53 protein-coding genes, 1 tRNA gene, 1 other RNA gene and 1 pseudogene (2 of these 56 only partly in view) are annotated in these 56,812 nt (G+C 68.6%); 30 read left to right on the forward strand and 26 right to left on the reverse strand.

The features are described 5' to 3' along the window. A protein-coding gene (aceE, locus tag D1J51_RS11110) for a pyruvate dehydrogenase (acetyl-transferring), homodimeric type (protein WP_119075266.1) crosses the window boundary here: on the reverse strand, positions 1–1,924 show its 5' portion. 803 nt of this gene lie to the left of the window's left edge; only the first 1,924 of its 2,727 coding nucleotides appear in the window; its start codon is at positions 1,922–1,924; the stop codon falls past the left edge of the window. 185 nt (positions 1,925–2,109) lie between these two features. Beyond that, positions 2,110–4,656 (reverse strand): excinuclease ABC subunit UvrA, encoded by a 2,547-nt coding sequence (locus tag D1J51_RS11115; RefSeq protein ID WP_119075267.1) that lies wholly within the window; start codon positions 4,654–4,656, stop codon positions 2,110–2,112. 149 nt (positions 4,657–4,805) lie between these two features. On the opposite strand from D1J51_RS11115, the gene D1J51_RS11120 reads away from it, so the two are divergent. After that, positions 4,806–5,186 carry a VOC family protein gene (locus D1J51_RS11120; protein WP_119075268.1) on the forward strand — a complete coding sequence of 127 codons (381 nt, stop codon included), beginning with the start codon at positions 4,806–4,808 and terminating at the stop codon, positions 5,184–5,186. Between the two features lie 65 nt (positions 5,187–5,251). On the opposite strand, the gene D1J51_RS11125 is transcribed toward D1J51_RS11120, so the two are convergent. From D1J51_RS11125 to D1J51_RS11150, 7 genes are all read right to left on the reverse strand, one after another. Next, positions 5,252–5,701, reverse strand: a complete 450-nt coding sequence (locus D1J51_RS11125; RefSeq protein ID WP_119075269.1) for a MarR family winged helix-turn-helix transcriptional regulator — start codon at positions 5,699–5,701, stop codon at positions 5,252–5,254. A 254-nt stretch (positions 5,702–5,955) separates the two neighbouring features. After that, entirely contained in the window at positions 5,956–6,309 is a 354-nt protein-coding gene (locus D1J51_RS17950; RefSeq protein WP_162903784.1) for a hypothetical protein, read from the reverse strand. Positions 6,310–6,545: 236 nt separating this feature from the next. Then, a complete protein-coding gene (locus D1J51_RS11130) occupies positions 6,546–7,175 on the reverse strand; it encodes a GyrI-like domain-containing protein (RefSeq protein ID WP_119075270.1) in 630 nt (209 codons plus the stop codon). Then, entirely contained in the window at positions 7,168–7,692 is a 525-nt protein-coding gene (locus tag D1J51_RS11135; protein WP_119075271.1) for a PadR family transcriptional regulator, read from the reverse strand. The genes D1J51_RS11130 and D1J51_RS11135 overlap by 8 nt, the downstream gene beginning before the upstream one ends. Positions 7,693–8,259: 567 nt before the next feature. Further along, positions 8,260–8,332, reverse strand: a tRNA-Val gene (locus tag D1J51_RS11140). Between the two features lie 63 nt (positions 8,333–8,395). Continuing rightward, positions 8,396–8,857, reverse strand: a complete 462-nt coding sequence (locus tag D1J51_RS11145; protein WP_119075272.1) for a peroxiredoxin — start codon at positions 8,855–8,857, stop codon at positions 8,396–8,398. Between the two features lie 70 nt (positions 8,858–8,927). After that, on the reverse strand, positions 8,928–9,413 hold the full coding sequence (locus D1J51_RS11150) for a glutathione peroxidase (RefSeq protein ID WP_119075273.1): 486 nt from the start codon (positions 9,411–9,413) through the stop codon (positions 8,928–8,930). Positions 9,414–9,527: 114 nt separating this feature from the next. Here D1J51_RS11150 and D1J51_RS11155 point away from each other — a divergent pair, with 114 nt between their 5' ends. Beyond that, complete coding sequence (locus D1J51_RS11155) at positions 9,528–10,058, forward strand: flavin reductase family protein (protein ID WP_119075274.1); 531 nt, start codon at positions 9,528–9,530, stop codon at positions 10,056–10,058. Further along, positions 10,055–11,194 (forward strand): glutathione S-transferase family protein, encoded by a 1,140-nt coding sequence (locus tag D1J51_RS11160; protein ID WP_119075275.1) that lies wholly within the window; start codon positions 10,055–10,057, stop codon positions 11,192–11,194. The genes D1J51_RS11155 and D1J51_RS11160 overlap by 4 nt, the downstream gene beginning before the upstream one ends. A 30-nt stretch (positions 11,195–11,224) precedes the next feature. Here the strand turns inward: D1J51_RS11160 and D1J51_RS11165 are convergent, their stop codons facing one another. From D1J51_RS11165 to D1J51_RS11175, 3 genes are read right to left on the reverse strand one after another with little or no spacing between them, the layout of a single operon-like run. Further along, complete coding sequence (locus tag D1J51_RS11165) at positions 11,225–11,872, reverse strand: MBL fold metallo-hydrolase (protein ID WP_119075343.1); 648 nt, start codon at positions 11,870–11,872, stop codon at positions 11,225–11,227. A 34-nt stretch (positions 11,873–11,906) separates the two neighbouring features. Further along, a complete protein-coding gene (locus D1J51_RS11170) occupies positions 11,907–12,752 on the reverse strand; it encodes a universal stress protein (protein WP_119075276.1) in 846 nt (281 codons plus the stop codon). Positions 12,753–12,794: 42 nt separating this feature from the next. Then, entirely contained in the window at positions 12,795–14,234 is a 1,440-nt protein-coding gene (locus D1J51_RS11175) for a glyceraldehyde-3-phosphate dehydrogenase (RefSeq protein WP_119075277.1), read from the reverse strand. A 203-nt stretch (positions 14,235–14,437) separates the two neighbouring features. Here D1J51_RS11175 and D1J51_RS11180 point away from each other — a divergent pair, with 203 nt between their 5' ends. The 6 genes from D1J51_RS11180 (at position 14,438) to rnpB (ending at position 19,047) form a co-directional block, all read left to right on the forward strand. Further along, entirely contained in the window at positions 14,438–15,340 is a 903-nt protein-coding gene (locus D1J51_RS11180; RefSeq protein WP_119075278.1) for a MetQ/NlpA family ABC transporter substrate-binding protein, read from the forward strand. A 39-nt stretch (positions 15,341–15,379) separates the two neighbouring features. Continuing rightward, complete coding sequence (locus D1J51_RS11185) at positions 15,380–16,408, forward strand: methionine ABC transporter ATP-binding protein (RefSeq protein WP_119075279.1); 1,029 nt, start codon at positions 15,380–15,382, stop codon at positions 16,406–16,408. Beyond that, a complete protein-coding gene (locus D1J51_RS11190) occupies positions 16,408–17,073 on the forward strand; it encodes a methionine ABC transporter permease (protein WP_119075280.1) in 666 nt (221 codons plus the stop codon). The genes D1J51_RS11185 and D1J51_RS11190 overlap by 1 nt, the downstream gene beginning before the upstream one ends. Before the next feature lie 5 nt (positions 17,074–17,078). Continuing rightward, positions 17,079–17,918 carry a Nif3-like dinuclear metal center hexameric protein gene (locus tag D1J51_RS11195; RefSeq protein ID WP_119075281.1) on the forward strand — a complete coding sequence of 280 codons (840 nt, stop codon included), beginning with the start codon at positions 17,079–17,081 and terminating at the stop codon, positions 17,916–17,918. A gap of 10 nt (positions 17,919–17,928) precedes the next feature. Further along, positions 17,929–18,657, forward strand: coding sequence for a zinc ribbon domain-containing protein (locus D1J51_RS11200; protein ID WP_119075282.1), 729 nt, complete (start codon positions 17,929–17,931; stop codon positions 18,655–18,657). Between the two features lie 13 nt (positions 18,658–18,670). Beyond that, positions 18,671–19,047, forward strand: an RNA gene (gene rnpB / locus D1J51_RS11205) — RNase P RNA component class A. A gap of 10 nt (positions 19,048–19,057) precedes the next feature. Here the strand turns inward: rnpB and map are convergent. After that, entirely contained in the window at positions 19,058–19,927 is an 870-nt protein-coding gene (gene map / locus D1J51_RS11210; RefSeq protein WP_119075283.1) for a type I methionyl aminopeptidase, read from the reverse strand. Positions 19,928–19,991: 64 nt separating this feature from the next. Here map and D1J51_RS11215 point away from each other — a divergent pair, with 64 nt between their 5' ends. From D1J51_RS11215 to D1J51_RS11260, 10 genes are all read left to right on the forward strand, one after another. Continuing rightward, positions 19,992–20,195 carry a methionine aminopeptidase gene (locus D1J51_RS11215; protein WP_119075284.1) on the forward strand — a complete coding sequence of 68 codons (204 nt, stop codon included), beginning with the start codon at positions 19,992–19,994 and terminating at the stop codon, positions 20,193–20,195. 125 nt (positions 20,196–20,320) lie between these two features. Continuing rightward, positions 20,321–21,658, forward strand: coding sequence for a type I glutamate--ammonia ligase (glnA, locus tag D1J51_RS11220; RefSeq protein WP_119075285.1), 1,338 nt, complete (start codon positions 20,321–20,323; stop codon positions 21,656–21,658). 3 nt (positions 21,659–21,661) lie between these two features. Beyond that, the gene (locus D1J51_RS11225) at positions 21,662–24,730 is read left to right on the forward strand and encodes a bifunctional [glutamine synthetase] adenylyltransferase/[glutamine synthetase]-adenylyl-L-tyrosine phosphorylase (protein WP_205547872.1); all 3,069 of its coding nucleotides are present in this window, start codon (positions 21,662–21,664) and stop codon (positions 24,728–24,730) included. Positions 24,731–25,227: 497 nt separating this feature from the next. Beyond that, positions 25,228–25,692, forward strand: a complete 465-nt coding sequence (locus tag D1J51_RS11230) for a hypothetical protein (protein ID WP_119075286.1) — start codon at positions 25,228–25,230, stop codon at positions 25,690–25,692. 185 nt (positions 25,693–25,877) lie between these two features. Further along, positions 25,878–26,639 (forward strand): IclR family transcriptional regulator, encoded by a 762-nt coding sequence (locus D1J51_RS11235; protein ID WP_119075287.1) that lies wholly within the window; start codon positions 25,878–25,880, stop codon positions 26,637–26,639. Positions 26,640–26,870: 231 nt separating this feature from the next. Further along, complete coding sequence (locus D1J51_RS11240; protein ID WP_119075288.1) at positions 26,871–27,467, forward strand: RraA family protein; 597 nt, start codon at positions 26,871–26,873, stop codon at positions 27,465–27,467. Continuing rightward, entirely contained in the window at positions 27,464–28,237 is a 774-nt protein-coding gene (locus D1J51_RS11245; RefSeq protein ID WP_119075289.1) for an NAD(P)-dependent oxidoreductase, read from the forward strand. Before D1J51_RS11240 ends, D1J51_RS11245 begins: the two co-directional genes overlap by 4 nt. Continuing rightward, complete coding sequence (locus tag D1J51_RS11250; protein ID WP_119075290.1) at positions 28,234–29,571, forward strand: TRAP transporter large permease subunit; 1,338 nt, start codon at positions 28,234–28,236, stop codon at positions 29,569–29,571. Before D1J51_RS11245 ends, D1J51_RS11250 begins: the two co-directional genes overlap by 4 nt. Before the next feature lie 8 nt (positions 29,572–29,579). After that, a complete protein-coding gene (locus D1J51_RS11255; protein WP_162903785.1) occupies positions 29,580–29,807 on the forward strand; it encodes a hypothetical protein in 228 nt (75 codons plus the stop codon). Then, the gene (locus D1J51_RS11260) at positions 29,807–30,781 is read left to right on the forward strand and encodes a cyclase family protein (protein ID WP_119075292.1); all 975 of its coding nucleotides are present in this window, start codon (positions 29,807–29,809) and stop codon (positions 30,779–30,781) included. The genes D1J51_RS11255 and D1J51_RS11260 overlap by 1 nt, the downstream gene beginning before the upstream one ends. 202 nt (positions 30,782–30,983) lie before the next feature. Here D1J51_RS11260 and glnA (D1J51_RS11265) read toward each other — a convergent pair whose 3' ends face one another. From glnA (D1J51_RS11265) to lpdA, 5 genes are all read right to left on the reverse strand, one after another. Then, a complete protein-coding gene (gene glnA, locus D1J51_RS11265; protein ID WP_119075293.1) occupies positions 30,984–32,408 on the reverse strand; it encodes a type I glutamate--ammonia ligase in 1,425 nt (474 codons plus the stop codon). A 165-nt stretch (positions 32,409–32,573) separates the two neighbouring features. Further along, positions 32,574–33,002 (reverse strand): RDD family protein, encoded by a 429-nt coding sequence (locus D1J51_RS11270; protein ID WP_119075294.1) that lies wholly within the window; start codon positions 33,000–33,002, stop codon positions 32,574–32,576. Positions 33,003–33,006: 4 nt separating this feature from the next. Next, the gene (locus tag D1J51_RS11275) at positions 33,007–33,696 is read right to left on the reverse strand and encodes a DUF4191 domain-containing protein (protein WP_119075295.1); all 690 of its coding nucleotides are present in this window, start codon (positions 33,694–33,696) and stop codon (positions 33,007–33,009) included. A gap of 644 nt (positions 33,697–34,340) precedes the next feature. Then, a complete protein-coding gene (gene sucB, locus D1J51_RS11280; protein WP_119075296.1) occupies positions 34,341–36,092 on the reverse strand; it encodes a 2-oxoglutarate dehydrogenase, E2 component, dihydrolipoamide succinyltransferase in 1,752 nt (583 codons plus the stop codon). Between the two features lie 41 nt (positions 36,093–36,133). Next, positions 36,134–37,507, reverse strand: a complete 1,374-nt coding sequence (gene lpdA / locus D1J51_RS11285; protein ID WP_119075297.1) for a dihydrolipoyl dehydrogenase — start codon at positions 37,505–37,507, stop codon at positions 36,134–36,136. Positions 37,508–37,687: 180 nt separating this feature from the next. Between lpdA and D1J51_RS11290 the strand changes: the two genes are divergently transcribed. Further along, a complete protein-coding gene (locus D1J51_RS11290; protein ID WP_205547873.1) occupies positions 37,688–38,626 on the forward strand; it encodes a proteasome assembly chaperone family protein in 939 nt (312 codons plus the stop codon). Between the two features lie 190 nt (positions 38,627–38,816). Further along, complete coding sequence (locus D1J51_RS11295; protein WP_119075298.1) at positions 38,817–40,070, forward strand: RNA polymerase sigma factor; 1,254 nt, start codon at positions 38,817–38,819, stop codon at positions 40,068–40,070. Between the two features lie 58 nt (positions 40,071–40,128). On the opposite strand, the gene D1J51_RS11300 is transcribed toward D1J51_RS11295, so the two are convergent. Then, positions 40,129–40,350, reverse strand: a complete 222-nt coding sequence (locus D1J51_RS11300; protein ID WP_119075299.1) for a DUF7455 domain-containing protein — start codon at positions 40,348–40,350, stop codon at positions 40,129–40,131. A 201-nt stretch (positions 40,351–40,551) separates the two neighbouring features. On the opposite strand from D1J51_RS11300, the gene D1J51_RS11305 reads away from it, so the two are divergent. Next, a complete protein-coding gene (locus D1J51_RS11305) occupies positions 40,552–42,645 on the forward strand; it encodes a DNA gyrase/topoisomerase IV subunit B (RefSeq protein ID WP_119075300.1) in 2,094 nt (697 codons plus the stop codon). A gap of 30 nt (positions 42,646–42,675) precedes the next feature. On the opposite strand, the gene D1J51_RS11310 is transcribed toward D1J51_RS11305, so the two are convergent. Together D1J51_RS11310 and D1J51_RS11315 are read right to left on the reverse strand one after the other, a co-directional pair. Beyond that, a complete protein-coding gene (locus D1J51_RS11310) occupies positions 42,676–43,041 on the reverse strand; it encodes a DoxX family protein (RefSeq protein WP_119075301.1) in 366 nt (121 codons plus the stop codon). Between the two features lie 215 nt (positions 43,042–43,256). Further along, positions 43,257–45,707 (reverse strand): DNA gyrase/topoisomerase IV subunit A, encoded by a 2,451-nt coding sequence (locus tag D1J51_RS11315; RefSeq protein WP_119075302.1) that lies wholly within the window; start codon positions 45,705–45,707, stop codon positions 43,257–43,259. Between the two features lie 10 nt (positions 45,708–45,717). Between D1J51_RS11315 and D1J51_RS11320 the strand changes: the two genes are divergently transcribed. Next, a complete protein-coding gene (locus D1J51_RS11320) occupies positions 45,718–46,923 on the forward strand; it encodes an alkaline phosphatase family protein (RefSeq protein ID WP_162903786.1) in 1,206 nt (401 codons plus the stop codon). Here the strand turns inward: D1J51_RS11320 and sepH are convergent. Then, positions 46,920–48,077, reverse strand: a complete 1,158-nt coding sequence (gene sepH, locus D1J51_RS11325) for a septation protein SepH (RefSeq protein WP_119075304.1) — start codon at positions 48,075–48,077, stop codon at positions 46,920–46,922. The two genes, D1J51_RS11320 and sepH, sit on opposite strands and share 4 nt — an antisense overlap. A 213-nt stretch (positions 48,078–48,290) precedes the next feature. Here sepH and D1J51_RS11330 point away from each other — a divergent pair, with 213 nt between their 5' ends. Continuing rightward, entirely contained in the window at positions 48,291–48,581 is a 291-nt protein-coding gene (locus D1J51_RS11330) for a DUF4193 domain-containing protein (protein ID WP_119075305.1), read from the forward strand. 10 nt (positions 48,582–48,591) lie between these two features. Here D1J51_RS11330 and D1J51_RS11335 read toward each other — a convergent pair whose 3' ends face one another. Then, on the reverse strand, positions 48,592–49,065 hold the full coding sequence (locus D1J51_RS11335) for a DUF3093 domain-containing protein (RefSeq protein ID WP_119075306.1): 474 nt from the start codon (positions 49,063–49,065) through the stop codon (positions 48,592–48,594). Positions 49,066–49,155: 90 nt separating this feature from the next. Between D1J51_RS11335 and dut the strand changes: the two genes are divergently transcribed. The 4 genes from dut to acnA all read left to right on the forward strand — a co-directional run bounded on the left by dut (position 49,156) and on the right by acnA (position 53,928). Then, positions 49,156–49,593 carry a dUTP diphosphatase gene (gene dut / locus D1J51_RS11340; protein WP_119075307.1) on the forward strand — a complete coding sequence of 146 codons (438 nt, stop codon included), beginning with the start codon at positions 49,156–49,158 and terminating at the stop codon, positions 49,591–49,593. Positions 49,594–49,679: 86 nt separating this feature from the next. Next, positions 49,680–50,348, forward strand: a complete 669-nt coding sequence (locus D1J51_RS11345; protein WP_119075308.1) for a DUF3710 domain-containing protein — start codon at positions 49,680–49,682, stop codon at positions 50,346–50,348. Then, entirely contained in the window at positions 50,345–51,106 is a 762-nt protein-coding gene (locus tag D1J51_RS11350; RefSeq protein ID WP_119075309.1) for a DUF3159 domain-containing protein, read from the forward strand. The genes D1J51_RS11345 and D1J51_RS11350 overlap by 4 nt, the downstream gene beginning before the upstream one ends. A gap of 128 nt (positions 51,107–51,234) precedes the next feature. After that, positions 51,235–53,928, forward strand: coding sequence for an aconitate hydratase AcnA (acnA, locus tag D1J51_RS11355; RefSeq protein ID WP_119075310.1), 2,694 nt, complete (start codon positions 51,235–51,237; stop codon positions 53,926–53,928). Positions 53,929–54,027: 99 nt separating this feature from the next. On the opposite strand, the pseudogene D1J51_RS11360 reads toward acnA, so the two are convergent. The 3 genes and pseudogenes from D1J51_RS11360 to D1J51_RS11370 all read right to left on the reverse strand — a co-directional run. Next, positions 54,028–54,282, reverse strand: a pseudogene (locus D1J51_RS11360) (IS1595 family transposase); the annotation flags it as partial. Positions 54,283–54,337: 55 nt separating this feature from the next. Then, positions 54,338–54,835 (reverse strand): RNA polymerase sigma factor, encoded by a 498-nt coding sequence (locus D1J51_RS11365; protein WP_162903788.1) that lies wholly within the window; start codon positions 54,833–54,835, stop codon positions 54,338–54,340. A gap of 29 nt (positions 54,836–54,864) precedes the next feature. Next, entirely contained in the window at positions 54,865–55,707 is an 843-nt protein-coding gene (locus D1J51_RS11370; protein ID WP_119075313.1) for a hypothetical protein, read from the reverse strand. Positions 55,708–55,879: 172 nt separating this feature from the next. On the opposite strand from D1J51_RS11370, the gene D1J51_RS11375 reads away from it, so the two are divergent. After that, complete coding sequence (locus tag D1J51_RS11375) at positions 55,880–56,443, forward strand: hypothetical protein (protein WP_162903789.1); 564 nt, start codon at positions 55,880–55,882, stop codon at positions 56,441–56,443. Beyond that, on the forward strand, positions 56,440–56,812 hold the 5' portion of the coding sequence (locus tag D1J51_RS17955; RefSeq protein ID WP_162903790.1) for a hypothetical protein. Its footprint extends 92 nt past the window's final position; only the first 373 of its 465 coding nucleotides appear in the window; its start codon is at positions 56,440–56,442; the stop codon falls past the right edge of the window. Before D1J51_RS11375 ends, D1J51_RS17955 begins: the two co-directional genes overlap by 4 nt.

Below are 56,812 nucleotides of genomic sequence, written 5' to 3' on the forward strand. Positions count from 1 at the left end.
CGGCGGTGGCCCCGATGACGAAGCCCCTGGCCATCTGGTCGCCCGCCGCCCACAGGGCGTCGCCCGTGCGCTGGAAGCCGAACATCGAGTAGAAGATGTAGACGGGGATCAGCGGCTCGCCCTGCGTCGAGTAGGAGGTGCCCACCGCCGTGAACGCGGCGGCGGCGCCCGCCTCGTTGATGCCGACGTGGAGGAGCACGCCCTGCGGGCTCTCCTTGTAGGCGAGCAGCAGCTCCCTGTCGACCGAGACGTAATTCTGCCCGTGCGGGTTGTAGATCTTCGACGTGGGGAAGTAGGAGTCCATGCCGAACGTGCGCGCCTCGTCGGGGATGATCGGCACGAAGCGGGGACCGAAGCCCTTGTCCCGCATGAGGTCCTTGAGCATCCGCACGAACACCATCGTGGTTGCCGCCTCTTGCGCGCCGCTGCCCTTCGAAGCGATCGCGTAGCTCTTGGCCTCGGGCAGGGCCACCGCCGTGTGCTCGGCACGGCGCTCGGGCAGATAGCCCCCGAGCGCGCGGCGGCGCTCGTGCATGTACCGGATGGTCGCGTCGTTCTCGCCCGGGTGGTAGTAGGGCGGGCGGTACGGATCGGCCTCGAGCTGCGCGTCCGAGACGGGGATGTGCATGGTGTCGCGGAAGAGCTTCAGGTCCTCCAGCGTCATCTTCTTCATCTGGTGGGTGGCGTTGCGGCCCTCGAAGTGCGGGCCGAGGCCGTAGCCCTTGACGGTCTTCGCGAGGATCACGGTGGGGCGGCCCTTGTGCGCCAGCGCGGCCGCGTAGGCGGCGTACACCTTGCGGTAGTCGTGGCCGCCGCGGCGCAGCTGCCAGATCTGATCGTCGGTGTAGTCGTCCACCAGGCGCAGCGCCCGCTCGTCCTTGCCGAAGAAGTGATCGCGGATGTACGCGCCGCTCTCGGCCTTGTAGGTCTGGTAGTCGCCGTCGGGCGTGGTGTTCATGACGCCCAGCAGCGCACCCTCGGTGTCGCGGGCGAGCAGTTGATCCCACTCCCGGCCCCAGATGACCTTGATCACGTTCCAGCCCGCGCCGCGGAAGAAGCTCTCGAGCTCCTGGATGATCTTGCCGTTGCCGCGCACCGGCCCGTCGAGTCGCTGCAGGTTGCAGTTGACCACGAAGGTGAGGTTGTCGAGGCCCTCGTTCGCCGCGACCTGCAGCTGGCCGCGGCTCTCGACCTCGTCCATCTCGCCGTCGCCGAGGAACGCCCAGACGTGCTGATCCGAGGCGTCCCTGATGCCCCGGTTGGTGAGGTACTTGTTGAACTGCGCCTGGTAGATGGCGTTGATGGGACCGATCCCCATCGACACGGTGGGGAATTGCCAGAAGTCGGGCAGCAGGCGCGGGTGGGGGTAGCTCGGCAGGCCGTTCGGGGCGTGCGACTTCTCCTGGCGGAAGCCGTCGAGCTGGTCCTCCGTGAGTCGCCCCTCGAGGAAGGCGCGCGCGTAGACGCCGGGGGAGGCGTGGCCCTGCACGAAGATCTGGTCGCCGCCGCCCGGATGGTCCTGGCCGCGGAAGAAGTGGTTGAAGCCGACCTCGTACAGCGAGGCCGCGGAGCCGTACGTGGAGATGTGGCCGCCCACACCGATGCCGGGGCGCTGCGCACGGTGCACGGTCATGGCCGCGTTCCAGCGGATCCAGGAGCGGTACTGGCGCTCGACGTCGTGGTCGCCGGGGAAGTCCGGCTCATCATCCGAGGCGATCGTGTTGACGTAGTCGGTGGTCGGCACCTGCGGCACGTTGAGGTGGAGCTGTCGGGATCGATCCAGCAGACTCGTCATGATCTCGCGCCCGCGGCCGGCCCCGCGCGTCTCGACGACCGCGTCGAGCGACTCGCGCCACTCCGAGGTCTCCTGCGGATCCATGTCGTCGCTGTCCGGTGCGTACGGATCCTGTGTGTTCACGGCCAAGATGTGCTCCATTCACCACGAGGTGTGCCGGCGCGGTGCGGGTTGGTGCGTCCGAGCGCAGCACGAAAAGATCCCGCGACGATTCGCGGGCGTAGACTCCAGACTAGCGAATCCCCACCATGAAACTCGCGTATTTCTTGTGGGACGTGTGATACTCGCACAAGTCCGGCTGACCGCGATGCGCCTCAAGACGGCGAGCGCGCAGAATCCCTCCCCGCCGGCGCGTGGGCCCTGAGGTACCGGCCGGTGCGGCTGCTCCCGGTCGCCGCCACCTGGGCCGGGGTGCCGGTGGCGACGATGCGGCCGCCGGCCGAGCCGCCCCCGGGGCCCATGTCGATGAGGTGGTCGGCGTTGGCGATGAGATCGAGGTCGTGCTCGATCACCACGACGGTCGCGCCCGTCGCGAGCAGCCGGTCGAGCACGCCCATCAGCACGCGGACGTCGAGGGGGTGCAGGCCGACGGAGGGCTCGTCGAACACGAACAGGGCGCCGGACTGGTCGCGCCCGAGTTCGGCGGCGAGCTTGAGCCGTTGCGCCTCGCCGCCGGAGAGCGCCGGGGTGTCCTCTCCGAGCGTGAGATAGCCCAGGCCGAGGTCGATGAGGGTCTGCAGCCTGCGCCGCGCCCTGGGCAGCCGGTCCAGCGCCGCGTGCGCCTGGCGGACGGTGAGACCGAGGAGCGCGGGGAGGGACAGCGGCCCGTCGGCGGTGTCGAGCAGGATCTCCCCGGCGCCGGGCGCGTAACGGCTGCCCTCGCAGTCCGGACACGGGATGTCGACGTCGGGCAGGAACTGCACGTCGAGCACGACCTGCCCGGTGCCTTCGCAGCGGGGGCACTTGAGGGAGCCGGTGTTGTACGAGAAGTCGGCGGCCCGCAGTTCGCGGTGCGCGGCGGCCTCGGTGGCGGCGTAGGCGCGGCGCAGCTCGTCGAGGACCCCGGAGTAGGTCGCGATGGTGGAGCGGACGTTCACTCCGATCGGGGTCGCATCGACGACGTTGACTCGGGTGATGCCCGCGGGGTCGAGGGAGACGACGTGCGCGGGCGCGGCGCGTCCGTCGCGGGCGGCCGCGAGCGCCGGTACGAGGCTCTCGAGGACGAGTGTGGTCTTGCCCGATCCGGACATGCCGGTGACCGCGGTGAAGCGGCCCTTCGGGATCGTCACGTCGAGGGCGTGCACGGTGTGAAGCGGAGCGGTAGCGATCCGGATGGCGCCGTGGGCGAGCATCGCGGATTCGTCGGAGCGGTCGCGCACGATCGGGCTCTCAGCGCCGCTCAGGAACGGCCCGATGAGGGAGGCCGGGTCGGCGGCGACCTGATCGATCGGCCCCTGCGCGACGATCGTACCGCCGTCGGCGCCGGAGCCGGGCCCGATCTCGATCATCCAGTCGGCCTCGCGCAGCACCTGCGGGTCGTGGTCGACGAGGACCACGCTGTTCCCGTCGACGAGGAGGTCGCGCATGACGCCGATGAGCCCGTCGACGTTCGCGGGGTGGAGTCCGATGGAGGGCTCGTCGAGCACGTAGAGCACGCCGGTGGTCTGGTTGCGCACCGCGCGGGCGAGCTGCACCCGCTGCCGCTCGCCGGTGGACAGCGAAGAACTGGCGCGATCGAGGGAGAGATAGCCGAGGCCGAGCTGGAGGAGCCGGCGGGCCATCTCCTCGAACTGCTCCACGATCATGCGTGCCATCGGGCGCATGTCTGCGGGCAGGGCGTCGATCACGGTCGGCGCCCAGGCGACGGCCTCGTCGAGGGTCTTCGCGGTGGCGTCGGCGAGGCCGATGCCTGCGACCCTGGTGCCGCGTGCGGCTTCGGAGAGCCGGGTGCCGTGACAGTCGGGGCACGTGCGCGCGGTGACGAACCTGGCCACGCGGGCGAGGCCCTTCTCGCTGGTGGCGTTGTTCATGGCCTCGCGCACGGCGCGGCGGGCGTTGCGGTAGGTGAAGTTCAGCTCGAAGAGCTTCCCGTTCTTCGAGGGCACGCTGATGTGCCGCTTCTCCTCGGGGCCGTCCAGCACGATCTCCCGCTCGGCGTCGGTCAGCTCGGCGTAGGGCACGTCGGTGCGCACCCCGAACGCGGCGGCCACCTGCGGCATCACGGTCAGCCCGAACATCCCCCACGGCGCAACCGCGCCCTCTTCGATCGTCTTCGACGGATCGGGGACGAGGGCGTCGTCGTCGATGTCGCGCACCTTGCCGGTGCCCTGGCAGATCGGGCACGCCCCCTCCGAGTTGAAGGCGAGCACCTCCGCACCGGGCGGGTAGAACTCCGCTCCGCACTCGGCGCAGATCAGGTTCTTGTTCGCCGCGACATCGATCGTCGGCGCCAGCCGGTGCCCGTTCGGGCACAGATGCGAGCCGAGTCGGGAGAACATCACCCGCAGCACGTTCAGCAGCTCCGTCGAGGTGCCGAACGTCGACCGTACCCCGGGCACTCCCGGCCGCTGCCGCAGCGCGAGCGCGGCGGGGACGTGACGCACGCTGTCCACCTGCGCACGAGCCGCGTGCGACATGCGTCGACGGGTGTAGGTCGACAGCGCCTCGATATAGCGGCGGGAGCCCTCCGCGTAGAGCACGCCCATCGCCAGCGAGGACTTCCCGGACCCCGAGACCCCGGCGACCGCGACGAGCCCCTCCAGGGGCACGTCGACGTCGATGCCCCTGAGGTTGTGGACTCTCGCGCCGCGCACCTCGATCGTCGCGGGGGCCTGCGGGCGGGCGGGCTCGGCATCGCTCACGCGAACCTCCTCGTGGTCGCAAATATTGATTCCATGGAAGATAAATGTATCGTAGGATCGGATCGCCGCGACTGTGCGGATCGCACCCCCGCGCGAGGTGTCCGAGGAGGCTGTCGGGGGTGCGCGACTCGAGAGGAAAGAGGGAAATCATGAACGCTCCGGCACTCAACTCGGTGGCCTGGTTCGAGATCGGCACGGACAGGGCCGAGGAGGTCAAGGAATTCTACGGCGAGCTGTTCGGCTGGCAGTACAAGCTCAACACCGACCTGCCCGGCGTCGATTACCACGCCACCATCACCCCGGGCGCCCCCGGCCCGGTCGGCGGCATCTTCGACCATGCGGGGAAGTTCGCCGACTACGCCATCTTCTACGTGCTGGTCGCCGATGTCGCCGCGACGATCGAGCAGGCCACGGCGCTCGGCGCCGAGGTGCTGATGGAGCCGGTCACCGATGCCTCCGGCTTCACCTTCGCGCGCCTGGCCGACAACACCGGCCACCACTTCGGGGTGTTCTCCACTCCGGAGGCCTGAGCCTCCGGTCTGCGAGCGGGGCGAGACCTCGCTCGCAGACCGGCTCCGGCGGCACGCGTGCCGGGTCACGCGGTCAGTCGATCCGACGGGGCGAACGCCGTGGTCCGCAGCAGCCGCAGGCTCGCCGCCAGCCGATCCAGTTCCGTGCCCCCGGCGAGGGCGCCGAACCGGAGCGCGAGCTCGTCCTCGAACACCGGCGTCGCATCGGCGAGCTTCTGCTTGCCGTGCCGTGTCAGTTCGAGCAGGGAGGAGCGGCGGTCGTCCGGATTCGCCACTCGCCGCAGCAGCCCTGCCTGCTCGATCCGGTCGACGACCTTGCTGGTCCCGCCGACCGTGATCACGAACTCGGTCGCGAGATCCTGCACCCGCTGCCGGGGCCGTCGCCCCAGGGACTGCAGGACCTCGAACCAGGTGAGCTGCAGATCGCACTCCCGCCGCAGCCGCGTATCCGCCGCGGACCACAGCTCGGTTTCGAACCGCACCAGTTCGTGATACAGGCCCTTCAGATCAGGCATCGCACGCTCCTCGTACTCGCATGTTTCCACGCTCTTATAGATTCCATAGAATAATCTTCCCGCGATCCATTCTAACGCGAGCAGGGAAGCCTGTTCTCGCGTGGAGGCGGGGCGTATCCGGGGCAGGGCCCGCTGGTGGGCCGGTTGCGGGGCAGCGCGGCCGGTCACGGACGCCCGCGCTCCTGGAGGACGCGTTCCCCGGCGTCGACGTAGCTCGCGAACAGATCGGTGACGTCGCGGAGGCGTTGCGACCATCAGCGAGCACCGAGAAGGCTGCGAGGAGGATCTGCCACCTGCAGCCAGAAGTCAGCGAAAGGTTTTGCGTCACGGAACGTCTTGATACTCCAGCATCCAGCCGTGTCCAGCAATAGACCCATTCCCCACTCGTCACCGGGTCGTCCGTAGCTACTGGCGGTATGAGGCTCTGGCCCCCACACCAGGTCTCGTTCGAGTTCAGAAGGATCGGTAATCTGCACTGCAAGATCGCCTTCACCGGTGAGGCGGATGACGAACTTCTTGACCTCTTCGCTCGCGACAAGCTCTGCAGAAGAAGGAATCTGGAAGTAACCGAATGCCGAATCTCCCCGTAGGACCGCGGTGCCCATCACCTCGGGCCACTCTATGGGCGAGGGCGGTGAACACGTCGGCTCTCCCAGGTCTCCGAACGCTTCAGCGTTCTTGAGCCCATCTATTGGACCCATTGGAGGAGTTGCTGAATCATCGCCCTTCGATGCCTGCGGGCTCGCACAGGACACAAGGAGAGCAATTCCGATCGCAGCGACCACGAAGGTTCGTGCGGCGATTACTGCACGATTTCTCAGCATCGCAGTTACGCCCGCAGTGTTTAGGTCGTTGCTGTGAAGCTGACGGGCTGGCGGAGTATCGTGCGTAGCTTGTCGGGGGTGACTTTGCGGAAGTCGCTGAAGTAGACCTCGTGGTGCTTGCCGTCTACGCGCAGGCCGTTCTCGGGGATGAACTCGTCGTGCATGCGTTTCAGCACGGGGCCTTCATCATCGAAGGAGCCGTAGTGGAGCGTTTGGACACAGCGCCCCTCCGAGAGCGTTTCGAGGCGAACCCCGTCCAGGCGAGCGGGCTTGTTCTTGGCCCCGGCCTGCTCGACCGCGCTCTGGAACGAATCCCGGTCGAGCCAGTCGGGAACCATGAGCATCATCGTCCAGTCCCATCGAGACTTGTCGCGTGCGGCGGTGAACGCGTCCATGTCCTCCGCCCACCACAGACCCTCCAGCGGTGGAACGACGTAGTCGCGTTCAAGTTCTCGCTTGCTGATGAACTTGAGCTTGTAGGCGACCGGATACAGCGCCGAAAGAGCCTCCGTGTAGGCCGGAGCGGTGTTGGGGTCGCCGTGCCCGTCGATCATGAGGTATTGCATGTCGGGAACATCCACGATGCGAAACTGTCCGCGCGGGGCTTGATAGCTATCGAGAGACTTCTTGAAGTCGATCTTGTCAGTCATGGGATGCCTGGACTCGGGACGCGAGCCACGACCTTTCCGCCTCCAAGAGGCTCAGTGCGTAGGAGAACACCTCTCGCGCAGCAAGCGGGAGCGGGGCCTGGGATCGTTCGGCTTCTTCGACCGCGGTGATGCGGGCTTCGATCTGCGGGAGTCGGGCGCGCACTGCATCGGTGTATTCGCGCTCGGTAAGAAGCGGCAGGTTGGAAACGCCCACAAGGAACGGATGCGGAACCGGGTGGGCCTCGATGAGCTGGGCGATCACGTCTCGCCGGGCGACGTGCCTACCCTCGTCCGTGGCGTGGAAGACGCGACGTGGCTTCATCCCTGGCGTGGGTTGCGCGCCCTGGACGAGTCCGCGCTTCTCCAGTTTGGCGAGTAGGTAGTAGATCGAGGAGAACCCAACTTCCGTCCACTGGCGGATACCTCGTTGCTCGATCACCTGTTCGAGGTCGTAGCCGTGGGCCGGTCGCTCGATGATGAGGCCGAGGATTGTGAGCTCTGCCGGAGTCAACGCCATGTTCTTATCCTAGTACTAGAATATCGACATAGAGGCGCCGTCGCTTCAAGGGTTGCGGTGGGAAGCCATCGGCTGAGGAAAGTGAGCGAGCATCAACGTCTGACGTTGACGCCGGTAGGAGCGTTTCCCGGGTCTGATTCGGCCTCTGACCGGCTTCGTGCCGTCACCATGATCCGTCGGCCCGCCGGGCCGGTTGCCGAACCCGCTGAAGAGAAGGGTATCGGGCCGGAGTCGTTCTCAACGGGTTATCGGGTGGCTCAATCGTTTACGAGACAGGGAACGATCCCTCACGGGCAATGCTCGGGATGGATCTGACGAGTCTGAGCCCAGCGGCTCGGCGTCTCGCGCATCACCCTGTCGAGAAACCCGAAAAGACGCGGCTCATGGCGCCCGAGTGGCCGCCTTCTCTGACAGCTTGTGAACAGCCAAAGCCACCATGACGTACCAGCACATGCGCTTTGAGCATCGACGATCTGCGAGGGCAGAGCCGGAAACCATCACAGCGCACCAACGCCAAAATCCTTTTGATCAGGTATTTTGCCCAAACAAAGGGAGTTTGGGAGCGGGTGGGCCCTGCCGGGATCGAACCGACGACATCCACGGTGTAAACGTGGCGCTCTACCAGCTGAGCTAAAGGCCCGTGACCGCGAGGCGGACCTGCCAAGTGTATGTCAACTCTCCGGGCGGTCGCGAATCAGCGCGATCAGCCGATGGCGGCGAGCGCGTCCCGGTACGCCGAGAAGTCGCGGGGCTGACCCGGCGCGGTCTCGAACGACGCGAGCACGCGGCGATCCTCGCCGACCACCAGCGTGGCGCGGGTGGCGATGCCGGCCTCTTCCACGAACACCCCGCACTGCTTCGCGACGGCGCCGTGGGGCCAGAAATCGGAGAGGATCGAGAACTGGTAGCCCTCCTGCTCGGCCCACGCCCTCAGCGTATGGACGGAGTCGGCCGAGACGCCCACCAGCCGCACATTGCTGTCGGAGAACACCGACAGGTTGTCGCGCAGCTCGCACAGCTCACCGGTGCAGATGCCCGAGAACGCGAACGGGAAGAAGACCAGCGCGACAGGTCCCTCCGCGACGATCTCGGACAGCGTGAGCTCCTCGCCGCGCTGATCCGACAGCGTGAAATCCGGCGCCTGCGCGCCGACCTCGAGCACCACGGTGCCCCCTTTCCGGCGCGACGCGCCCCTGTGACGACGGGTTGCTGTTCAGACTACCGGGGAGGGTCGATCAGGCGGGCAGGGCGGCCTCGATCGCGGCGATCACCTCGGGGTCGTCGGGTTCGACCTGCGGTCGGAAACGCGCGACCGAATCATCGGGGGCGACCACGAATTTCTCGAAGTTCCACTTGACGCGCCCGGTCTTGCCGTCGGCGTCCGGCACCTCGTGCAGCAGGGCGTAGAGCGGGTGCTTACGGCGACCGTTCACGCGCACCTTCTCCATGAGCGGGAAGGTGACGCCGTAGCTCGTCGAGCAGAAGGTCTTGATCTCCTCGGCGTCTCCGGGCTCCTGATTGAGAAACTGATTGCACGGGAAGCCGAGCACCGTGAGGCCGCGGTCGCCGTAGCGGCGCTGCAGATCCTCGAGCTTCTCGTACTGCGGGGTCAACCCGCAGCGCGATGCGACGTTGACGATGAGCACGGCCTGATCGGCGTAGGCGGCGAGCGTGGTGTCTTCTCCATCGATGGTGGTCAGCGGGATCTCGCGAAGCTTCATGCCACCAGCCTACGCGTGTCGCGAGAGCAGGATCGCCCGGAATGTTCTGGGAAGCGGCGGTGTTGGAGGACTCAGTGGGCCGCGAGGGATCGCGGCGCGAAGGGAGATTGAGGAATGGGCCCGGACGTGAGCGGCGCGACTCGGCGGATCGATGTGGAGACCGGTGGTGAGGCGCTCAAGCGAGCGTTCCGCGAGCATCCCACGGGTGTCGCACTCATCACCGCGCAGACCGCGGCTGGTCCCGTCGGCCTCACCGCCTCGAGTGTCGCCTCGGTCGGAGTCGACCCCCCGGCGCTCTCCTTCTCGGTGACCCGCGCGACCGGAAGCGCCGGCGGCATAGTGGGGGCCGACACCTACCTGGTGCACCTGCTCGACGCGCGCCACCCGGACATCGCGCGCTCGTTCGCCGTCTCCGGTGCCGAGCGCTTCACCCCGGATCAGGGATGGGAGATCCTGCCCACCGGCGAACCGTATCTGCCCGCGTCCCGCGTCGCGCTGCGCTGCCGCACCCTGCACTCCCTGGGCGTCGGCTCGTCGGTGGTCGTGATCGCCGAGGTGCTCGACGCGCGCTTCGGCGAGGCTCACGAGCCGATGGTGTACCACGATCGCGAGTTCCGCGCGCTCCCGGTAGGCTCGGGCTCATGACAGCGGAGAGGGCGGATGGGCACGACATGGGCGGATACGTGACCGGCGGCGCGCCGTTCGAGCGCGACACCAACTACATCGAGGATCGCATCGTGGCCGACCCGGCGACGATCCGCGAGCTGCAGCCGCCACCGCCCTCGAAGGTCGGCTCCCTCGGCTACGGGCTCGCCCCGGGAGCGGAGGCGTGGCCGGTCGAGCCGGGGAGGTACCGGCTCGTCGCGGCGGCGGCTTGCCCATGGGCAGGCCGCACCCTCATCGTGCGGCGGCTGCTCGGACTCGAGCACGTGATCTCGCTCGGGCGCCCGGGCCCCGTGCACGACGCGCGATCCTGGACCTTCGACCTCGAGGGCTCCCCGGACAACGCGGGAGGGGTGGATCCCGTGCTCGGCACCGAGCGCCTGCAGCAGAACTACTTCGCGCGGTTCCCGGGCTATCCGCGCGGCATCACGGTGCCCGCCCTCGTCGATGTGCCGAGCGGAGGGGTCGTCACGAACGACTACCCCCAGATCACGATCGACTTCTCGACCCAGTGGCGGGAGTTCCACCGCGAGGGCGCCCCCGACCTGCTGCCGGGCGAGCGGCTCGAGGAGATGTGGCCCGTGATCGAGCGCGTGTTCACCGAGGTCAACAACGGGGTGTACCGCTGCGGCTTCGCAGGCAGCCAGGAGGCCTACGACGCGGCGTACGCGCGGCTCTGGGAGGCGATGGACTGGCTGGAGGAGCGTTTGGCCGGCAGCCGCTACCTCGTCGGCGACACGATCACCGAGGCCGACGTGCGCCTCTTCACGACGCTCGTGCGCTTCGACGCGGTGTACCACGGGCATTTCAAGACGAACCGCAACAAGCTGGCCGAGATGGACCGGCTCTGGGCGTACGCGCGCGACCTGTTCCAGACCCCCGGGTTCGGCGACACCGTCGACTTCGTGCAGATCAAGCGGCACTACTACGCGACGCACACCGACATCAATCCGACCCGGATCGTGCCCGACGGCCCCGACCTCTCGAACTGGCTCGAACCGCACGGCCGCGAGCGTCTCGGGGGTTCCCCCTTCGGCGACGGATCCGCTCCGGGGCCGGTCCCCGAGCCGGAGCGCGTGGCGCCCGGTCACAACCCGCTCTACCCCGCCGACGGGTGACCCCGGCGCCCCGTCAGCCGCCGAAGGCGCTCACCAGCCTCGCGCGATCCAGGCCTCGAGATCGGGCTGCTCGTGGGCGATCGTCGTACTCTCCCCGTGTCCCGGCCGCGCGCTCGTCTCGATGGGCAGGGTGAACAGGCGGGAACGGATGGAGGCGATGATCTGATCGAAGCTGGAGTAGTCCCAGCGCGTCGCGCCCGGCCCGCCTCGGAAGAGCGTGTCGCCCGAGAACACGGTCCCGAGCGTCGGCGCCGCGAAGCAGACCGACCCGGGGGTGTGCCCGGGGGTGTGCAGCGCCACGATCTCTGCGCCCGCGATCGAGAAGCCCGCTCCGTCGGCGAGCTCGAAGTCGGGCGTCCCGGTGCCGTAGGTCTGCTCCCACAGGAACAGGTCGGCCGGGTGCAGATAGACGTGGGCGTCGAGCTGCTCCGCGACCTCGAGCGCCGCATTCACGTGGTCCTCGTGGCCGTGGGTGAGCAGGATCCCGAGCGCTTCCCGGTCGCCCACCGCCCGCGCGATCGCTTCGGCGTCGTGCGAAGCGTCGATCACGATCGCCTCGGCGTCGTCGCCCACGACCCACACGTTGTTCTCGAGTTCGACGCCTCCGGTCGGATACCCGTCCCGGCCGATCCCGACGAGCCCGCTCGTCACCACACGATCGATCCGCACCTCAGACATGTCGCTCATCCTCTCCTCGGTCGGATGCGCCGGTTCACGCCCGCGTCACGATGACCGGGCACGGCAGGGCCTGCAGCACGCCGTGGCTCACCGAGCCCAGCAGCAGCCTCGAGATGCCGCCGCGGCCGCGGCTGCCCACGACGAGCAGCTCGGCGTGCCCGGCGGTCTGCACGAGCGCCGACACCGGCGGCGACTGAACGATCTCACGACGAATCTCCAGATCGGGGTACCGTTCGGCGAGGCCCGCGACGCCGATGGCGATCGCCTCCTCGGCCGCCGAGCGCTGCGACTCGACGAGCTCCTCGCTCCACAGGTACTCGAGGCCGGGGGTGAGCGGCGGCATCCACGCGTACACGGCGATGAGCGGCACGCCGCCCCGGGAGGCCTCCTCGGCCGCGAACGAGATCGCCTTCTTGGAGGCCTCCGAACCGTCGACGCCGACCACCACGCCGCCCCCCGGCTGCGCCTCATGCTTGGGGATCACCGCGACCGGGCAGTGCGCCGTGGCGGCCGCCTTGACGGCGCGGGTGCCGAAGAACGATCCCGCGAATCGGCTTCCGCCGTGTGCGCCGAGGATCAGCAGGTCGGCCCGCTTGGAGGCCTCCTCGATCTCGGCGATGGGGTGCCCGACCACGGCGGTGCCCGAGATCTTCCCCGCGAAGCCGAGGCTTCGGGCGTATTCCGTCTCGGCCTGCAGCATCTGCTCCGAGGCCTCCTGGGCCTCGGAGAGGAACGCGACGCTCTCCGAGAGGAACGAGTCGTCGGCCACGTGCAGCAGCTCCACCGAGGCGCCGCGCGCGGTTGCGCGCGAGAGCCCCCATGCCAGCGCCACCCGGCTCTGCTCAGATCCGTCTACTCCGATGAGGTACTTCTCCGACATCTTCCGGTCCTTTCTCGAGGGTGTGTGGGGTCGGCGAAACGATCAGGCCTCGCGCGCCGGGAGGTGCGCGGGGTGGTTTCCGGCCAGCTGCTCGATGACGCGCACCACCTGGCAGCTGTAGCCGTACTCGTTGTCGTACCAGACGTACAGCACGGCGCTGTCGCCGGTGGCGATCGTGGCCAGTCCGTCCACGATGCCGGCGCGATTGGATCCCACGAAGTCGGTCGAGACGATCTCCGCCGATTCGACGTAGTCGATCTGGGTGCGCAGCCCACCGGTCAGCGAGACCTGCTCGAGGAAGCGGTTGAGCTCGTCGCGCGTCGTCTCGTTCTCGAGCTGCAGATTGAGCACCGCCATCGAGACGTCGGGGGTGGGAACGCGGATCGCGTTGCCCGTGAGCTTGCCCTCGAACTCGGGAAGCGCCTTCGAGACCGCCTTCGCGGCGCCGGTCTCGGTGAGCACCATGTTGAGCGCCGCCGAACGACCGCGGCGGTCGCCCCTGTGGAAGTTGTCGATGAGGTTCTGGTCGTTGGTGTACGAGTGCACCGTCTCGACGTGACCGCGCTTGACCCCGAATCGGTCGTTGATCACCTTGAGCACCGGCGTGATCGCGTTGGTGGTGCAGGAGGCGGCGCTGAGGATCGTGTGCTCGGCGGTGATCCGGTCGTTGTTGACGCCGAAGACCACGTTGAGCATGTCGCCCTTGCCCGGGGCGGTGAGCAGCACACGTGCGATGCCCGGGTTCCGCAGGTGCTGCGAGAGCCCGTCGGCGTCGCGCCACCTGCCCGTGTTGTCGACGAGGATGGCGTCCTGAATGCCGTACCGCGCGTAGTCGACGCTCGCCGGATCGTCCGAGTAGATGACCTGGATGCGAACGCCGTTGGCGAGGATCGCGTTCTCGTCCTCGAGCACCTTGATGGTGCCGTTGAACGGCCCGTGCACGGAGTCGCGGCGCAGCAGATTGGCCCGCTTCGCGAGGTCGTTCTCCGACCCTCTGCGCACCACGATGGCGCGCAGGTTGAGGCCGCGGCCGCTGCCCGAGTGGTCGATGATGATGCGGGCGAGCAGGCGGCCGATGCGGCCGAATCCGTAGAGCACGACGTCGGTGCCCCGGCCGGGCTGCGCCTCGAGCGCCGGAGCGAGCTGCTCGCGCAGGTAGGCGTCGAGGTCTGCGCCGCCCGTGGCGCGGAAGCCGTTGGCGAGGAGCGCAAGATCCACGGAGACCGGGCCGGGCTGGATGCGCGCGAGCGCCTCGACCACGGCCGAGGTCTCCGTGAGCGGCAATTCGACGTCGTCGATCTTGCGGGCGAAGCTGTGGGCCCGGATGATGTCGATGGGGGAGCGCCCCACCAGGCTCCGGCCGTGCACGGACATGACCACGTCGTGGTCGCGGTAGAGCTGACCGATCAGCGGAATCATCCGCTCCGCGAGTTCCTGCTTCGCCTTCCACGTCTCAAGGTGAGCATCAGCGCGCTGAATCATGTGAACGGAGGGTTCCTTTCAATGCTTCGAAGAGGGATCGGCCTGCCCGCCGGCGACGTTTCGACGTCTCCTCCCAGTATCCCATGCGGATGACGCCGCGTGACACCGCGATTTCTCTCGGCGGCGCCGGTTCCATCAGGCTGGGGGATCGGCGCGGTCGCACCGCGCCTCCATCATTCCCCAGCGAGTTTTCGAGGAACAACATGGCTCTCAAGAAGCGCGGCGCTCTCGCCGCTCCGCTCATCGCGCTCGCGCTCGCCGCGACGACTGCGCTCGCGGGCTGCTCGGCAAGCGGCTCGGGCGGCACCGCGGGCGAGACGGTCAGGATCGGCGTCGTCGGCGCGAGCGATCCGTACTGGGAGACCTTCACGGCGGCAGCCGCCGAGGAGGGCATCCAGGTCGAGCTCGTCGACTTCACCGACTACAACCAGCCCAACCCCGCGCTCAGCGAGGGCGAACTCGATCTCAACCAGTTCCAGCACATCCAGTACCTCGCCGACTACAACGTCGCCAACGACGATGATCTGGTGCCGATCGGCGCGACGGCGATCTATCCGCTCGCCGTGTTCTCCACGAAGCATCGGAAGCTCGAGGACATCCCCGAGGGCGGAACCGTCGCGGTGCCCTCCGATCCCTCGAACCGCGCCCGCGCCCTGAACGTGCTGCAGGCCGCCGGCCTCGTGAAGCTCAGGGACGGGGGCACGCTGTTCTCCACCCCAGACGATGTCGATCCCAAGGCATCGAGGGTGCAGGTGACCGAGATGGACGCGTCGTTCACCGCGACCTCCCTCGCCGACGTCGACGCGGCCGTCGTGAACAACGACTTCGTCACCGATGCCGGCCTGGAGTTCTCCGACGCGCTGTACCAGGACGATCCCAGCGACGAGGGGGCGAAGCCGTTCATCAACATCTTCGCGGTTCGCGCCGAGGACAAGGACAACGAGACGTACCGGAAGCTCGTCGAGATCTACCAGACCAACGACGAGGTGCAGCAGGGCGTGCTCGAGAACTCGGGCGGCAGCGCGATCCTGCTCGACACGCCGGTCGCCGAGCTGGAGCAGGTCCAGGCCGACGCCGAGAAGGAGATCCGCGCGGCGGCCTCGTGATCCGAGGCGGTCCCGCATCGACGGTGAAGGGGTGAATCCATGACGCGCGTCCAGATGACCGGCGTGTCGAAGCGCTACCCGGGGCGCGGCAAGGGCGCCGCGCCCGTGGTCGCGGTCGACGACGTGTCGATCGATGTCGCCTCCGGCGAGATCCATGCGATCATCGGCTACTCGGGGGCCGGGAAGAGCACGCTGCTGCGGCTCGTCAACGGGCTCGAGCAGGCGACGTCGGGGCGCATCGTCGTCGGCGACGACGAGATCACGAGCCTCCCCGAGTCGAGACTCCGCGCCGTGCGCGGACGCATCGGCATGATCTTCCAGCAGTTCAACCTGTTCCACTCGAAGCGGGTCGCGAAGAACGTCGAGTACCCGCTCGTCGTCGCCGGCGTCGCGCCCGCCGAACGCGGGCGCCGTGTCTCCGAGCTGCTCGACTTCGTCGGGCTCGCCGACAAGGCGGAGGCCTACACCGATCAGCTCTCGGGCGGTCAGAAGCAGCGCGTGGGCATTGCCCGTGCGCTCGCGACCAACCCCGGCGTGCTCCTCGCGGACGAGGCGACGAGCGCCCTCGACCCGCAGACCTCGCGGGAGGTGCTGGCGCTGCTGAAGCGCGTCAACGAGGAGTTCGGCATCACGATCATCCTCATCACCCACGAGATGGAGGTCGTGCGCGAGATCGCGCATCGCGTCACCGTCATGGACGGCGGGCGGGCCGTCGAGCAGGGCGAAGTGTTCGAGGTGTTCTCGGATCCGCGGACGGCCACCACCCGCCGCTTCGTCGCGACGGCGCTGCCGACGGAGCCCGAGGCGGAGCAGCTCGAGGAGCTGCGCAAGCGGCACCGTGGGCGGCTCGTCTCGCTGACGCTCCGCGACGGCGACGTCGATCAGCCCGTCGTGTTCCGCATCCTCGCCGAGCGCGGCGTGGGCGTGAGCATCGTGCACGGCGGCATCACCGACGTCGGCGGGCGGAGCTTCGGCAGGCTCACGCTCGAGCTCATCGGCGACGACCTGAGGGTGGAGCACGCCATCGCCGCGCTCGCGCAGGAGACCGACCTGGAGGTGCTGGCCTGATGGACAAGCTCATCGAACTGCTCTCGAACGGGAAGTTCCTCGAGGCCACCGTCGAGACCCTCGTCTACGTCGTGATCGCGATGGGGCTCGGCGGCGTCCTGGGCCTCCTGGTCGGCGTCCTCCTCACCGTCTCCCGGCAGGGCGGGATCCTGCAGAACCGGGCCCTCTACTGGATCCTCAACTTCCTCGTCAACTTCTTCCGACCGATCCCGTTCGTCATCCTCATCGCCGCGATCCAGCCGCTCGCGAGGGTCGTCGTCGGCACCGGCATCGGCGACCGCGCCCTCATCTTCGTGCTCACCTTCGCCGCGACCTTCGGCATCGCCCGCCTGGTGGAGCAGAACCTGCTCACCGTGCCGCCCGGCGTGATCGAGGCGTCGCGCGCGATGGGCGCCGGCCCGACGCGGACCATCTTGACGGTGCTCATCCCGGAGGGGCTCGGGCCCGTGGTGCTCGGCTACACCTTCGCGTTCATCGCGGTGGTCGACATGACGGCGATGGCCGGCGTCATCGGCGGCGGCGGGCTCGGAAACCTCGCGCTGCAGTACGGCTATCGCCAGTTCAACCCGTGGATCACCTGGTCGGCGGTGCTGATCATCATCCTGATCGTGCAGCTGGTGCAGCTGTTCGGCAACGTGTTCGCGCGGAGACTTCTGAGAAGATAGGCGGCATGACGACGCACACCCTGCGCGAGCTGCGCGAGACCGCCGAGGAGCTCTGGCCCGTCGAGACCGCGGAGGAGTGGGATCGCGTCGGTCTCGTGTCGGGTGCCGACGACGCGCCCCTGCGCCGCGTGCTGCTGGCGGTGGACGCCGTCGCCTCGACCGTGGACGAAGCGCTCGAGTGGCGCGCGGATGCGCTCGTCACCCACCATCCGCTGCTGCTGCGGGGCGTCCACACCGTCGCCGAGGACACCTCGAAGGGCGCGCTGCTCGCCCGGCTCATCCGCGGCGGCTGCGCGCTCTACGCGGCGCACACCAACGCGGACCAGCCTGAGGGCGGCGTCTCGGCGGCGATCGCCGAGCGGCTCGGGCTCGCCGACGCGGCGGCGATCGTGCCCGCCCCGGGTCCGCGCTCGGACGAGGTGTTCGGGATCGGCCGCGTCGGCGTCCTCGTGGAACCGCTCTCCCTGCGGGCCTTCGCCGAGTGCGCGGCCTCGATCCTGCCCGCCACCGTGAGCGGGGTGCGCGTCGCCGGAGATCCCGATCGGATCGTCTCCAGGGTCGCGCTGCTCGGCGGCGCGGGCGACGGCCTGCTCGACCACCCAGCCGTGCGCGCCGCGGACGTCTACCTCACCTCCGACCTGCGGCACCACCCGGCGCAGGAGTCGCTCGAGCGTTCGGCCGCCGCGGGCGGGCCCGCGCTCGTGGACGTGGCGCACTGGGCGAGCGAGTCGCTCTGGCTCGAGGGCGCGGCCGCGCGGCTCGCGGAGCGCATCCCCGGCGTCGAGTTTCGCGTGAGCCCGCTGCGGACCGATCCGTGGACGTTCGCCGTCGGCGCGGAGCAGTAGGCTTGACCCCATGAAGGCCAGCCCTCGCCAGCAGCGACTGCTGCTCGACCTCCAGCAGCTCGACCACACGATCGCCCAGCTGCGACGCAAGCGGGTCTCGCTGCCCGAGCGAGCCGAGCTCGAGGGCCTCGCGGGCGAGATCGCGGAGGCGCGCGGTCGCTTCATGGCGGCTCAGCGCGATCTCGACGCTCAGAACGCCGAGATCGCGCGCGTCGAGGCCGATATCACGATGGTGCGCCAGCGGCGCGAGCGCGATGAGCAGCTGCTCTCGGCGAGCACCTCCAGCAAGGAGGCGCAGGCGCTGCAGGGAGAGCTCGACACGCTCGCGCGGCGGAAGGGCGAGCTCGAGGATCGCGAGCTCGAGCTGATGGAGGTGCAGGAGCGGGCGCAGGCCGACTTCTCCGAGGCCGAGCGGCTGCTCGCGGGTGTCGACGAGCGACGCGCCGCACTCGAGACGAGCCTCGAAGCGTCCGAGCAGAGGCTCGACCGCGAGATCGCTTCTCAGACGGTGGAGCGCGCGGGGCTCGCCGCGGAGATCCAGCGCGACCTGCTCGAGCTCTACGAGGAGCTGCGGGGGCGCATCGGCATCGGCGCGGCGCGCCTGCGCGGCAATGTCTCCGAGGCGAGCAATATGGCGCTCGCCCCGGCGGAGCTCAGCGATATCAGGGCGGCGGCGCCGGACGAGCTCGTGTTCTGCCCGGGAACCGGGGCGATCCTGGTGCGCGGCGAGAGCGAGTAGACTGGATCCCGGAATGGGCCGGCGGACGGTCGCGTCGCGGCACTTCGGTGCACGCGCCGAGGAACGTCCGGGCTGCACAGAGGAGAACGGTGGGTAACACCCACCCGGGGCAACCCGCGAGCAAGTGCAACAGAGAGTAGACCAGCCTTCCGGCGCAGCCGGGAGGTCCGGGTGAAAGGGTGGTGTAAGAGACCACCGGCGTTCGTGGTGACACGGGCGGCCAGGCAAACCTCGTTCGCAGCAAGGCCGGACAGCAGGCGTTGACGCTCCTCGCCGAGCCTGCGGGTGGGCCGCTAGAGGGTGTCGGCAACGGCACTCCGAGAGAGATGACCGTCACCGCCGATCTCCGGATCGGCGGGACAGAACCCGGCGTACAGCCGGCCCATTCCGCTCCCGCCCCCTACTCCGAGAGGGTGAGCAGCTCGAAACCGTTCTCGCGCACCACGACGGTGTGCTCGAACTGCGCGGTGAGGCTCTTGTCGCGCGTGGTGATGGTCCACCCGTCCTCCCACTGGTCCCACTCGTGCACGCCGAGCGTGAGCATCGGCTCGACCGTGAAGACCATGCCGGGCACGATCACGTCGCTGTAGGCGGGCGCCGAGTCGTAGTGGGGGATGATGAGTCCGGTGTGGAACGCCGCGCCGACGCCGTGCCCCGTGAAGTCGCGCACCACGCCGTAGCCGAAGCGCTTCGCGTAGGTTTCGATCACGCGGCCGATCACGTTCACCTGGCGCCCCGGTTTCGCGGCCCTGATGCCGCGCATCATCGCCTCGTGGGTCCGCTCGATCAGCAGGTCGACCTCCTCGGCGACCTCGCCCACGCGGAAGGTGCGGTTGGTGTCGCCGTGGAAGCCGTCGAGATACGCCGTCACGTCGACGTTGACCAGGTCGCCCTCGCGCAGCTCGGTGTCGTCGGGCACGCCGTGGCAGATCACCTCGTTGACCGAGGTGCACGACGAGGCGCGGTAGCCCCGGTATCCCAGCGTCGACGGGTAGGCTCCCTGCGACACGACGCACTGGTGCGCGATGCGGTCGAGCTCGGCTGTCGTGACGCCCGGCCGCACCGCCGCGCCGACGGCGTCGAGCGCGCGCGCGGCGATGCGGCCGGCGGTGCGGATGCGCTCGACCTCGACCTCGGTGTAGGTGTTGTCGCCCGCGTAGCCCGGCGGCGCGGCGAGCCCGACATACGGAGGGCGCGCGATGTGGGCGGGCACCGCGCGGGCGGGGGGCAGCGCTCCCGGGACGAGATGGCCGTGTGCGTCGAATGGCATGCCTCCTAGTCTATGAAGTGCACCCGGCAGATCGCCGAGGCGGAGAACGATCGGAGACGGCAGCATGAGCAAGAGGGAGTGGGGCATCGACGACCCGCAGGAGACGTACTGGTTCAACACCCGGACCGGTGAGGTGGAGGAGGGGCCGCAGTCGCTGTCGGTCGACCGCATCGGGCCCTTTGCGACGCGCGAGGAGGCCGCCCGCGCCAACGAGATCGTCGCCGAGCGGGCCAGGAAGTGGGCCGAGGAGGAGGCCGCCGAGGACTGAGGAGTTCTATCGCGGCCCCGTAACACGAATGTCACGGGGCCGCGATAGTCTGATGCTGGCGGTGCGACGGCGCTGCCCGTTCCGGCCCATACCGGCCGGGACCCGCACGAGCGAACGGAGCCGGTGTGAGCAAGCAGCGCGATTTTGTTCTCCGCACGATCGAGGAGCGCGGTGTGAGATTCGTGCGTCTCTGGTTCAGCGATGTCTCGGGCACGCTGAAGTCGGTCGCACTCGCCCCGGCCGAGGTGGAGGGCGCGTTCGGCGAGGGGATCGGCTTCGACGGTTCCGCCATCGAGGGCCTCACGCGCGCCTACGAGTCCGATCTGCTCGCGGTGCCGGATCCGTCGACCTTTCAGCTGCTGCCCTGGCGCAGCCAGACCGCTCCCACTGCCCGCATGTTCTGCGACATCCGCACGCCCAACGGCGAGCCGGCCGTTGCCGATCCGCGCAACGTGCTGAAGCGCGCCCTCGCGCAGGCGGCCGAGCAGGGGTTCACCTTCTACACCCACCCGGAGATCGAGTTCTATCTGCTCAAGTCGAAGGATTTCGGCGCGGACGGGCCCGTTCCGGTCGACCGAGCCGGCTACTTCGACAACGTGCCGGGGGGGACCGCGCACGACTTCCGCCGCGAGAGCGTAGCCATGCTGGAGGATCTGGGCATCTCCGTGGAGTTCAGCCATCACGAGGCGGGGCCGGGGCAGAACGAGATCGACCTCCGGTACGCCGACGCGCTGACCACCGCCGACAATCTGATGACGTTCCGAACGGTGGTGAAGGAGGTCGCCATCTCGCAGGGCGTGCACGCGACGTTCATGCCGAAGCCGATCCCGGGACAGCCCGGATCGGGCATGCACACGCACCTGTCCCTCTTCGAGGGCGACAGCAACGCCTTCTACGACCCGGGCGCCCGCTACCAGCTCTCGCAGACCGGTCGCCGCTTCGTCGCCGGTCTGCTGCGGCACGCGCCCGAGATCACGGCGATCACCAACCAGTACATCAACTCCTACAAGCGCTTGTGGGGGGGCGACGAGGCGCCCTCCTTCGTGAGCTGGGGCCACAACAACCGCTCGGCGCTCGTGCGGGTGCCGATGTACAAGCCCGGGAAAGGCGGCGCGGCGCGCGTCGAGTACCGCGGACTGGACAGCGCGGTCAACCCCTACCTCGGGCTCTCCGTGCTGCTCGCGGCGGGCCTGAAGGGCATCCGCGACGAATACGACCTGCCGCCCGAAGCCGAGAACAACGTGTGGGCGCTGAGCGACGGCGAGCGGCGCGCCATGGGCTTCGATCCGCTGCCCACGAGCCTCGACCACGCCCTCGCGGTCATGGAGCGATCCGAGCTGGTGGCCGAGACGCTCGGCGAGCAGGTGTTCGCCTTCTTCATCCGCGACAAGCGCCGCGAGGTCGCCGAGTACCGGAGCCAGGTGACGCCCTACGAGCTCTCCTCGATGCTCGACACGGTGTAGCCCGTGCGCGACGCGGATGCGGGCGGCGCGCAGACGACGTTGAAGCTCGCCGATGTCGCGCGCGCCGGCTTCCAGGATCTCTCCGCCGCGAGAGACGAGCTGCACGCGCTCGCCCGTCTGATCGGCGCCCCGGTCGGAGACCTGCTCGAGGCCTTCTCGCGGGCCGCCGACTCGGACGCCGCGCTGGTGCGGGTGCGGCACCTGGCGGAGCGGCACCCGGGGGCGCTGGGGGAGTTCGATGCGCGTTCGCTGCGCCGTCTGGGCCAGCTCGTGGGGGCTTCGCCGGCGCTCGGGGACTTCTTCACGCGCCGCCCGGAGCGACTCGGAGAGATCCTCGCGGGCGGAGGAGGGCCGATCGACCTCGAGACGGCCCGGGGCGAGCTCCTGTCGGCCGTGACCGCCCCGGAGACGGGCACGGCGTTCGCGGGCGAGATCGGGTGGAACGCGCTGCGAGTGCGTTACCGCGAGCTGCTGGCCTCGGTGATGCTGCACGACCTGCGGTGCGCGCGCAAGGGTCGCTCTCTCGAGGCGTTCGAGGGGGTCGCCGCGTCGCTCTCGGCGCTCGCGGGTGCGGCGATCGAGGCGTCGCTCGTCGTGGGGCGGGCCACGATCGCGGCGGGGATCTCGGGGCCCCCGCTGCCGCCGGAGCGCCTCGCCGCCCTTCGCCTGGCCGTCGTCGCCATGGGCAAGTGCGGCGCCGAGGAGCTCAACGTCGTCTCGGACGTCGACGTGATGTTCGTTGTGGAGAGCGCCGACGAGGAAGCGCTGTGCGGCGACGCGCTGATCCGCGCAGGCACTCGTCTGGCGAGCGAGACCATGCGCGGGATCCACGACCCGGCGCTCGAGCCGCCGCTGTGGCAGGTCGACGCGAACCTGCGCCCCGAGGGTCGGCACGGGCCGCTCGTGCGCACCCTCGGTTCGATGCTGAGCTACTACGACCGCTGGGCGAAGGCCTGGGAGTTCCAAGCGCTGCTCAAGGCGCGCCCGCTCGCCGGTGATCTCGAGCTGGGCGGGGAGTTCGTGCGGCGCACCCGGCACCTCGTCTGGGCGTCGTCGTCGCGCGAGGACTTCGTGGGCTCGGTGCAGCGCATGCGTCAGCGGGTCACCGAGCACATCGCCGACGACGAGCTCGACGTGCAGCTGAAGCTCGGTCCCGGAGGTCTGCGCGACATCGAGTTCAGCGTGCAGCTGCTGCAGCTGGTGCACGGTCAGTACGACGAGCGGCTGCACTTGCGCGGCACGCTTCCCGCCCTGCGCGCGCTCGTCGAGGGCGGGTACGTTGCCCGCAGCGACGGCGAACGGCTCTCCGACGACTACCGATCGCTCAGAGTGCTCGAGCACCGGCTCCAGCTGCGCGAACTGCGCCGCACGGCGATCATGCCGCTCGACGACGAGGGGCTCAGGGTGCTCGCGAGAGCCAGCGGGCTCGCGGGCACGGGTGGTGACCTGCTCGCGCTCTGGGAGCGCACGAAGCGGGAGGTTCGGGAGCTCCATCTGAAGATCTTCTACGCGCCGCTGCTGAGCGCGGTGGCGGCGTTGCCGGAGGAGGAGCTGGTCCTCGGGAGCGACGAGGCGCGCGCCCGGCTCACCAGCATCGGCTTCCGGGACCCGGACGGGGCGATGCGCCATCTCGCGGCGCTCACGCGCGGCACCACGAGGCGGGCGAGGATCCAGCGCAACCTCATGCCGGTTCTGCTGCAGTGGCTGGCCGAGGGCACCGACCCCGATTACGGACTGCTCGCCTTCCGGCGGGTGAGCGAGGCGAACAGCGAGGCTCCGTGGTACCTCCGGCTGCTGCGCGACGGCACCGATGCCGCGGAGCGTCTCATGCGCGTGCTGTCGTGCTCCCGTTTCGCGGCGGAGCTGCTCGAATCCATTCCGGACGCTGTGGCCTGGCTCGAGCGGAACGAGTCGCTGCGGCCGGTCGCGCTGGACGCGCTGCTCGAGGAGATGCGGTCGCTGGGGTCGCGCAGGGAGAGCATCGAGGCGGTGGCGGCCGCGCTGCGCGCGGTGCATCGGAGGGAGGTGCTGAGGCTCGCGATGGGGCGCGTCGTCGGCGCGCTCGACGACGAGGAGGTGGCGATCGGCCTCGACGCCGCTCACACGGCCCTGCTCGACGGCCTGCTGATCGCTCTGTTCCACGACGATCGCACGACCCAGTCGAGCATCGCCGGGCGGGGCTCGCCGCCGGGCCTCGAGCTGGCCCTCATCGGCCTGGGGCGCTACGGCGGGCGCGAGCTGGGCTTCGCCTCTGATATCGATCTCGTCGCCGTGTTCAGAGCTCCGCCCGAGGTGCCGCAGGATCGCGCCTCGCGGGCGGCGGGACGCATCGTCTCCGAGCTGCGGAGGCTGGTGTCGGATCCGCGCTTCCCGGTCGACCTCGATTTCGATCTGCGCCCCGAGGGCAAGAACGGTCCGATCGTGCGCAGCCTCGACGCGTATCGGAGCTATTACGGGCGCTGGTCGGTGACGTGGGAGGCGCAGGCCCTGCTGCGGGCGCGGCCCGTGGCGGGAGGGCGGGCGCTCGGGGCCGACTTCATCGCGATGGCCGATGAGATCCGGTATCCCGCGGCCTTCGGGGAGAACGAGGCGCGCGAGGTGCGCCGCGTCAAAGCTCGCGTTGAAGCCGAACGCCTGCCGCAGGGCGCTGATCCGAAGCGGCATCTGAAGCTGGGTCCGGGCGGCATCAGCGACGTCGAGTGGCTCGTGCAGCTGCTGCAGCTGCGCGAGGGGGCTCGGCGCCCCGAGCTGCGCACGGTATCCACTCTGCGCGCGCTCGACGCGGCCGCGGAGCTCGAAATGCTCACCCCTCAGGATGCGGCGCACCTCGCCGACTCCTGGTGCTTCGCCAGCCGGGTGCGCTCCGCGTTGAAGCTGTGGACCGGCCGCCGATCCGACACCCTGCCCGCCGACTGGACCGATCTCGAGGGAATCGCCGGCGTGCTCGGTCTGCCGAGCGGGCGCACCTCCGAGCTGGAGGAGCGCTGGTTCGCCGTCTCCCGACGCGCACGCGGCGTGTTCGAGCGGGAGTTCTTCGGGTACACCGACGATCGCCGGTATCAGCTGTACTGATCCCGGGCACCGCCAGAGCGTTCACCGTCACGCCATGCAACATGCGCGATCCGTTTACGGGGAGGGCTGGATAAAACCGTTATCGAAGCGTAATCTGATTGTTATGCAGTACTTACAGTCATTTCTCGAGGCCCTGCTCGCCGAAGACGGGGCCGAGTTCGAGGACGAGTTCGAATCCTGACCTTCTGCGGGCTTCATCCGAGACGGCCTGCGCTGGCGCCGGCTTCCGGATCCGATGCGTGCCGTGCAGCGCAGATTGTACAGGAACCCGAACGAACGCTGATTGCCCTCAGCACTGCGAGGCGGGAGAATCGCTGCATGCCGGGCGGTGCGCGATGGTAGTTTTGAGCGGGAGCGCCTTCCCATCGAGCCGTCGCCGGACGCATTCCTGACGGTAGGGGAGCACGCCCCACCGGCTCTCGGTCGGGCCGGATCGACGCCGGCGCCCCGCCGCTCACCGGAAGCACCACGACCCCGTCTCGGGGCAGGGAGAGGAAATGGTTCGGCACACGCCATCCGGGGCACAGCGTGAGGGCCTGCGGCAGGCGGTCAGGCTGACGGCGCTGTCGATGGTGTTCGTCACCCTCGGCGTCGCCATGACCGCCTCCGGGGAGCTGCTGCTCGGATCGGTGGTGACGCTGCTCTTCTCCAGCTCCCTGATCGTCGGGATCCTCCGCTGGCGGGCGGTGCGTCACGGCCGGCCGCTCCCGCGGACGGACGGATCCTCGGTATGGATCGCCGTTGCGGCCATACTCATGGCCGTCGCCAGCCTCGGGGTGTTCTTCGTCGCGTGGACGGCCTGGGACATCCTGCCGCCGGGCACCCGGAGGCGCTACGCGCGGGAACTCGTGCTCGTCGTTGGAGCCGTCGGGACGGTCTTCTTCAGCGCGGGCGGGGTCCTATCGCTGATCCGGCGGCTTCGCCGGCGCACGGCTCAGGGGACGGGCGACGATCAGAGGTAGCCGCTCCCGGGAGAGGGGCGGGCCGGGAGCGGCCCGATCTTGTTGAGCAACGAGGGGCACCAGCCGCAGACTCAGTGCGAAGACGGACTGTACCTTGCCACGGTCAGGTGCTGCGCCGTCATCAAGACGGGCCGTGGCCGGATCGTGGAATAATGCTTTGAGTCCACGCCAAGCGCAGGAGTCCGATGCCAGCCGAATCCGAGACCGGAAACATGCGGTCGTTGAGCCGCGCCATCGACGTCCTCGAAGTGCTCGATGACGAGCCGTACGGCCTTCGCCTCACAGAGATCGCTCAGCGTGTGAACCTGCCGGTGCCGACCGTCAAACGCATCCTCCGCACACTCGAGGGTCGAGGGCGGGTCGAGCGATACGGTTCTGTGTACCGCGCAGGCATCAACCTGCTCTTCGGAGCCCATGCGTTCCTCACCGGTAGCGAGTTGATCCGTGGCGCGCGCCCGTTTCTACAGGACCTCGCCGCAGGTACCGGGCTTACGGCCTCCCTGTTCGTCCGCTCGCAGCGCGCGCGCATCGTCGTGGCGCGCGTTGAGGGCGACAACCCGCTGAAATACGAGCTTCCTGTAGGTGAGCGCCTCCCGCTTCACCTCGGCGCGGGTAAGGCTCTGCTCGCGCACGCGCCCGACGAGGAACTCCGCGAGCTGGCGAAGGATATCGCGCCGTTCGAGACCGCGGGCGGCGATATCGTCTCCCCAGAGGACTTCCTCGAGAGCCTCGAAGAGGTGCGGCGCTCCGGCTACTCGGTCTCGGAGAACGAGCGCGTCTTGGGCGCGCGGTCAGTGGCGAGCGCTGTGAGAGGCGAGAGCGGGACCGTCCACGGGGCGATCCAGGTTGTAGGCTCGTCGGACGTGTTCCTGTCGGAGCGGATACTGCCGGTCGCGAGAGCCGTGCACGAGGCCGCATCGAGGCTGGGGCGCCTGACGCGATTCTGAGCTCCTCCGGTGACCCGGAACTGCGGTGCTTCTGCCGTCGGACTGCCCGACCTCCATCCCGAAGAGGCGTGCGCGTGACGACGCGTGTACGAACGATGGGATCAGGCCCACTCCCGCAGCCGAGATTGCCCAACGGCAAAAATGACTGTACAGTGATCAATGCTTTCATCTAATGACACTTCTAGTCTCAGTGTGATTCTTCACGAACGCCAACGTCGTCGAAAGGGACGCATGAATTTACATCAGGACTCACCCGCCCCATGGGAGGCCCTGCGCGGCATCCCCGTCGCGAACATCGGGGACGCCGTCGACCGTCTCGGGCTTGCGGACAGCGGCATCGCCCCGGTCTGGCGCGGAGCCACGCTGGTCGGTCCCGCCTTCACCGTATGGACGCGCGAGGGGGACAACCTGGGCATCCACGAGGCCATCGCCGCAGCCCCGGCAGGCTCCGTCATCGTGGTGAACGCGGCGGGTTTCACCTCGCGCGCACTGCTCGGCGAGCTGATGGCCGGCCGGGCGCACCAGCGGGGCATCGCGGGCTTCGTCGTCGACGGCGCCGTGCGCGACGCGGGCGAGCTCGGGCGTCTGCGGATCCCGGTCTTCGCCCGCGGGATATCACCGGCCGGCCCTTACAAGAACGGCCCGTTCCGCAACCAGGTACCCGTCGCGCTCGGCGGGGTGTCGGTCTCGCCAGGAGACATCATCGCGGGTGATGACGACGGTGTTGCCGTCGTTCCCGCATCCGATCTCGGGCGGGTCGCTGCGGCGGCACGTGCCGTGCGGGAGGACGAGAACCAGAGACGCGAGAAGATCTGGAGTGCCTCATGACCCGCATCGCGGTCATCGGCCTCGGTGAAGCCGGATCAGTCTACGCGACCGCCTGGGTCAGAGCCGGCCATGCCGTGGTCGGATTCGATCCCGCGGTCTCAGAGGGGATCGAGGGGATCCGATTCGCCTCCTCCGCCGCAGAGGCCTGTCAGAGCGCGGACGCCGTCTTCACGCTCACCGGGGCGCGTTTCGCCCCGGGGATCGCCGCCGAGTGCCTGCCTGTGCTCGACGAGACCGCGATCTATGTGGACATGACCTCATCCGCCCCTGAGGCGATGCGCGAGGCCGCGGCCTTGCGCGAGGCGCCGATCTTCGTCGATGCGGCGATCCTCGGCCCGGTGATCGCCATGGGTGAGAAGACGCCGCTCATCGTCAGCGGAGCTCGCAGCGCCCGAGCCGCTGAACTGTTCGTTTCGCTCGGGGCGTCCGTTGCCGATGCGGCCGGACAGCCCGGGGACGCGACCGCCCGCAAGCTCGTGCGCAGCGTTGCGGGGAAGGGGATCGCCGCCGTGGTGTGCGAGGCGATGGAAGCCGCGCGCGCCGCGGGGATCGAGGATTGGATGCGTGAGCAACTCGCGGAGCTCCTGCCCGGCGAGGGGTTCGCCGTCATCGACCGATACGAGAGCGGCACACGTAAGCACGCCGGGCGTCGTGGGCAGGAGATGCACGCGACCACCGACTTCCTCACGCGACTCGGCGTCCACGCCGACATGTCGGCAGCTGCTGCCCGAGTTCACGATCGATTCGCTGAGAAGGGGGCCGCATCATGATCGGCGTCTGGGCACTGGTCGCCTACATCGCAGTCATCGCGGTGTGGGTGATGCTGCTGAAGCGCAATGTCGCCGAGGCGATGATCGTCGGATTCATCTCCACGCTCCCCTTCCTCGGCGGTGACTGGCTGTCACTCGGATGGGAGGCGCTCTTCACGGCGATCACCGATGAGATCGCCTATGCCACCGTGATGTTCGTGTTCATGGGCTACGTGCTTGAGCGCAACGGTGTGATGACCCGCATGATCGACCTGCTGAACTCTATTCTCGGAGGAGTCAAGGGCGGGCCGGCGTACGTCTCGACGGTCGGCGCAGCCGCGCTCGGCAGCGTGGTCCACAACCAGGCTGCGATCGCCGCTACGGTCGGCTCCGTCACCATCCCCTGGATGCGCCGAGCGCAGCTCCCCGCGCGCGATGCGACGGTGGTCGTCGCGGGGAACGCGGGAATGGGCATCACCTTCCCGTTCAGTGCGTCGATGTTCGTTCTCGTCGGATCGGCATCGATGGCGGGTGTGCTCACCGCGGAACAGCTGGTGATCCCGCTGCTCATCGGCGGATTGTGGTGCTTCCTCTACCGCTTGATCGTGACCTGGATCATCGTGCGGCGCTCGCCGATGCGGGCCATGGCGAAGGAGGACCGTCTGCCCTTCCGCGCGGCGTTCCGGTCCGGTTGGCCGACGCTCCTGCTGTTCTTCGCGGTCGCCGTACCGCTCTTGATGACCACGGAACCCCTTGCCGGGTGGATATCCGCGTACCTCGGTGCACCCGTGGGCGACTCGGTGAGCATCATCTTCTGGATCCCGATGTTCCTCATCGCCGCCGGCATGCTCATCGGCTGGCGTGAGCTCCCGAAGTCGTGGCACGACTGGAAGCGGCTTCTCGCAGATTCGGCGCCTCGGTTCCCCACGGTCGGCGTCACCGTGCTCTTCGCGTTCGCGGGAGCGAATGCCGTGGCGGCGACAGGCATGGCGGACCAGATGACGGGTCTGCTCGGCGGGCTGAACATACCGCTGTGGGTGCTCGCGATCGCGATCGGCGTCATCGTCATCCTCGTCGCGGCGCCGCTCTCGGCGTCGGCGACGATGGCGGCCGTGGGCGCTGTGAGCGTGCTCGCCTTGGTCTCCGCGGGGGTTCCCGCGACGACAGCCGCGGTTGCGGTGCTCGTCTTCTCGTCCTGCGAGGCGGCGGTGCCGCCGGGCGGAGCGCCGTTGTACGTGGCAGCAGGTATCGCGAACGTGAACCCCATCAAGACATTCGGCAAGATGGCCGTGTACTACGCGTTCCCGACCCTCTTCATTGGGGTCCTCATCATCCTCGGCGTTCTGCCGGTCTAGGAGCAATCATGACAAAGTTCACGACAGCGATGTTCGTTCTCACCCTGGCCGTCAGCGTGGGCGGCGGTCTGCTGCTCGTCGCAGCGCAGATCATGGGGCTCCTCTTCGGAGCCTCCTACTTCACCGAGATGATCAATGTCGACGTGAAGCCGTGGATCGTCGGAACCTCGGCGGCGTGCGCCATGTTCTCGTTCGTGCTCATGTATCTGCGAGGCGATGGAAAGAAGAACGCCTGATGATCGAGTACCCGACGTTCGCCGAGCTCCAGACCGCGGGGCCGTCGCGACCAGCTGGCACGTCCTGGGGAGTCTTCTCCACGCCTGGTCGCGGTTCTGCCTCGTTCGCCACCCCTTCAGCAGCAGTGTCTGCGGCGAGCCTCATAGTCGAAGGCGAGTCCTTCGGACTCGACTACGCGCTCGACGCGTTCGATCCCGGCATGTCGGTCAAGCGGGAGAAGCCGCGTCACGTCGTCTACTCCGGACATCCATGCCACCGGGACGACTATCTCGACGGCTTCTATCTGCAAGGCTCCACCCAGGTCGATGCTCTTCGCCATCGTCGTTCCGACGAGGTCGGGTTCTACGAGGGCGTCGATGACGAGGGGATCGTTGCCGGTAGCCCTGCGCTCGGAGTGCAGGAGTGGGCCGAACGCCCCATAGTCGGTCGAGGAGTGCTGGTGGACCTGGCACGGCACGCAGCGGTGGTCGGAGCACCGATCGATCATGTGGAGGGTGAGGCGCTCTCGTTCGACTTCGTTCAGGAGGCGATGGGCGCTCAGGGAATCGTGCTGCGCCCGGGAGACATCGTCATGCTGCGTACGGGGTGGGCCGAGTGGTTCCTCGCTCTGTCGGAGGAGGAGCGGCGTGCCCATGCTCGGACGCGACGCGCCACGGGGATCGGTCAGCAGATCGAGTTCCCGCAGTGGGCGTGGAACTCCAGGTTGAGCCTGCTCGCCTCAGACACCTTCGCCGTGGAGCGCCTGCCGGTCGTCCCGGCCTCGCCATACCTGGAGACGGCGCCCGATGACGAGGGCATGATGCACCAGGAGTTCCTCGCGAAGCTCGGCATCCCGCTCGGCGAGCTGTGGCGCCTGGGCCCACTTGCCGATGCGCTCGCAGCGCGCGATCGGCACTGCTGCTTCGTCACCGTCAAACCCCTGAACCTCATAGGAGGCACGGGATCGCCCGCGAATGCGACGGCAATCCTGTAACGGTGGAGTGCTTGCCGCTGCTGAGATGCACTCAGCGCGCATCGAGCGGATCTCGCAGTGACCGGATCTTTCCGCAGCACGCTCATCGCCGTCGTCAATTGCCGCTTCAGGCCATGAATGGTCGTCCCCTGGCCACAAGAAGCGCCTCCCGTACTTGCGATCCGGGAGGCGCTTCTTGGACAACTGGACGCAACCCCAGTTCTTACACCCCGTAGTAGAGCTCGAACTCGAAGGGGTGCGGGCGCAGCGCCATCGGAGCGATCTCGTTCTCGCGCTTGTACTCGATCCAGGTCTGCACGAGTTCCTCCGTGAACACGCCGCCCTCGAGGAGGAACTGGTGGCCTGCCTCGAGCGCGTCGAGCGCCTCCTCGAGCGAGGCCGGCACCTGCGGGATGTTCTTGGCCTCCTCCGGGGGCAGCTCGTAGAGGTCCTTGTCGATCGGCTCCATCGGCTCGATGCGGTTGCGAATACCGTCGAGGCCCGCCATCATCTGGGCCGCGAACGCGAGGTACGGGTTGCCCGACGCGTCCGGTGCGCGAAACTCGATGCGCTTGGCCTTCGGGTTCGAACCGGTGAGCGGGATGCGCACGGCCGCCGAGCGGTTGCCGGCCGAGTAGGCGAGGTTGACCGGAGCCTCGTAGCCCTTGACCAGGCGGCGGTAGCTGTTGATCGTGGGGTTCGTGAAGGCGAGCAGCGCGGGAGCGTGATGCAGGATGCCGCCGATGTACCAGCGGGCGATATCGGAGAGCCCGGCGTAGCCGTTCTCGTCGTAGAACAGCGGCTCCCCGTTCTTCCACAGCGACATGTGGGTGTGCATGCCCGAGCCGTTGTCGCCGAAGATCGGCTTGGGCATGAAGGTGGCGGTCTTGCCCCAGAGTTCGGCGGTGTTCTTCACGACGTACTTGAACTTGAGCACGTCGTCCGCCGCTTGCACGAGGGTGTTGAAGCGGTAGTTGATCTCGGCTTGGCCGGGCGCCCCCACCTCGTGGTGCGAGCGCTCCAGGTGCAGGCCTGCCTCGATGAGGCGCAGCGAGATGTCGTCGCGGAGATCCGCCTGCTTATCGACGGGGGAGACGGGGAAGTAGCCGCCCTTCAGCGGCGTCTTGTGTGAGAGGTTGCCGCCCTCGTCCTCGCGAGCGGAGTTCCACATGGCCTCTTCCGCGTCGATGGCGTACATCGTGCGCTGCGGAGTGGTCTCGAAGCGCACCGAGTCGAGAATGTAGAACTCCGCCTCGGGGGCGAAGAACGCGGTGTCGGCGACGCCGGTGGAGACGAGGTACTGCTCGGCCTTCTTGGCGACCTGGCGGGGATCCTTCGCGTAGATCTCGCCCGTGCGCGGGTTGAAGATGTCGCACACGAGGATGATCGTGCGCTCGGCGCGGAACTGATCGACGTAGGCGGTCGAGACGTCGGGGATCAGCTGCATGTCCGACTCGGCGATGCCCGCGAAGCCGCGGATCGACGACCCGTCGAACATCTGGCCGACCTCGAAGAAGTCGAGATCCACCGTTGCTGCGGGGATGTTGAAGTGCTGCTGCACCCCCGGCAGGTCGGTGAAACGGATGTCGACGAACTTGACGTCCGTCTCCTTGATGAAGTCGATGACTTCCTGCGGGGTGTTGAACATGCTGCTCCTTATTCGCCTGTGCGCAGTTCCACCCGAGATCGGCGCCCGAACTCGAACGGTTGCGTTCAACCCTACGCGACCGGGATTTCAGGACCGTAATTCGTGTGTTTCGCGCGTGTTACGCCGGCGAGGGGGACCGTGCGCCGAAACCGGAGCGACACGGAGCTAGGCTCTGACGAGAACGGTGCCGGCGATCTTGTCGTGGAAACCGCGCTGGTCCGAGTCCCAGACGAGCACGGGGATCACGAGGCACAGCAGCGCGGTCCGTGCGACGGGCCGCCAGAGGCCGACCCATCCGCCCGCGATGGGGACCACGCGCAGGCCCGTAATCCGGTGCCCGATGGATCCTCCGATCGTCGGAATGAAGAGGATCTGCATCGCGGCGAAGATCAGGTAGTTCCACCACTCGGGAGACGCGCCGCCGATCAGCAGGTAGGCCGGGAGCGCGGCGAGGCCCCAGTCGATGAGGATCGCGAGCACCCTCCGACCGAGGCGCGCGACCGAGCGCGGACCGGTGTCGGGGAGGCCGAGGCGCTCGCCGGGCCACTCGCTGGGTTCGAGATCGCCGAAGCGCTGCGGAGCGGGATTCGTCATCGGATCAGCGGGGGCGCTGGGCTCGAATCCGGTTCGGGTCCATCCCCTTGGGAATGCCGACCGGAGCGGCCTGCAGCGAGGACAGCCGGTTGTAGACCGCTGCGACCTCGTTGCGGTTGAGCTTCGGCTTCAGTTTGACCAGCGTCTTGGAGAGCCGGGCCAGCGGGATGCCCTCGCCGTCGGGTCCGACGTACAGGTGCACGATCTCGACGTTGCGCATCGCGCGCTTGATCTTGCGCTCCTCGTCGGCGGCCATGCGCTGCGTTCGCTGGCGAGAGCCCTCGGAGATCAGCACGATGCCGCCGCGACCGACCACGCGGTACACGGCGTCCTGATTGCGGTTGATCGCGACGGGCACCTCCGAACCGCGCCAGGAGCGGCGCAGCGCGCTCTGCACGACGGCGCCGACGGCGCCGGGGCGGCCCTCGATCTGCTGATAGGCGACCTTCTCCGCCCGGCGACCCAGCACGATCATCACCAGCAGAATGCCCACGAGGAGACCGGTGACGGGCCACAGCACCCATCCGAACCAGTTGTCGCTCAGCAGCAGGGCGAGCACCACCGAAACCGCGACGGGGGCGACGAAGCAGAGCAGGAGGGCCCACGGCAGGTTGCGATCGTGGACCTTCGTGGTCCGATAGATCTCGACCATCTGCCGTATACGGCCGGTCCGCTTCGCCTTCTCTTCTGCCATGACACCAAGGATATCGCCTCCTGGCGTCGAGAGGCGGCGCACGGAGGCACCTCCCGGCCTGTGTTCGCTCACAGCGGCTGGACCGACTGCGAAAGGGACCGACTTGTTCATGGACATCGAGAATCCGCGGCTGCCGCCCGAACGGAGGCGCAGAATGGGCGACGAGGAACGGAGAGAGGGGAGAGGGATGATTCGGGACCTTCAAGCGCGCGCGGTGGCGCCGAGGCGGGGCGCTGCCGCGAACCTCGCGCTTCGGCTCGAGCGGATCTGCGCGGCGGGCATCGAGCTGCGGGCGAGGGGACGCTGCGCTGCGCCCGACGGCCGCGAGAGCGCGCACGTGTGGCGGGGGCACGATGCGGGGTGCCGCACCATCGGTCTCCCGCTGCACGGCCTTCGCCGCGCGCTCGGACGGTGGGACACGACGGGAGCGGCAGGGCTGCTCGTCGAGGCCGTGGCCGAGGCCGCCGCGGAGCTCGAGCGGCTCGGCGACGACCGGTGGTCACGAGAACAGGCGCGGGAGATCGTCGGCTACGGCATCGCGCAGCGCATCACTCCGAGGGCGCCCGCCGCCCGCCAGCGGGAGAAACGGTTCGGGCCGCGACCCCCGGAGGAGTCGCGGCCCGAACCGCCGGTGGGATCCCGGATCAGATCCCGAGGTCCGAGGCGAAGTCGCCGGCCTCCAGGCGCTGGCGCAGCTGCCCCAGGAAGCGGGCTGCGTCGGCGCCATCGATGATGCGGTGATCGTACGAGAGCGCCAGGTACACGGTCGATCGAATGGCGATCGCGTCGCCCTCGGGGCCTGAGACCACAGCGGGCTTTTTCACGACGGCACCCGTGCCCAGGATCGCGCTCTGCGGCAGGAACACGAGCGGCGTGTCGAACAGCGCACCGCGCGACCCCGTGTTGGTCAGCGTGAAGGTGCCTCCCGCCAACTCGTCCGGCTTGAGCTGGTTCTCGCGCGTGCGCGCGGCGAGGTCGGCGATCTCGCCCGCGATCTGGGCGATGTTCTTGTCACCCGCATCGCGGAGCACCGGTGTGAGCAGCCCCTTCTCGGTGTCGACCGCGATGCTGATGTTCTCGGTCGCCGGGTAGACGATCGAATCGCCGTCCACCGTCGCGTTGACGATGGGGAAACTGCGCAGCGCCTCGGCGGCGGCCAGCGCGAAGAACGGCATGAAGGAGAGCTTCGAGCCGGTCTTCGCGAGGAACTCGTCCTTCTTCGACTGACGCAGCTGGGCGATCCGGGTCACGTCGACCTCGACGACCGTGGTGAGCTGGGCGGTGCCCTGCAGCGACGCCACGGCGCGCTCCGCGATCACCTTGCGCAGGCGGGTCATCTTCTGGGTCGTCCCGCGCAGAGGCGAGACCTCGGCCTCTGCCGGCGCAGCCGGGGCGGGCGCGGCGGCGGGGGCGGGTGCCGCCGCCTTCTCGGCCGCCGCCAGCACGTCCTCCTTGCGGATGCGGCCGCCCACGCCCGTGCCGGTGACGGTGCTGAGGTCCACGCCGGAATCGTTGGCGAGCTTGCGCACGATGGGGGTGATGTAACCCGCGGCGTCGGCCGGAGCAGGCTCGGCGTGCGCCGGCGCCGCCGGCTTGGCGGGCGCGGGCTCCGGCTCCGGCTCCGGTTCCGCGGGCGCCTCAGCCGGAGTCGTCGGCTCCGCAGAGGCAGGGGGCGCTTCTTCTGCCGATGCAGCGGGGGCGGCCTGCTCGACGGGAGCCTCGGCAGCCTCCGGCTCGGCCGGAGCGGCGCCGCTGCCGATGCGCGCGAGCGCGCCCCCGACCTCGACGGTGTCGTCCTCCTGGACCAGGATCTCCTGCAGTACACCCGCGACGGGGGAGGGCACCTCGGTGTCGACCTTGTCGGTCGAGATCTCGAGCAGCGGCTCATCCACCTCGACGGTGTCGCCCACGTTCTTCAGCCAGCGCGTCACGGTGCCCTCGGTGATGCTCTCCCCGAGGGAGGGGAGCACGACGTCCTGGCTGTCGCCACCCGAGGCGGGCGTGGAGGCCTGCGGGGCGGAAGTCTCGGCCGGAGCGGGGGCGGCCGGAGCCGGCTCGGCGGGCGCCGGTTCCGCGGGCCCCTCGGAGGAGGCGGACGGTTCAGCCTCGGGCTCATCCTCGGTCTCGGCGGGCTCTGCGGGCTCCGAGCCGCTGCCGCTGCCGTCGCCCACGCGCGCCAGCACCGCGCCGACCTCGGCGGTCTCGTCCTCCTGGACCAGAATCTCCTCGAGCACCCCGGCCACCGGCGAGGGAATCTCGGTGTCGACCTTGTCGGTCGAGACCTCGAGCAGCGGCTCGTCCACCTCGACGGTGTCGCCCACGTTCTTCAACCAGCGGGTCACCGTCCCCTCGGTCACGCTCTCACCCAGTGCGGGGAGGACCACCGATTCACTCATCGTGCATTCTCCGTTCGTTGCTTACGTCGTGTTGGCCGCTGTCAGATCGCGTGCAGCGGCTTGCCTGCGAGCTTCAGCATGGTCTCGCCGATGGTCTCGTTCTGGGTGGGGTGAGCGTGGACGAAGGGCGCGACGTCCTCCGGGTAGGCCTCCCAGTTCACGATGAGCTGCGCTTCGCCGACGAGCTCGCCGACTCGCGCCCCGATCATGTGCACGCCCACGACGGGCCCGTCGTTCACGCGCACGGCCTTCACGGTGCCGGAGGTGCCGAGGATCGAGCTCTTGGCGTTGCCCGCCAGGTTGTACTCGTAGCTGCTGACGTTCTCAGCGCCGTACTGCTCCTTGGCCTTGGCTTCCGTGAGGCCGACGGAGGCGATCTCGGGATCGCAGTAGGTGATCTTGGGGATGTTGACGTCCTGCACCACGACCGGCTTCAGGCCGGCGATCTCCTCGGCGACGAAGATGCCCTGCTGGTAGCCGCGATGGGCGAGCTGCAGACCGGGCACGATGTCTCCGACGGCGTAGACGCCGGGCACGTTGGTGGCGAGCCGTTCGTTCGCGAGCACGAAGCCGCGGTCCATCTCGATCCCGGCCTCCTCGAAGCCGAGACCCTGCGTCGCGGGCCCGCGGCCGACCGCGACCAGCAGGTAGTCGGCCTCGACGCTCGTGCCGTCCTCGAGGGTCACGACCACCCCGTTCGCGTCCTGCGACACCGACTGGAAGCGAACGCCGAGCTTGAAGCCGATGCCGCGCTTCTTGAACGCCCGCTCCAGCTGCTTCGAGACAGACTCCTCCTCGTTGGGAACGAGGTGGGGCAGAGCCTCGACGATGGTCACCTCGGCGCCGAACGAGCGCCACACGCTCGCGAACTCCACGCCGATCACGCCGCCGCCCAGGACCGCGACGCGGCCGGGCACCTCGTCCAACTCGAGCGCCTGCTCGCTCGTGATCACGCGTCCGCCGAGCTCCAGGCCGGGAAGCGAGCGGGAGTAGGAGCCGGTGGCGAGCACCACGTGCTTGCCGATCAGACGGTCCTCGCCGACCTGCACGGTCGTGGGGGAGACGAGCTTGCCCTCGCCCGCGATCACCGCGACGCCGTTGGCCTTGAGCAGGCCCTGCAGGCCCTTGTACTTCCCGGCGACGAGGTTCTCGCGATAGGCGTTGACCCTGGCCGCGTCGACGCCGGCGACGCTGGAGAGAATGCCGTACGTCTCGCCCTCGCGGGCGACGTCGGCGATCTCGGCCGCGTGCAGCAGCGCCTTGGTCGGCACGCAGCCGCGGTGCAGGCACGTGCCGCCGAGCTTGTCCTTCTCGACGACGGCTGCGCTGAATCCCAGCTGCGTTGCGCGGATCGCCGCGGCGTAGCCCGCGCTCCCTCCGCCCAGGACGACGATGTCAAACTGCTGATCGGCCAAGTGGGATCTCCCTCGGTGTATTCGCAATGGTGTCGGCGTCCGTATGCTGGTCGCCGGACGCACTGCGTCCAGCCTACACCCGTAGGGGAGCGGGGAATCCGGGCCCGGCGCCCGCCCGGGTTCGCTGAGGGCGTGACCGGGATCGCGTTCGAACCGGCCCGGAGTTCATAGGATAGAACCGTGACGGATTCGATCTTCTCGGCGGAGTACGCGGAGCGGCGGGCGGGGGTGCCTCGCGGGGTTCCGCTCGTCGTCGCGATGCAGGGCCTCAGCGACGCGGGTGGCGCTGTGAGCCAGCTCGAGGAGTACCTGTGGGAGCGGTGTCGACCCGAGGAGGTGCTGCGTTTCAACGCCGACCTGCTGCTCGACTACCGCGCTCGGCGGCCCGTGATCACCTTCGACGAGGATCACCTCGTCGACTACTCGCCCGAGGAGCTGACGCTCTGCGTCGCGCGTGACGAGCTCGGCACCCCGTTCCTGCTGCTCAGCGGCTACGAGCCGGACTTCCGCTGGGATCAGTTCATCGACACCGTGCTGCTGCTGGTGCACGAGTTCGAGGTTTCGGTCACGGTGTGGACGCACGCGATCCCGATGCCCGTGCCGCACACCAGGCCGATCTCGATGACGGTGAGCGGATCCCGGGACGACCTCATCGAGGCGCGTTCGGTGTGGCGGCCCACGACCAAGCTCTCCGCCTCGGCCGGGCACGTGCTCGAGTACCGCCTGCACAGCCTGGGGGAGGAGGTCGTCGGACTGGCCCTGCTCGTGCCCCACTACCTCGCGAACACCGAGTACCCCGAGGCGCTCTACACCTCTCTCGACGGCATCATGGCCGCGACCGGTCTCATCCTGCCCACCGACGACGTGCGCGAGCAGTCGCGCCAGTTCCACGCGCAGGTCGACACGCAGATCGCCGATAATCAGGAGTCGCTCGAGATGGTGCAGACGCTCGAGCGCAGGTACGACGCGTACATGGAGGATCAGAGCGTCCGGTCGCCGCTGATCGGCGAGGACGGTGCGATTCCCACCGCCGACCAGCTCGCGAGCGAGCTGGAGCGCTTCCTCGCCGAGCGCCAGAGCGGCTCGGGCGACGAGGAAGCCGGAAGCCCCGGATCCTGATCGCGCATCGGGACGGGCTGTCAGGAAACCGGCTCGCGCCGTGCAATAATTGATGCTCTAGCCCATTCAATCCGAGTGGTCAACCGCTCCGCGGGAATAATTCGGACTTGACATGGGTTTTCATGCTGTGAGCACCCGTCGCCGGACCGGCTGCGGTTGCAGCAGGGATTCGAGACAGAGAGGCGGCTGCGTGGCAACTGCATCCACGACCAAGGCTCGTGCCACTTCCCCGAAGGCGAAGAAGGCTGACGAAGCCACCGCGGCACAGACGACGGAGGAGGCCGCAGCGGCTCCGAAGAAGGCTGCTGCGAAGAAGACGTCGGCGAAGAAGCCGGCGACGCGACGCGCTGCGAAGAAGGACATCGTCGACGAGATCGTGAACTCGGGCTCGGAGACCGACGAGGGCGCCGAAGCCCACGAGGACGACAAGACCACTACCTCCTCGGCTGCGAACGAGCCGTTGCCCACGGGTGCGATCGTGCTCAAGGCCTCCGACGAGGAGGACGTGCCGACCGTCACGACCGCGATCCCCGGCGCGACCGCCGACCCGGTGAAGGACTACCTGAAGCAGATCGGCAAGGTCGCGCTGCTCAACGCGGCCGAAGAGGTCGAGCTGGCGATGCGCATCGAGGCGGGTCTGTTCGCCGAGGAGAAGCTCGCGACCGAGAAGGGGCTGCCGAAGAAGCTCGAGCGCGAGCTCAAGTGGGTGGCCCGCGACGGGCAGCGCGCGAAGAGCCACCTGCTCGGCGCGAACCTGCGCCTCGTGGTGTCGCTCGCCAAGCGCTACACGGGCCGCGGCATGCAGTTCCTGGATCTCATCCAGGAGGGCAACCTGGGGCTCATCCGCGCGGTCGAGAAGTTCGACTACACCAAGGGGTTCAAGTTCTCGACGTACGCGACCTGGTGGATCCGCCAGGCGATCACCCGCGCGATGGCCGATCAGGCGCGCACGATCCGCATCCCGGTGCACATGGTCGAGGTCATCAACAAGCTCGCCCGCGTGCAGCGGCAGATGCTGCAGGATCTGGGCCGGGAGCCCACCCCGGAGGAGTTGAGCCGCGAGCTCGACATGACCCCCGAGAAGGTCATCGAGGTGCAGAAGTACGGTCGCGAGCCGATCTCTCTGCACACACCGCTCGGCGAGGACGGCGACAGCGAGTTCGGCGACCTCATCGAGGACACCGAGGCGGTGGTCCCGGCCGACGCGGTGGGATTCACGATGCTGCAGCAGCAGCTCGAGCAGCTGCTCGACTCGCTCTCGGAGCGCGAGGCCGGCGTGATTCGGATGCGCTTCGGCCTCGGCGACGGCATGCCGAAGACCCTCGATCAGATCGGCGACACCTTCGGCGTCACGCGCGAGCGCATCCGCCAGATCGAGTCGAAGACCATGGCCAAGCTGCGTCACCCCTCGCGGTCGCAGCAGCTGCGCGACTACCTCGAGTGATCGGCAGGATCCATGGAAATGCCCCGGCCTCGGCCGGGGCATTTCCATGTGGCCGAAGCTACGCGTTCAGCCGGTGGCTCTCGTCGTGCCACGTCTCCGCCATCGGACGGAGCTTCGGTTCGTGCTTGTTCGCGTGGTGCGCGCAGAACAGCAGCTCGCTGCCGCTCAGCACGACGCGCACGTAGGCCTGTGCGCCGCAGCTGTCGCAGCGGTCCAGCGCCGTGAGCGGGCGATCCGCGGCTTCGACTTCTTCGGCGCGATCCTGCTCGAGCGTCGTCATGGCGTCCTCCCGTTCCTTAGGTTCCCAATCGGTGCACCTCTATCCAAGCATGCCGGAGCGGGTTTTCCCCGCGGAGGCGTCGCCGGTTCGCTGAACGCGTATCCTGCGGGGGTCTGTTCGGCACTCGCCGGGGCCGTGGCCGCCCGATGTCGGAGGTCTGCCCTAGGGTAGATGCGTCATCGAACAGAGGAGATCCCCGCAGTGCCAGATTCGAGCTACTCCGCGCGACATCTCACCGTTCTCGAGGGGCTCGAGGCGGTGCGAAAGCGACCCGGGATGTACATCGGCACGACCGACTCGCGCGGCCTCATGCACTGCCTCTGGGAGATCATCGACAACTCGGTCGACGAGGCGCTCGCCGGCTACGGCGACGGGATCGGGATCACCCTCCACGAGGACGGCAGCGTGACCGTGTCCGACAACGGCCGCGGCATCCCGGTCGATGTCGAGCCGAAGAGCGGCCTCTCCGGGGTGGAGCTGGTCTTCACCAAGCTGCACGCGGGCGGCAAGTTCGGCGGCGGCGGATACGCGTCCTCCGGCGGGCTGCACGGCGTCGGCGCCTCGGTGGTGAACGCCCTGTCGTCCCGTCTCGACGTCGAGGTGGACCGCGAGGGCAAGACCTGGGCCATGTCGTTCCGCCACGGCGAGCCGGGCGTCTTCTCGGGGGACGGGCCCGACAGTCCCTTCGCCCCGTTCGAGGAGTCGTCGGAGCTGCGCGTGGTCGGCAAGGTGAGGAAGGGCGTCACCGGCACGCGGGTGCGCTACTGGGCCGATCCGCAGATCTTCCTCGCGTCGGCGCGATTCGAGCCGGACTCCCTCGTCGCCCGCGCCAGGCAGACCGCCTTCCTCGTGCCCGGCCTCGCGATCGAGATCACCGATCGTCGGCCCGAGTCGCTCGGCGACTCCGGCGAGCCGCCCGTGCATCGCTTCGCCTACGAGGGCGGCATCTCCGAGTTCGTCGACTTCCTGGCGATCGATGCGCCCCTCACCGACACCTGGCGGATCACCGATGCCGGCACCTTCACCGAGACCGTGCCGGTGATGGACGAGCAGACCGGGCACCTGGTGTCGCGCGAGGTCGAGCGCCGCTGCGAGGTGGACATCGCGCTGCGCTGGGGCACCGGGTACGACACCGAGGTGCAGAGCTTCGTCAACATCATCGCGACACCCAAGGGCGGTACGCACCTCAGCGGCTTCGAGCAGGGACTCACCAGGTTCTTCCGCAAGCAGATCGAGCAGAACGCGCGCAAGCTGAAGGCCGGCAGCGATAGGCCCGAGAAGGACGACATCCTCACGGGCCTCACCGCCGTCGTCACCGTGCGGGTGCCCGAGCCGCAGTTCGAGGGGCAGACCAAGGAGGTGCTCGGCACCGCCGCCGTTCGGTCGATCGTCTCGCGCGCCATCGTCGAGGGCCTGACCGAGCGCTACGAGTCCTCGAAGAAGCACGACCGCGCGCAAGCCGGCTCGCTGCTCGAGAAGATGGTCTCGGAGATGAAGGCGAGGATCGCCCTGCGCGCCCAGCGCGACACCGCGCGCCGCAAGAACTCGCTCGAGAGCTCCTCCCTCCCGGCGAAGCTCATCGACTGCCGCTCGAAGGAGGTCGCCGAGACCGAGCTCTTCATCGTCGAGGGCGACAGCGCGCTCGGCACCGCCCGGCCGGCGCGCGACAGCGAGTTCCAGGCGCTGCTGCCGATCCGCGGCAAGATCCTGAACGTGCAGAAGGCGTCCGTCGCCGAGATGCTCGGCAACGCCGAGTGCGGCGCGATCATCAAGGTGATCGGGGCGGGATCGGGCCGCGACTTCGACCTCGAGTCCGCGCGCTACGGCAAGGTGATCCTGATGAGCGACGCCGACGTCGACGGCGCGCACATCCGCACGCTGCTCCTCACGCTGTTCTTCAGGTACATGCGCCCCATGCTCGAGGCCGGGCGCGTGTACGCGGCCGTGCCTCCGCTGCACCGCGTGATCGTGCAGAACGCCGGCCGCAAGCCGAACGATGTCATCTACACCTACAGCGAGAAGGAGCTGCAGGGGCTGCTCGCCGATCTCCGCCGTCGCGGCAAGAAGTACCAGGAGCCGATCCAGCGCTACAAGGGTCTCGGCGAGATGGACGCCGATCAGCTCGCCGAGACCACGATGGATCGCGAGCACCGCGCGCTGCGGCGGGTGCGGGTCGAAGACGCCCACGCGGCCTCGCAGGTGTTCGAGCTGCTCATGGGCAACGAGGTCGCCCCCCGCAAGGAGTTCATCATCGAGAACGCCGACGACCTGGATCGTGAGCGCATCGACGCGTAACGGCACCGTTCGCGCCGACCGCCGCGACCCTCACAGGGACGAGAGGTAGGAGAGCAGCAGGGCCCCGACTGACAGAAAGAGCATGCCGAGGCAGTTGATCCAGAACGCCGAACCGAGAAAGCGTGCCCGCAGATGGGCTGCGACGGCGCAGAGGAAGTAGGCCACAACGCCGACGTTCGCCGCGAGGCCGAGCCCGGGGATCCAGACGCCCGCGAAGAGGCCGGCGACGGCGAGGAGCTTGATCACGATGAGCGTCCACCACCAGTCGCGGGGGAAGCGCACGCCGTCGAGGCAGTCGCGGATGAAGCGGGGCGGCCGGAGGGAGAGCAGCGCGTCCGCGAGCAGCACCGCCGCGAGCAGGGCCTGCGGCCACCAGGGATCGGGGAGCAGAATCACGGTCTCACCCCCGTGCCGCCCTCGTCGTCATCTCGAGTCCCCGGCCCTGAAGCACCGCTCGGCGCTCTCGATCACCCGCTCCCACGCGCGTTCGCGCGCTTCCGTCCTGGTGGCCATGGCAGCTCCTCGACTGCGAAGCGAATATGTTCGCTGAACATGTTCACTCTAACTCGGGAGGCGCTCCATGGGAACCGCCTCCTCCGCGAATCGGGGGCCTACGGTGCCGCGCCGACGTGCGCCGCGGCACCGTCGATGGGCTGGCCCGATCCGTCGCGCCTACCGAGCTCCGTCGGCAGCTTGCGCGCGGCGCCGTCGGCCGCGAGGGCGCGCGGCTCGCCCGTGCCGACCCAGGCGCACGCGATCTGGTCCTCCCACTTGAGGAAGCGCTGAGCCCGCACCCCACCGGTGCCGCGGCCCTTCGCCGGGAACTCCGCCCAGTCCGAGATCTTCGCCGTGGCGACGTCGGTGCCCGGCAGCGTGATCGAGCTGTCGGCGACGGTCACCACTCGGGCCTCGGCGCCCTCGGGCACGGCGCCCGCGAACACGACGCGCGCGTCGGCGCCGAGCCTGATCCCCGCCATGCCGCCAGCCGGACGGCCCTGGGGGCGCACCGACGCGGCGGAGAAGCGCAGCAGTTGCGCGTCGTTCGTGACCGCCGCGAACTCCGTATCGTCCGGGGCGGGGAAGGCGCCGACCAGCCGATCGTCGGCCTTCAGCCCGATCACCTCGAACAGGGGCTTCGCCGGCGGGTCGGTGAGCACCACGCGCTTCACGATGCCCTGAGCGGTGAAGAGACCGATCGGCGTGTCGGTGTCGAGCGGCACGAGTCCGACGACGTGCAATCTCTTGTCGGCGATGCCGAGGTAATCGGTGAGTCTGACCCCCGCGGAGAATGCGATCGACGCCGCCGGTACGAGCGGCAGATCGACCGGCGTGAAGCGGTGCAGCGTGCCGTCGGTGAGGATCGCACCGAGCTCGCCGCGCACCGTTCCGTCGGCCCTCGAGATCACCGCCCCGTGCTTGGTCGCCCGGGAGGCTGAGCGGGGAGACTCGGCGGCCTCGGGGTCCCGGTCGACGCGCAGCGCGCGTCCGGTCGCCGAGAGCAGCACCGTGCAGGGCGTGTCGGCCACCTGCAGGGCGTCGGACGACGTCGTCCGCGACGGCTTGGCCACGGCGCCCGTGAGCACCGTTCGTCTCGGAGTGCCGAAGGCCTCGGCGGCCTGGTCGAGCTCTGCCGCGACGACCTCGCGCAGCCTCTCGGGGCTGCCGAGGATCTCGAGCAGCGCCTCGATCTCGATGCGGAGCTGATCGCGCTCGGCCTCGAGCTCGACGCGGGAGAACTTGGTGAGGCGGCGCAGCCGCAGCTCGAGGATGTACTCGGCCTGCGCCTCGGAGAGGTCGAACACCTGCATGAGCCGGGTGCGCGCGGTCTCGGCGTCATCGCTCGTGCGGATGAGCTGGATGACCTCGTCGATGTCGAGGATCGCGATGAGCAGGCCGTCGACCAGGTGCAGGCGCTCCCGCCGCTTGCTCAGCCGGAACTCCGATCGGCGCGTGACGACCGCGATGCGGTGATCGAGGAACACCCGCAGCATCTCGCGCAGACCGAGGGTCTGCGGCTGCCCGTTCACGAGGGCGACGGAGTTGATGCTGAAGGAGTCCTCGAGCGGGGTGTAGCGGTAGAGCTGCTCGAGCACCGCATCGGGGGAGAAACCGGTCTTGAGGGAGACGACGAGGCGCAGGCCGTTCTTGCGGTCGGTGAGGTCGGCCACGTCCGAGATGCCCGAGAGCTTCTTCGCCTCGACGCCCTGCTTGATCTTGTCGATCACTCGCTCCGGCCCGACGAGGTACGGCAGCTCGGTGACCACGAGCCCGGTGCGGCGCGGGCCCAGCTGCTCGACGGACACCCTCGCCCTCGTGCGGAAGGCCCCGCGACCGGTGCGGTACGCGTCCTTCACGCCGTCGAGCCCCACGATGGTGCCGCCGCCCGGCAGGTCCGGCCCCGGGATGAACTCCATGAGGTCGTCGACGGTGGCCTCGGGGTGGTGCAGCAGGTGCTTGGCGCCGTCGACCGCCTCGACGAGGTTGTGCGGGGCCAGGTTCGTCGCCATGCCCACGGCGATGCCGGAGGCGCCGTTGACGAGCAGATTGGGCACTGCCGAGGGCAGCACGTCGGGCTGCATGATCTGGTTGTCGTAGTTGGGCACGAAGTCGACCACGTCCTCGTCGAGCGACTCGGTCATGGCGAGCGCGGCGCCCGCGAGACGCGCCTCCGTGTACCGGGAGGCAGCCGGGCCGTCGTCGAGCGAGCCGAAGTTGCCGTGGCCGTCGACCAGCGGCAGGCGCATGGCGAAGCCCTGCGCCATGCGCACGAGCGCGTCGTAGATCGAGGCGTCGCCGTGCGGGTGCAGCTTGCCCATCACCTCGCCGACGACCCGGGCCGACTTCACGTGCCCCTTCTCGGGCCGCAGCCCCATGTCCTGCATCATGAAGAGGATGCGGCGCTGCACCGGCTTCAGCCCGTCGCGCGCGTCGGGCAGTGCGCGCGAGTAGATCACCGAGTAGGCGTACTCGAGGAACGATCCCTCCATCTCCTGCGAGATGTCGATGTCTTCGATGCGCTCGCCTGCGGTATCGTGGGGGGCATCACTTCGGGCTTCGGTCATAATGGAGTTCATGCTACCGACGACCGCCGACAACGGCGCGAGGCTTGCCGCGATTCTGCCGAGCGGGCTCGCGACCGTCGCCCGGGGTCTCGGCTCCGAGCTGCCCGAGGAGCTGGCCTTCGCGCGCGCGAACGCGGTGGCCGAGCGGCTGCCCGCGGCCCGATCGTTCGTGATGGTCGTGGTCGACGGCCTCGGCCACGCCAACCTCGTCGCGGCGAAGGGGCGCGCGCCGACGCTCGCCGGACTGCAGCGCCGCCGCATCGAGACCGTCGCGCCCTCGACGACGGGCGCCGCCCTCACCACGCTCACGACCGGTGAGCTGCCCGGGCGGCACGGGCTCATCGGGTACCGCATCCGGCACCCGCGACTGGGGCTCGTGACGACGCTCAAGGACTGGGGCGGCATCGACGACCGGGCCGCCTGGCAGCGAGCGAAGCCGCTGTTCGAGATCGCCGGGCGGATCGGGGCGCGACCCGTCGCGATCGGCCGGCCGGCGCACGCCGCGGGCGGCCTGACGGAGGCGATCCTCGGCGGCGCCGAGTACCACCCGGGCCAGCGCATCGAGGATCGCTTCGCGGTCGCCTCGCGGCTGCTGCGCGCGGGAGACCCGGTCGTCGCCTATCTCTACGTGGACGAGCTCGACAAGGCGGCCCACGACCGGGGGTGGCGGAGCGGAGGCTGGCTGCAGCGCCTCGAACAGCTCGACGGGGCTCTCGAGGGGTTCTTGCGCACGCTCCCCGGAGACGTGGGAGTCGCGGTGACGGCCGACCACGGCATCGTGGACGTCGAGCGCCACCAGCAGGTGATGCTCGACGCCGATCCCGGACTCCTGGAGGGGGTCGCGGATATCGGGGGCGAGCCCCGCTTCCGCTCGCTGTACCTCGAGGACGGGGCCGACGCCGCGACCGTCGCCGCGCGCTGGGCCGCAGCCGAGGGGCCGCGGGCCTGGGTGGCGACGCGCGACGCGGCCGTGACCTCGGGCTGCTTCGGGCCGGTGGCGCCCGAGGTGGCGCCCCGCCTCGGCGACGTGCTCATCGCGGCGCGCCGACAGGTGGCCTACTACCGCAGCACCGACGATCCGCGCTCGCTCGCCATGGTCGGGCAGCACGGCTCGTTCAGCGAGGACGAGCGGGGAGTGCCCCTGGCGCTCGGGGGCGCGCTCGAGGGAACGGGCTTCGCCGCCGCCGTGGCGGAGGCCGCAGCGCTCAGGAGCTAGGCGGGATCCTCGTCGCTGCGGGTTCCGAAGAGGATGTCGTCCCAGCTGGGGATCGACGCACGGCCCCGGCGACCCGTGCGCTCCTGGGGCTCTCGACTCGCGCCATCGGCGGGGTCCTCGCGGGATTCGGCCGGCCGAGGCTCGCTCGCGAGGTCGGGAACGGGAGTGGGCTTCGCCGGCGTCCCCGCGTCGTCGCCGGTGACGCCCGAGGCCTGCCAGATGCTGCGCGAGGGAGCGTCCTCGTCGTCGTTCGCCGGCGCAGCCGGGGCTTCGGCCGCGCCCCGAGCGGGGTGCGCTCCGGAGGAGCCTCGGCCCCGATCCCGCTCGCCCCTCCGCCTCCGCAGCGCGTCGAGCAGATCCGCGGTCTGGCTCAGGTCGACCGGCTGCTGCTCGCCCGTCTTGATGGCGCGCTGGTCGATCTCGCGGCGGCGCTCGTACTCCGCGTTCGTGTCGGAGAGCGCGGGGGAGGCTTCGGCCGGTTCGTCCTGGGGAGCGTCGGTCTCGATCTCGATGGGAAGCTGGGAGGTGTCGAACGCGTCGGAGTCGAATCGGGCGGGCTGCTCCGCGTTGTCGACCGCCCGCAGCTTCGGGATCAGCCGATCCCCGACCTCACCCTGCTTGGAGAGGGTGACGGCGTCCGGATTGATGGGGGAGAGCGTGCCCTTGCGATGCTCGAACGACCACACCGCCCGGTGAGCGATGTCGTGCGAGGCGAACTCGAGGCTGATCATCCAGCCCGTCTCCTCGTCGCGCCACGACTCCCACGCGCTCGCGTCGGCGCCGAGCGCGATGAGGCGCTCCGCGATCACGGTGCCGAAGCGCTGATCGTCGTCGTCGTTCGCGTCGGTGCGCACCGGCACGGCGTGGGCCCGCTCCAGAATGTACCGGCGCTCCGCCAGGACCGGCTCCGCATAGCGCTCGATATCGTTCTCGTCGACCCCGGTCTCCTCCGCGACCTGCGCCCGGGATCTGCCCGCCCGGATGAGCGCCTGGATCTCGCGCGGGCGCACCCTGGAGGTGTCGCGTTCTCGCCGACTCAGGTGCCGCAGCTCGCTCAGCACGGCGTCGTCGACCACCATGCGGAACTCCCCGCCGGCGTCGTTGGCCACAATCAGCGACCGGTCGTCGCGTCGCACAAAGCGCAGTTCGTCCATCGGCGCATCCCTTTCGTGATTCGCGATCCAGGCTGCCACAGTGGAGGCCGATCCCGTGGTATTGACTCGGCGCGTGAGAAAGTTCGGGCGCGGCGGACTTCGCGCTCAGAGAACTCGCAGTCGCCGAGTTTGCATCCGACGCGCATCGTAAGGCAGACTATGGCCGCTCGCAGGTTGGAGGTGCCGTCACACGGCACGGGAATGCAGGAGAGAATGGCCACCGATTACGATGCCCCGCGCAAGTCCGAGGAAGACGCCGAGTCGATCGAGGCGCTGAAGGAACGCGGACCCGCGAAGGGCGTTTCGGGAATCGACTCGGAGGACGCCGACAACCCGAGCATGTTCATCGGCGGCTCGGACCTCTCCGACGTGGAGCTCGACGTCGTCGTGCTGCCGCAGCAGGACGACGAGTTCACGTGCGTCAGCTGCTTCCTCGTGCGGCACCGCTCGCAGATCGATCACGAGACCGATCTCGGTCCGATCTGCAGGGAGTGCTCGGCCTGAGAGGCGGGCCTCACGCCCCCCGGGCAGCCTCGATGGCCTCGGCGAGGCGCTGCGGGTGCCGCGTGGTGATGATCCAGACGGGCGCCGGATCGGCGGGATCGATGTTCTCGATGCGCAGGGCGCTGTGAATCCAGCCCCGCACGAGCAGATAGCTGCGCGCGTCGATGCCGGGGCCGATCGCCGCGCGCAGCCCCTCCGCGCCGAGGAGCTCGATCTCGCCGAGCTGGTCGGCCGGGATGGTGGCGCGGTCGGCGATGAGGCGCCCGCCGACGACCATGACGGTGGGGCTGAGCAGCAGCAGCGTCACAGCGGCGATGAGGTAGACGATGATGCCCGTGGGGAGGGCGATCGTCGCGTTCAGGGGCGTCAGCACGAGCGCCACCGCTGGAATGAGGAGCAGCAGCGCTATGAAGAGCCCGATTCCCGGGATGAGTCGTTCGCGATAGGTGCGAGTGGATACGTCGGGGGAGGGTGCTCCGGTCATGTGCTCCATTATCCCTCTCGCGGCCTCGCGTTCGCCGAGAGGCCGCCCGGCCCGCAGCCCGTTCGGGGATCGATCCGATAGCCTGTCCGGGTGACCGATGTCGTAGAGATCCCCATTCGTGCCGAGCAGCCGCCGAGCTACGCGCACGCCGACGACGCGGGCGCCGATCTGCGCGCGGCCGAGGCCGCCGAGATCGCCCCGGGTGAGCGGGCGCTGATCGGCACGGGCGTGTCGATCGCCCTGCCCGAGGGGTATGCCGCCTTCGTGGTGCCGCGGAGCGGCCTCGCCGCGAAGCACGGCATCACGGTGCTGAACTCGCCGGGCACGGTCGATGCCGGTTACCGCGGCGAGATCAAGGTCACCCTGCTGAACACGGATCGCGAGCGCCCCTTCCGCGTGGAGCCGGGCGACCGCATCGCGCAGGTGATCTTCACGCCGGTGTCCCGGGCGGTCTTCGTCCCGGTGGAGGAGCTCCCGGCGAGCGTGCGGGGGGCGGGGGGCTTCGGCTCGACGGGCGTGCGGGGGTGACCCGTCGTCGGACGATTCGCAGCCGCGCGCATGCGCGGTCGTACAGGGCCTCCGAAGACGAGGCGTGAACAAGGAGTTTGTGGAAGATGAGCGAAGCAGAGCAGCGCGGAGCCGACGAGGTCGAACTGCGCGAGGAGTCGGCGCCCGAGCTCGACGATTCGAAGTCGGCGCCCGACGATCGCGCGGAGGCGGGCCCCTTCGACGCGAGCGAGGTTCCGGCGATGCGCCCGTATGTCGATCTGGGCGGCATCAAGGTCGCGCCCCGCGAGGGACTGCAGTTGCGGCTGGAGGTGGACGAGCGCGCGAACCGCGTGGTGGCCGTCTCGCTCGAGTACGCCGAGTCGCTGCTGCAGGTGCAGGCCTTCGCCGCTCCGAAGACCACCGGGCTCTGGAACGGGGTGCGCGCCGAGCTGATCCAGCAGATGGGCGCGCAGGGAGCCTCGACCGCAGAGGAGTCGGGCCCGCTGGGCCCCGAGCTGCTGGTGCGGAGCCAGGCCCCGGCCGAGCAGGGCGGCGGCACGAGGGTGGCCCGCTTCGTCGCCGTGGACGGACCCCGCTGGATGCTGCGGGGTGTCATCATGGGCAAGGCCGCGGTCGACGCCGAGGCGCGCGAGCAGGTTGTGGACCTCTTCCGGGAGCTCGTGGTGGTGCGAGGCGAGCAGCCGATGCCGCCGAGCGAGCTGCTGCCGCTCAAGGTGCCCGCGGGCGTGCAGGCGCAGCGCCAGGCGCCGCAGGACGGGGCCCAGCAGGCGTGAGCGGCGAGCGCCGCCGCGCGGGTCTCGGGCGCGTCGTCGAGGCCGGGCTCCACGGCGAGTCGGTCTCGGCACGAGGCCTGCTGCAGGCGATCGGCGGCTGGCGAGGCATCGCCGAGACCCTGTTGCCGGCGACCGTCTATCTCGCGGTATTCGTGTTCACCCGCGACGCCCGGATATCGGCCATCGCGCCGCTCGCGCTGGCAGGCCTGTCCTTCGCCTGGCGCTTGATCCGCCGCGAGCCGGTGCAGGCGGCGCTCGCGGGGCTGCTCGGCGTGGTCGTCTGCGTCGGGGTGACGCTGTTCACGGGCCGGGGCGAGGACTACTATCTGCCGGGATTCTGGATCAACGCCGCGTGGATCGTGGCCCACACGGTCTCCCTGCTGGTCGGATGGCCGCTGATCGGCCTGCTGCTCGGGTTCCTGCGGGGCTCCCTGACCGAGTGGCGGAGGGTGCCGGTGCTGCGCAGGGCGGCGACGGTGTGCACGCTGTTCTGGATCGCGGCCTTCGCCGCGCGGCTGCTCGTGCAGCTGCCCCTGTACTTCGCGGCGCAGAACGGCGACACCGCCGCCACGGATGCGCTGGGACTCGCGCGCCTGCTGATGGGGGTTCCGCTGTTCGCGCTCGCGGCGATCCTGACCTGGCTCGTGCTGAGCCGGGTGTCGGCGGCCCTCGACCGTCCCGTTGAGGCGGACGCTTCATCAGATGATTCGAATCACGGATCCGTTGAAAACACTGGGCGAAACGGCTCTTCCGCGTGACGGCGAAGACGGCGGATTCGGTGTAGAATTATCTCGACATCGAGAGACTTTAGCTCGGCCGGGACCGTTCGGCCGGCGAAACAACCGCCGCCCGGCCTTCCGGGCGGCAGACTATACGGAGGAGCCTCATGGGAGCCGTCAACAGCTTCGACGCGAAGAGCACCCTCGCCGTCGGCGAGAAGGAATACGAGATCTACCGGATCGATCGGGTCGCCGGCCACGAGCGTCTGCCGTACAGCCTGAAGGTGCTGCTGGAGAACCTGCTCCGCACCGAGGACGGCGCCAACGTGACGCGGGCGCACATCGAGGCGCTCGGCGGGTGGGACCCCGCGGCCGAGCCCGACACCGAGATCCAGTTCACCCCCGCGCGCGTGATCATGCAGGACTTCACGGGCGTGCCCTGCGTGGTCGACCTCGCCACCATGCGCGAGGCGGTCACCGATCTCGGCGGCGACCCCGACAGGATCAACCCGCTGGCTCCGGCCGAGCTCGTCATCGACCACTCGGTCATCTCCGACGTCTACGGCCGGGAAGACGCCTTCGCGAGGAACGTGGAGATCGAGTACCAGCGCAACGGCGAGCGGTACCAGTTCCTCCGCTGGGGCCAGGGCGCCTTCAACGACTTCAAGGTCGTGCCGCCCGGGACCGGCATCGTGCACCAGGTCAACATCGAGTACCTGGCGCGCGTCACCTTCACCCGCGAGGTCGGGGGCCGGGTGCAGGCCTACCCCGACACCTGCGTCGGCACCGACTCGCACACCACCATGGAGAACGGCCTCGGCGTGCTCGGCTGGGGCGTCGGCGGCATCGAGGCCGAGGCCGCGATGCTGGGGCAGCCCATCTCGATGCTCATCCCGCGCGTGGTCGGTTTCAAGCTCTCGGGCCAGATCCCGGCGGGCGTGACCGCCACCGACGTCGTGCTCACCATCACCCAGATGCTGCGCAGGCACGGCGTGGTGGGCAAGTTCGTCGAGTTCTACGGCGAGGGCGTCGGCTCGGTGCCGCTCGCGAACCGCGCCACGATCGGCAACATGAGCCCCGAGTTCGGCTCGACCGCCGCCATGTTCCCCGTCGACGACGTCACCCTCGACTACCTGCGCCTCACGGGCCGCCCCGCCGAGCAGATCGAGCTGGTCAAGGCCTACACGCAGGCGCAGGGCATGTGGCACGACCCCTCGCGCGAGCCCGAGTTCAGCGAGTACCTCGAGCTGGATCTCGGCACCGTCGTCTCCTCCATCGCCGGCCCGAAGCGGCCGCAGGACCGCATCGAGCTCTCGCGCTCGAAGGAGCAGTTCGAGACCGACCTCAAGAACTACGCCCAGGCGGCGAACCCGGCGAAGGTCAAGGACCAGCAGGGCCGCGAGTTCGAGATCGACCACGGCGCGGTCACGCTCGCCTCGATCACCTCGTGCACGAACACCTCGAACCCCTCGGTGATGCTCGCCGCGGGCGTGCTCGCCCGCAACGCCGTCGCCAAGGGCCTCAGGGCCAAGCCGTGGGTCAAGACCACGCTCGCACCCGGCTCGAAGGTGGTCACCGACTACTACGAGAAGTCGGGGCTGCGCGACGACCTGGAGGCGCTCGGCTTCTACCTGGTCGGCTACGGCTGCATGACCTGCATCGGCAACTCGGGGCCGCTCAACGAGGAGATCTCCGACGCGGTCAACGACAACGACCTCGCGGTCACCGCGGTGCTCTCGGGCAACCGCAACTTCGAGGGCCGCATCAACCCCGACATCAAGATGAACTACCTCGCGAGCCCGCCGCTCGTCGTCGCCTACTCGCTCGCGGGCACGATGGACTTCGACTTCGACGCCGAGCCGCTCGGGCAGGACGGAGACGGCAACGACATCTTCCTGCGCGACATCTGGCCCGACCCGGTCGAGGTGCAGAAGATCGCCGACGCGTCGATCGACTCCGCCATGTTCAACGCGAAGTACGCCACCGTGTTCGACGGCGACCAGCACTGGACCTCGCTGCCGACGCCGACGGGCAACACCTTCGAGTGGGACGAGAAGTCGACCTACGTGCGCAAGGCGCCCTACTTCGACGGCATGCCGCTGCAGCCCGAGCCCGTCTCCGACGTGCACGGCGCCCGCGTGCTCGCGAAGCTCGGCGATTCGGTCACGACCGACCACATCAGCCCCGCGGGCAGCTTCAAGGCCGAGACGCCGGCCGGCCAGTACCTCGTCGCCAACGGCATCGCGCCGAAGGACTTCAACACCTACGGCTCGCGCCGCGGCAACCACGAGGTCATGATCCGGGGCACCTTCGCCAACATCCGCCTGCGCAACCAGCTGCTCGCCTCCGAGAACGGCGGCAAGGGCGTGGAGGGCGGCTTCACCCGCGACTTCACCCGGCCGGGCGGTCCGCAGTCGTACATCTACGACGCGTCGCAGAACTATCAGGCTGCCGGCGTCCCGCTCGTGGTGCTCGGCGGCAAGGAGTACGGTTCGGGATCCTCGCGCGACTGGGCGGCGAAGGGCACCCGGCTGCTGGGCGTGAAGGCGGTCATCGCCGAGAGCTTCGAGCGCATCCACCGCTCCAACCTCATCGGCATGGGCGTGCTGCCGCTGCAGTTCCCCGACGGGCAGGGCGCCGACGACCTCGGCCTCGACGGCACCGAGACCTTCGACATCACCGGCGTCGAGCGGCTCAACGAGGGGGCCACCCCGAAGACGGTCGCCGTGGTGGCCACGAGGGAGGACGGCTCGCAGACCGCCTTCGACGCGGTCGTGCGCATCGACACCCCGGGCGAGGCGGACTACTACCGCAACGGCGGCATCCTGCAGTACGTGCTTCGCGAACTTGTCGGTAGTTGAGACCCGTGTATATTCCCCAACGTGGGCGTATTCGCGCAGCTTCTCCGTGGATTTGATCACTGAACCCCGCGTGATGACAGCTTAGATGCCCCCGCTGTCATTGCAGAATGGACCGGGTTTCTCAACCGCGACCATCACACACGCTTTCCCTGTGGACGCGCCACTCAACCCGGTACTCATGCCGCCCACGAAGGTCTCATCGACTTCCACGAGCCCGTGGAGTTTCTCCCGGCCGTCGCGCACCATCACACGGCGGAACTTGTGCAGCCACGCCCACGCCGTCTCATACGACCGGAACCCGAGGACGCGTTGCAACGATTGGGCGCTCATCCCGTTCTTCTGCGAGGTGATCAACACGCCAGGGCAATATACCCCATGCATAGCTCTCACGGTTCTGGATAGAGGGGCTTCAGTGTGCGGAGTGCTGCGCGGCGGGGGTGAGTTGAGTCTGCAGTTTTTGGCGGATCCTCGAGTATCGTTTGCGGGAGGTATCGGGTTTGAGCCCGAGAACGGCTCCGGCTTCAGCGATGCCGAACCCTTCCCAGGCGACAAGTAGCAGCAGTTCCTGGTCTTGGGCCCGGAGCTTCGCGATGGCTTCTGCGAGGCTTTTGTCTTCATGAATGTGGATCTCGGCTTCTTGGGCCCGCAGTTCTTGTTTGAGGTGCTCGGTGAGCGTGAGGCGCTGCAGTCGTCCTTTCCGGCATGTGGAGAGCACGTTCCGGGCGGTGCCGTATACGTACTGGCGGAATCGGGTGAGATCGTCCGGGAGACGGTTGGGTCGCTTGAGGAGTTCCACGATGGTGTCGCTGGCGGCGTCGGCGGCGTCGTCATAGTTCCCGAGGCGACGTGAGAAATACCCGACGAGTTCCGGAAGCATGTTGCCGAGCATCTTCTTTGCGTTGTGCACGCGAGCAGTCTCGCTCTGCTCCGGCTCTCTCACGGGGTCTCGTCCGGGGATTGCGCGGTGAGGGAGCCGGCCAGGATCCCCCCGCTGAGTTCGCCTCTGTCGTTTCCATCCCACAGTTCGGTCCAGTCGTAGAACTGTGCGTATGCCTGGGCGGCGGCATAGTCTCCGCCGCCGATCATGCGCATCCACTCGCGAGTCTGCTCAGCATAGGCGCCGCGGGATGTGGCCTGTTCCGCCGGCCAATCCACTGATCTCTCCAATACGGCTCCTATGGCCTTCATGCGACCGTCGTCGCCTGTGTCGTAGGCGGCGAACCAGGCCCGAAGCCAGGCTCTGCGCGCTTCATTTTCGAGCATGGTGTCGATCACCACGCTTTCTGCTTTCACGCCTTCTCCGCCAGGGCTGTTCGACGCGAGATACTCGCTCTGGGAGAACCGGCTGAAGAAGCCATCGAGCACGTCATCCCAGGTGACGCCGTCGGGCAGCGGCAAGTCTCGGGGCGCGACCGACGCGATATAGCCGTTGAGATCGGACGACCCCATGTCGATCCACTCAGCACCTGGAGCGCCTTCCGGTCCCGGAGTGAGCAGGTCCTGCGCCTCATCGGGCGCAGAACCGTCTTCCTCCGCATTGAACGTGCCCGTCTGCGCCCCGAAGACGCTACTCGCAATGGCGGCGGTGGGCACCGCGAGAACTCCGCAGACCAGAAGCGAAGCCACCGAGAGGTACCGCAGCCGCCTGCGCTGCCCGCGCGCTGCGACTTCCGCCAGGTTCACCAGCAGTGCGCTGGTGCTCTCATCGATCATCGGCGTCGGCCGGGCTTGGGAGGCCAGCCGCCGGTCGAGCTCGGAGTCAAAACGGGACGGGTCCATGCCTACCTCCTAGCGGCGTTTGCAACAGTACCTGTCACTTTCCTCGCGAAACGTGACATCAACTTCGTCGTCCATCGTTTACCTGCAGAACGACACAAGAAGGCTATGGTTAGAAATGTACCCGTATTGTTCTGAAGGGTGGATAGTTATAGAAATTAGTAGGTACGCGCCTGTGGCAGCTGTGGTGATTGCCGGTGGATTTTTTGCGTTCAGTGCGGTTTCGGCGGCCGTCGCCGAAGACCAGCCACAAGGATTGGCGGGGGAGCGGCAGAGCCGGGAAGCTTCACTCTTCATCGGCGACGAACCGGTGTTCTATACCCCTCAAGAGGGCATTGAGAAGTTTGCGAGGATCGTGAACGCTGACTCGGCACTTCAGGGGCTCGACATCAGTATCGCCATGGACGGCGCACCAGCTATGTTCCCGAACGCCGACAAGGACGGCTACCCGATTAAGTACGAATCCGGCTATATCGAATCAGTTGCCGCAACCGCGTCGAGGTGTATTCAAATCTCGGCCTGGATCTCCGACCCCGCGATCTCCTCCGATGAGGTGCGGAAGCTTTCTGATCAGCAATTCCAGGAGTACGCGAGCGTTCCAGCGGTGGCAGAGTTGAGCAACGCGAACGAGGAAATGTCAGGAACACTCACATCAGCACGTGCAGCCGGCGAGGACCCTGTTGTATTCGAAGCTAAAGAGACCTGCGGGGTGTTCGGCCTGAACGGAGGCGCCCCGTGAAACGTGGAATGCGGAAAGCGGCGATCCTCTACTCCATTGCCGCAGCGCTGGTCGCAGGCGGAACCGTCAACGCTGCACCCAGCACGGCTACGTCCTCGGAAGCGGTGTTCTACATCGATCAACTCGCAGTGACGTCCGGAAGATACGATGTGTATCAGTGGGGCTACAAGCGGACCCTGGGGTCGAGTACGCCATCCGCGTCATACATTCACAATGGATGGAATGTCGCGACCGGTATCTATACCTTCAGAATGGGGTTACGGGATACGTCCGGCAACCAGTTCGCAGGCGCGGTCATCACATATCCAACTTCCTTCTACGGAACGAACTGCACTCTCACGACAGGAGCCGGAATCACAGGTTCCAAGC

It is taken from the genome of Leucobacter sp. wl10 (assembly GCF_003569785.1).
Classification (GTDB): Bacteria; Actinomycetota; Actinomycetes; order Actinomycetales; family Microbacteriaceae; genus Leucobacter.

Coding starts and splice junctions, on each gene's coding strand:
- D1J51_RS11230 (WP_119075286.1), top strand. CDS start 25,228: ATGGTTCGGCACACGCCATCCGGGGCACAGCGTGAGGGCCTGCGGCAG.
- D1J51_RS11335 (WP_119075306.1), bottom strand. CDS start 49,065: ATGACCGGAGCACCCTCCCCCGACGTATCCACTCGCACCTATCGCGAA.
- D1J51_RS11155 (WP_119075274.1), top strand. CDS start 9,528: ATGGGCCCGGACGTGAGCGGCGCGACTCGGCGGATCGATGTGGAGACC.
- D1J51_RS11345 (WP_119075308.1), top strand. CDS start 49,680: ATGAGCGAAGCAGAGCAGCGCGGAGCCGACGAGGTCGAACTGCGCGAG.
- acnA (WP_119075310.1), top strand. CDS start 51,235: ATGGGAGCCGTCAACAGCTTCGACGCGAAGAGCACCCTCGCCGTCGGC.
- map (WP_119075283.1), bottom strand. CDS start 19,927: ATGCCATTCGACGCACACGGCCATCTCGTCCCGGGAGCGCTGCCCCCC.
- D1J51_RS11170 (WP_119075276.1), bottom strand. CDS start 12,752: ATGTCGGAGAAGTACCTCATCGGAGTAGACGGATCTGAGCAGAGCCGG.
- sucB (WP_119075296.1), bottom strand. CDS start 36,092: ATGAGTGAATCGGTGGTCCTCCCCGCACTGGGTGAGAGCGTGACCGAG.
- D1J51_RS11135 (WP_119075271.1), bottom strand. CDS start 7,692: ATGGCGTTGACTCCGGCAGAGCTCACAATCCTCGGCCTCATCATCGAG.
- D1J51_RS11270 (WP_119075294.1), bottom strand. CDS start 33,002: ATGACGAATCCCGCTCCGCAGCGCTTCGGCGATCTCGAACCCAGCGAG.
- D1J51_RS11150 (WP_119075273.1), bottom strand. CDS start 9,413: ATGAAGCTTCGCGAGATCCCGCTGACCACCATCGATGGAGAAGACACC.
- D1J51_RS11180 (WP_119075278.1), top strand. CDS start 14,438: ATGGCTCTCAAGAAGCGCGGCGCTCTCGCCGCTCCGCTCATCGCGCTC.
- D1J51_RS11300 (WP_119075299.1), bottom strand. CDS start 40,350: ATGACGACGCTCGAGCAGGATCGCGCCGAAGAAGTCGAAGCCGCGGAT.
- D1J51_RS11165 (WP_119075343.1), bottom strand. CDS start 11,872: ATGTCTGAGGTGCGGATCGATCGTGTGGTGACGAGCGGGCTCGTCGGG.
- D1J51_RS11120 (WP_119075268.1), top strand. CDS start 4,806: ATGAACGCTCCGGCACTCAACTCGGTGGCCTGGTTCGAGATCGGCACG.
- D1J51_RS11160 (WP_119075275.1), top strand. CDS start 10,055: ATGACAGCGGAGAGGGCGGATGGGCACGACATGGGCGGATACGTGACC.
- D1J51_RS11175 (WP_119075277.1), bottom strand. CDS start 14,234: ATGATTCAGCGCGCTGATGCTCACCTTGAGACGTGGAAGGCGAAGCAG.
- D1J51_RS11185 (WP_119075279.1), top strand. CDS start 15,380: ATGACGCGCGTCCAGATGACCGGCGTGTCGAAGCGCTACCCGGGGCGC.
- D1J51_RS11275 (WP_119075295.1), bottom strand. CDS start 33,696: ATGGCAGAAGAGAAGGCGAAGCGGACCGGCCGTATACGGCAGATGGTC.
- D1J51_RS11320 (WP_162903786.1), top strand. CDS start 45,718: ATGCTACCGACGACCGCCGACAACGGCGCGAGGCTTGCCGCGATTCTG.
- D1J51_RS11190 (WP_119075280.1), top strand. CDS start 16,408: ATGGACAAGCTCATCGAACTGCTCTCGAACGGGAAGTTCCTCGAGGCC.
- D1J51_RS11195 (WP_119075281.1), top strand. CDS start 17,079: ATGACGACGCACACCCTGCGCGAGCTGCGCGAGACCGCCGAGGAGCTC.
- D1J51_RS11330 (WP_119075305.1), top strand. CDS start 48,291: ATGGCCACCGATTACGATGCCCCGCGCAAGTCCGAGGAAGACGCCGAG.
- D1J51_RS11315 (WP_119075302.1), bottom strand. CDS start 45,707: ATGACCGAAGCCCGAAGTGATGCCCCCCACGATACCGCAGGCGAGCGC.
- D1J51_RS11130 (WP_119075270.1), bottom strand. CDS start 7,175: ATGACTGACAAGATCGACTTCAAGAAGTCTCTCGATAGCTATCAAGCC.
- D1J51_RS11235 (WP_119075287.1), top strand. CDS start 25,878: ATGCCAGCCGAATCCGAGACCGGAAACATGCGGTCGTTGAGCCGCGCC.
- sepH (WP_119075304.1), bottom strand. CDS start 48,077: ATGGACGAACTGCGCTTTGTGCGACGCGACGACCGGTCGCTGATTGTG.
- D1J51_RS11370 (WP_119075313.1), bottom strand. CDS start 55,707: ATGGACCCGTCCCGTTTTGACTCCGAGCTCGACCGGCGGCTGGCCTCC.
- D1J51_RS11255 (WP_162903785.1), top strand. CDS start 29,580: ATGACAAAGTTCACGACAGCGATGTTCGTTCTCACCCTGGCCGTCAGC.
- D1J51_RS11245 (WP_119075289.1), top strand. CDS start 27,464: ATGACCCGCATCGCGGTCATCGGCCTCGGTGAAGCCGGATCAGTCTAC.
- D1J51_RS11200 (WP_119075282.1), top strand. CDS start 17,929: ATGAAGGCCAGCCCTCGCCAGCAGCGACTGCTGCTCGACCTCCAGCAG.
- glnA (WP_119075293.1), bottom strand. CDS start 32,408: ATGTTCAACACCCCGCAGGAAGTCATCGACTTCATCAAGGAGACGGAC.
- D1J51_RS11240 (WP_119075288.1), top strand. CDS start 26,871: ATGAATTTACATCAGGACTCACCCGCCCCATGGGAGGCCCTGCGCGGC.
- D1J51_RS11125 (WP_119075269.1), bottom strand. CDS start 5,701: ATGCCTGATCTGAAGGGCCTGTATCACGAACTGGTGCGGTTCGAAACC.
- D1J51_RS11250 (WP_119075290.1), top strand. CDS start 28,234: ATGATCGGCGTCTGGGCACTGGTCGCCTACATCGCAGTCATCGCGGTG.
- D1J51_RS11215 (WP_119075284.1), top strand. CDS start 19,992: ATGAGCAAGAGGGAGTGGGGCATCGACGACCCGCAGGAGACGTACTGG.
- D1J51_RS11260 (WP_119075292.1), top strand. CDS start 29,807: ATGATCGAGTACCCGACGTTCGCCGAGCTCCAGACCGCGGGGCCGTCG.